This window comes from Prevotella sp. 10(H), from assembly GCF_000711235.1.
GTDB lineage: Bacteria > Bacteroidota > Bacteroidia > Bacteroidales > Dysgonomonadaceae > Dysgonomonas.
Map to the genome: position 1 here is coordinate 692,057 of NZ_JOMI01000001.1, position 57,671 is coordinate 749,727.

The following is a 57,671-nucleotide window of genomic DNA, read 5'->3' on the forward strand; positions in this document are numbered from 1 at the left end:
CTTAATGGAAAAGCTTGGCAATACCCATATTGTCGTTGGCAAAAAAAAGAAAAAGTTTATGGGGCTTTTCAATTATAAGACTGTAGAAATTACAGAAAGCGTTCTTACTGGCTATAAGAAAGTTTTAGGTACAGAAGAAGATTTAATCGATAAGACTACAGGGCGGATAAACAAAGATATGGCAAATGCCCTGCTTAATAGTGGTAAGCTAAGAGATGATGCAAAAAAAACCATTGAAAATATTTTAGCAGCCCAAGAAGCAGCTGATGCCGCAATGGCACAGGTCAACGAAGTTCTTCAGAGCGTGGCAGGAAACATCGGAACCAGTTTGCAAACAGCACTTGTAGATGCTTTTAAAGCAGGAACAAGTGAAGCAGAAGTGTTCGGTAAATCCATATCAGATATTTTAGAGAATTGGATTGCCCAAACTATGTTCTCTGCTGTTTTTGGATCGCAACTAAAGGAACTGGAAGATAGGATGAAGAAAACAGTCGATAATGATGGCGACATAAGTGAAGACATTGTCTGGTTTTACAAGAATTATCAATCTGGAGTTGATAAATTTAATAAAGGGCTTTTTGATGCAAAAAAACAGATAAAAGATAGTTCCGGACTTGATATTTTCTCTACCGATATTCCCCAACCTACTACAGGGAAAGGTCTCGCTTCCATAACACAGGATTCTGCAAATCAGCTCAATGGCAGTTTCGAAAACATGTTGCGCTACACGAGTGCTATTCATGATAATACAGAACAGTCGCTACTGGTGCATCGGACAATGCAATCGCAACTCAATCGCATCGCCGATAATACTGAGTATTGCCGCTATCTGGAAAATGTAAAAAATAGTCTTGAAGAAATACAAACGAAAGGAGTGAAACTGAAATCATGAGTAAAGAAAGTTGTATAATAGACGGGAAAGACATAGCTGATTTTGGCATGTTTATCCTAAAAGGGGGAGACTATGACCTCCTCCCCTTTCCGGAACGGATAGAACCGACGCAAAATGATTGGTATGAAGAAGATGGGGTAGATGTAGACCTCAGTGAAGTGTTTTTTAAATCCAAAAATGTGACTCTTAATTTCTATATATCGGCAGACACAGTGGCTGAGTTTGAATATAACCTCGACTATTTTCATCGGTTGATAAGTAAACCCAAACCAAGAAAATTCTATATCCGCGAATTTGGAAAAGAATTTGCTTTACGTTATATCTCTTGTCCATCGTATACCCAAAACAGTGGCCTTCTTGTAAATGGAAGGAAAAGTGGGGAAATAAGTGTAAACTTCACGATGGATAACCCGTTACACTTATTCTCTAAGCCGCAGAATCTTATTCCAAATATATCCCGGCCTTCGTTATCGTATGTGGAGATAAATGATTATGACCTTTCTAAATTCGGTATTATTGTGAACCAGTGTTACAATACAGCCTTAAATCTGTCGGGGGCAAAAGAGCCGTTAGTAAAGACTTTCGAAAAGCAAAGCGGAGCGGATATACTTTACCCCGAAGATGCTAGAGAGATACGACAGACATTGAAAAATAAGCAAATAGTTATAAAGTGCACTATGATAGCCGATTCGCGTGAAACATTCTATTATAATTATGAAGCTCTATTCAATAACCTGACGAAACCTGAACCGATACTGCTATCCACACAATACGAAGATTTTGAATGTTACTATTCGGCAATGCAGAATTTCGAAAAGTTAGAGCCATTCAGTAAACGGATAAAAGTAAAATTCGACCTCGTACTGACAATTGTAAAACCAAACCGCCCTGTACGTGTATTGGCTGCCGAAGACGGCAGACCAATGATGACCGAAGACGGTAGGTATCTGATTTTAATTTAAAAAAGTAAACCCTAATTGATAATTCGTAAACTTCAAAAGAATGGAAATAACACTATATATTCCCAAAGACAATAAATTTGAGGAACTGCTAGTAAACGTAGACGACAACAGCTACCACTACAGAGAGATAATGAGTGACGACAATGTTATTCTCAATTTCTCGCTTGCCGATTTTATAGACTTGCCTGTTGGCACTTATTTTATGTATAAGGGAGTTCATAAATATACACTCTATAGTCCCGAAAATTTTAAAAAGAACCATAGCCAACACTATGATTATACCCTGACATTGGAATCAGAGCAGGCGCAACTGAAGACTATAAAATTCAAAATGTTTGTAGCAAAATATGAGAACGGAATTGCCACAAAGATGGATACTGCGCCGCGCCTGAAATTCTCATTTACAGGTACGCCTTACGAATTTGCTAAGTTGATGGCCGACAACCTCAACCTTAGCGGCAACGAAACAGGCTGGAAAGCCAATGAGAACACCTGTATAAAAAGCGAACGAGTAACTCTCGACTTCAACCACGACTACTGCTTTGATGTACTGTCACGTATTGCCGAAGCCTTCAATACCGAATGGGAGATAGAAGGGCGCGAGATACGCTTTGCAAAAGTGGAGAAAATGAAGGAATCGGCTATCAGCCTCTCATATGGTTACCAGAGAGGGATATTGGGAGGTATACAACGTCGGCAGTTCGACACGTCGAAGGTAATAAACCGCGTGTGGATACAGGGTGGCGACCGTAATATCCGCTGGGACGAATATGGGAGCGAAACCCTACATATGCCTATAGACAACACGGTGCGCTTTGATGGTACATACTTTGACGATGATGCCGCCAATGCGGATAAATTTGACTCTGAAAAGGCGGTAGAATACCACACCGATAGCACAGGCTGCTATGTGGAGCGCACCGACCGAAAAGGCCCTTTGCTGGAAGACAGCCTCGATGTATCGAAGGTGTATCCTATGTGGGAAAGTAAAGTGGAGAAGGCAGAAAAAGGTACAACCAACGACTTCTGGTATTTCTGGGACAGTAAGATACCAGACTCACTCAACTTTTCGAAACAGGCGTTGCCTGAGGAGAAGATGACGGTTATTTTCCAGACGGGAATGCTTGCCGGCAGAGAGTTTGAAGTAGTATATATGCATGATGAACCGAATGTAAAAAAACGCTTCCAGCTGATACCGAAGGAAGAAAACGGCCAGACTGTTCCCGATAGTTACCTATGTCCGAAAGAAGGTGATGTATATGCTGTATTCCATATAAAATTGCCGGTGGAATATGTGGAAGATGCCGAAAGACGTGCCCGCAATGAGGCGATTAAATACCTTTACGAAAACTCGCTGCCGAAATATACTTACGACTGGCAGCTCGATGGCATCTATGCCAAACGTGAATGGGGAGTAAGCGGCGGTATGTTGGGCTGCGGCAACTTTGTGAAGTTCAGTGACCCGCAATTCCTTTCCGAGCCTGTAGATATACGTATAACAGCTGTAAAAACCTTGTTGTCGTCATCTCTTTCGCCACAAATCACGATATCTAACAATGTGTCGGGTAAATCGCTGGGTAGCATTATCAAGGAAATTCCGGCTAAAGAGCAGGAGATAGAAAGGGGTAAGCAGGAAGCGATAGAGTTTTCGAAGCGCCGTTTCCGCGATGCTAAAGAAACAATGGAGATGCTGAAAGAATCACTTCTTAATTTCTCGGAGGGAGTTAATCCTATCACCGTGCAAACCATGATGATGCTGGTAGGCGATGAAAGCCTGCAGTTCCGCTTTGTGGATAATCAAAATAAACCAGTTAAGGATTCTCAATTCGTATATGATCAGGAAAACAAAAAACTGATAACGGAAAACAAGAATACATATCTGCAGCATCTGACTTTGGGAATCAAAGACATTACTTCCGAAAATGGAAAGAAAAACGAATATAAGACATGGCAGATGCCAGCTTCGGGATGGGAATCGGACGTTATTACTGATGCCGATGCAAAATATTATCTGTATGCTAAATGCCGCAAAAACGGATCGGAAGGTATTTATCAGATAAGCACCACTGCTATAGCCATGGATAAAGAAGACCTACCGGATTATTACTTCCTTGTTGGCATCTTAAATTCGGAGTTTGAAGGAGTAAGAAGTTATGTGCCTTTATCCGGATTTACAGAAATATTACCGGGAAGGATAACAACAGACAGAGTAGTATCGGCTGACGGAGAAAGCTTTATGGACTTGGCAAATAATGCTTTTAGGATTGGGGATGAGAATAGTAGCTTGGATTGGAATGTGAGTGAAGATGAGCAGTTGAGTATTAGAAACTCGAATTTTGAGATAAAGGATGCTAAAAATGAAAGCATAGCTAAGATAGATGGACTAAGTGGAGCTGCGATGTTTGGCAAAGGACAGAATATATTTAATGCTGATGGCTCCTTTTCTTTTGCAAATAATAATTTCTTGTATGATTTGATTAATGGGCTGGAGATTACGGGAAAGATTGAAAGCAATAAAGAAGGACGTCGATTTGTTATAGACCCAGAAGAAAGAGCATTTATAATGAAAAATGGTGATGATAAGGAACTCGCTAAGATGTCTTTCAACATAGTAGGTGAAAGATTATTCCCTTATTTACAACTAAGTGAATATGAGGGTGATAGAATTCGAAGGGAAACATTATTGCATACGGAACTTTTATGGCTAACATACTACGTTAGAGATGAAAGAAGATTATCGTCGATGCTTATGCCAGGCGATATTTTTTTGAGAGGAGAATCTTCATTCTCTGTATCGACCATAAATGATCCCCTGAAAGTTATAATGAAAAACTTACCAACTGATGGCCAATTATTGGAACCAGGACAATTGTGGAGAAATGGAAATGAGTTAAGAATTAAATAACTCTTAGCTTTATTGAGGATATTGTGTTGGGTCTGATTTATCAGTTATACGAATACCAGTTAATGAAGATTCTAGTGCAAAAATATTCTTTGTATCTTTTATTAGAACAAAAGCGAAATCAGTTCGAACACAACCATTATAATCTGTAAAGAAGTATATCTCTGTTATAGATTTATCCTCTATAGGGATTTCGGCAGAGGACATTCCTTTTGATAAATTTCCTAATTCACCGAGCTTATAATATTTATTATCTTTTTTATATGCTGCAACACAATTAGGTAATACTACATCTGCACTTTGTACAAAAACAAAGCTAGTATAATCCTGTTTTTTTAATATAGCAATGTTGATAGAACTAATTAAATCTCCATAAGATGCAGAAATAGTCACCATTCCATCAGCTATGGCAGTTAATTCACCTGTATTGGAAACAGTGGCTACTTTTGTATCGGACGATTTCCATATCAACTCAGGCAGTTTTATATTACTTGGTTCATGAATTGTGGTTAGTTGATATTTATCGCCAATATAGAGGTCTTTATCCGGTTGGTTTATTTTTAGAGACGTTAGTATAACATGTTCTTTTTCATCATCACTCCCACAGGCAGTGAATAAAGTAAAGGAAAATACAAGTGATAATAAAAATAATAGTTTGTTCATAAATGTTTGATGTTTATTTTTTACAAATGTAGAGTTTTTTTTTATTGATTGATGTTTTTAGCCTGAATATTCTTAACAGATTATTCAGGCTATTTAAAAGAATTACAATGGAAAATATAGTAAAAGATGTTACGTTTGTTACTTTTTAACAATTCATGATAGGAATAGCAAATTCTGAGTTTGAGGAGGAAAGGAGTTCTGTGCCTTTATCCGGATCTACAGAAATATTGCCGGGAAGGATAACAACGGACAGGGTGGTATCGGCTGACGGAAAAAGCTTTATGGACTTGGCAAATAATGCTTTTAGGATTGGGGATGAAAGCAGTAGCTTGGATTGGAATGTGAGTAAGGATGAGCAGTTGAGTATAAGGAATGCAAATTTTGAGATAAATAATTCAAAAGGTGAAATTATTTCTCGTATAGACGGAGAGAGTGGGGCTGCTGTTTTTGGGAAAGGGAAAAACCAGTTTAAGGATGATGGTTCTTTTTCTTTTGCTGATGGGAATTTTCTTTACGATATAATTGATGGTTTATCTGTTATTGGTAAATTTCAAAGTAATAAGAACGGAAATAGAATTATTGTTAATCCTGAAACTAGATGCTTAGAAATGTATAATAAAAGTAATGAAAAAATACTCTCAATGTCTTTTACTGAGTATGAGAATGGTATTATACAACCACTTTTCGAATGTTATACTTATTCTGCAAATAAAGAGAAACTATATTCAACTCTAATAACAGGAGGAAGCGTAACAGTTCATAACATAACTAATAATGTGGCTTACTCGATTGATGCATCCAGTATAAAAGTCAGAGATTATGGTAGTTCAGGAGATGAACATCTATATATTAGCTATAATGATAATACAAAAAAGATGGAGATAAAAATGAAGTTGCCAGATAAAAATCCAATTTCAGGTGAAAGCAACTGGTTATATATGAAAGATGGTATTGTTAGAATTAGTTAATTAACAGGGTATTGTGTTGGGTCTTTGTCATCAACAACTGTACCTTTTGCATCAGATGGGATTGTAATTATATTCTTATATTTTGATTTTAGGGTGAAAGAATTATTTACTTTTATGACTTCACTTATATCAAAATAAAATATGACAATTTCTTTGATGTTATCATTTACTATAAACTCTTTTGAGTTTTCATTTTGCTTAATTTTTTCGCATTCTGCTATTTTTCTATATACTGAACCATCAAAATAACCAATAACAATATAAGATAGGTCTTTTTTATAGCTATTTTTTATTACAACACTTGTATAATCTTGTATTTTAGAAATAACTAAAGTAATGGAATTAGTCAAATCCCCATAAGATGCAGTAATAGTCACTACCCCATCAGCTATGGCAGTTAGTTTACCAGTATTGGAAACAGTGGCTATTTTTGTATCGGAGGATTTCCATACCAGTTCAGGCAGTTTTACATTGCTTGGCTCATGGGTGATAATTAGCTGATATGTATCACCAATATATAGGTCTTTATCTGGTTGATTTATTTTTAGTGAAGTTATTATAACATATTCTTTTTCATCATCACTCCCACATGCAGTGAATAAAGTAAGGGAAAATACAAGTGATAATAAAAGTAATAGTTTGTTCATAATAGTTTGATGTTTATTTTTTACAAATGTAGAGTTTTTTTTAATTGATTGATGTATTTAGCCTGAATATTCTTAACAGATTATTCAGGCTATTTAAAAGAATTACAATGGAAAATATAGTAAAAGCTGTTACATTTGTTACTTTTTAACAATTCATGATAGGAATAGCAAATTCTGAGTTTGAAGGTGTAAGAAGTTATGTTTCGTCATATGGTTTTACAGTCTTGCCTAAATGCATTGCTTATTGAAGCAATATAACAGAAATTGCCAAGGATTCATTCTCGTGTCATCTAAAGAATTTCGAGAGGTGGTTTATATCCATAACAAGAAACAAATCCTCTATTTTCCAAAAAAGCCAAAAAGCGACTCTCAAAAAAGATAGAAGCAAAACTAAATATTTGCTATTTTTGCATACGGATAACTATACCAAACTATAAGAAACATAAAACATTCGTGAATAAAATGCCTAAACAAGAAAATAAAAGGAAATCATCGAGTATTTCAGCAACCGAGACACGAAAATTAGTGCCAGCAGAGAATAACGGCAAATGGGGATTTATTGACGCCAAAACAGGCGAAGAGGTTATACCATTTATATATGAATATACCCATGCTTTTTCTGTAGGATTAGCATTGGTTAAATTAAATGGATGGTGGGGCTATGTAGATAAAACAGGAAATGAAGTTATTCCTTGTATATATTATCCCGCATGGTCGTTTACCAAAACGGGACTGGCAGCAGTATGTATAGAGGGCAAATGTGGTTTTATAGATCAGACAGGAAAACAAGTTATCCCGCTAATATACGATGATGCCAAATATTTTAATAAAGACGGTAAAGCAAAAGTAAAACTAGATGGCGAAACTTTCTTCATAGATGTGGATGGAAATAAGGTAGTATGACAGTTTTATATATCTTATTAATTTCGATATTCTCTATAACTGACAAATGAAAGTTCCTTATTTAGCCAGCGTAACTTTCTTACCTTTAAGAATGCTAATAGTATAAAATGCTAATCCTAACCACACAAAAGCAAAACAGATAAGATACTCCATTCCGAATGTTTCGTTATAAACAAATATTCCCAGAAGCAATTGTAGTGTTGGGCATAAATACTGAATAAAACCCATTGTGGACAGCGGAATAACCTGTGCAGACTTTCCGAACCAGAAAAGAGGAATGGCCGTAATAAGACCACTAAGAATTAGCAATGAACTTGTCAGGGCAGATGAAGGGAAGAAAGGTATTGCCGGACCAGCATCGGCACTGTAAATTAAAAATGCTAAAGCAAACGGAAAAACTACCATTGTCTCTACTGTAAGTGCAGGCATGGATTCAAGATTCGCTTTCTTCTTTAACAATCCATACAGTCCGAAGGTAGTGGCAAGAAGCAACGATATCCATGGGAATTTGCCGTAACTAATTGTAAGATATACCACACCAATTAGAGCCAGTAAAACGGCTATCTTCTGCATAATTGCCAATCGTTCTTTTAAAAATATATAGCCTAGAAATACGTTTATCAACGGATTGATATAATACCCCAGACCTGCCTCAACAATATGGTTACTTGCTACAGCATAAATATATATCCCCCAATTGGCACTGACAACAAATCCGGCCAACCCTAACCTCAACAAAAGTTTGGGTTGCTTTACGTAACTCATAAATGTTTGCCGATTGGTGAAAAACACCCAGATAAAGAGTATTACAAAAGACCATACTATACGATGAGCAAGCACATTGACAGCAGGCACGCCTGTTATCAGTTTCCAAAAGATAGGAAAAAGTCCCCAGAGTATATAACAGCCCAACGCATAAATAATACCCTGATTATAACTTAACTTTTCGCGGTTTGACGCCATTGTTCAGGTGTAATTTGAATGCGTAAAGGTAGGAATTCCGTTCAAAAGATTATTAATAGTTTATGTTTTCATTTCATATCCCGAAGAAAATCTGAAAGATTGACATCTCTGTCCAGATTCATTTTTTTTCGTAAGCGGTATCGGTTAACCTCCACGCCCCGGATAGATATATTCAGCAGAGGAGCTATTTCTTTCGTAGACAGGTTCATATTCAGATAAGCACAGAGAATTTTATCATTACGGGTCAGTCCCGGGAATTTCTCATCCAGAAGTTTAAAAAAGTCCTGATGTATAATATCAAAATTAGACTGGAATACTTCAAAATCACTGTCTTTTTCTATATTGCTGTTTATCTGACTAATCAGGCGCACTACTTTTTGTCTAATGGTGGTTATATCCTTTTCTTCATCAATTGCTTTAGATATGCTCACGGCATTCTTCTTTACATCTTCCAGCATTTCATTTTTCCTGATAATGTTCAGTATATAACCGTTAAGTTCCTGAGTTTTATAATGCAATTCTGTTTTCAGATTTTCATTTTGAAGTTCATATATTTCCTGATCCTTAATCTTATTCTCTTCCGCATGCCTTTTGCTTTGATAAATAAGCTCTTCTCCCTTTTCACGGATTATCTTTTTTTGCTTGCTTATGGTTTTCTTGTACAATAAAAAAAACAGGGCAACAATAATCAATAAATAGAAAATGTAAGCAAAAGCAGATCTGTACCAAGGAGGCAAAATCCGGAATTCAATTCCGGTTATTTGGGATATTTCATTTTTTCCCTTGATCGCTTTTACTTCAAAAGTATATATGCCTTCATGCAGGTTGGTATATTCTTTCATCGTTATTGGAGACGGGATGCTCCACTCTTCGTCTAATTCTTTTAATCGGTAAGAATATAGTAACTCTGCCCCTGAGTAATCTGTTGCAGCAAAATGTATGCTTAACGAGTTCTGAGAATATGGCAATGTAATCCGTTCAGCTGGCTTTCCATAGCTGATGACACTATCATTACGGTTGCTGACAAATTTCTTTATGAATACATTCAAAGGTTTCTCTTCTCGATTCGCTTTAGAAATATCTATTTTAACAAATCCATTATCTATGGAAACGATTGCAGTTTCGGAGTCGAGAAGCTGAACATTCTCATGATTGATAATTAATTCATCTGACAATCCCCAATCATATGCAGGAAGTGTATAACCTTCAGGTGTGCACGGTTTGTACTTAAGCTTTTTATCATGCACGTACCATATATTATTCATCTTATCAACATACAGATATTCATAGAACTGTGCTCCTTCAAGCATAGATTCAAGTTCCGTATAATGAGAAAAACTATCTGTTATATAACTATATTGATAAATACCGTCTTGCCCGCATATAATAAGGTTTTTATCAACTCTTCGGAAAAACACATTCCCTTCTACTTTAGAATCACCCAAAAGATAAGTCTTCTGGTTTATGATTTTCTCAAACCTGTTATCAAATTTTATTTTCTGTACATTTTGTGCGCTATTGGCAATCCAAAAACTATACGGATCCACATCATCCTGTATAAATCCCCTACCCGAATTTGTAAAATTTTCTATTCTATGCGAATAGTACCATCTGTTCCCCTTTTTTTTCAAAATATTGAGACCAAAATAAGTTCCGGCTATCATTTTATCTTCATCTACTATCACCGGGTGGGTTTCCCATGCATTTACCATATCTATTTTATAATTTCTGTCCTTGGAAATTACCATTATACCATTATCACCGGAACAAAACAATGAATTATCATAAGACATCATCGACCATATCTGCCCTTCAGAACCTTTAATCAACCTATATTTTCCGTCCTTACCGATTGTATACAATCCCTGATTAGTTCCCAGATACAGATCATCGTTAAATACCTGTGAGCAATAACCCACCCCTATAGGCGATACGGTTGCAAACAGAGGACGTATGGGTGAATTCATATCCAGCAGGCTAAGTCCTTTGTCTAATCCCAGCCATAAATTTTGGTCTTTATCGAAGAACGATCTGAGTACTGTATTGTTTTTAAGTCCGTTATCCAGATTATATATTTCTTTATAAGCCGGATCTTTCATATCAAAGAGAAAGACACCATGTTGTACCGAACCCAGCGCTATTTTGCTGTCTAAAATGGAAACACTGAAAAGTTGTGTTTCCTTGATAAAATCATCCGCTATAGATTGTACTTTCTGAATACCATTATCGTCGAGCAAGTACATCCCCATGCGGGCAGTTGTAACAAGTATTTTGTTCTCATAGGGAAGTATGCTTACAAGTTTTTGGGTTAATAATTGGGAACAGGATTCTACGAACACGGGTGACTTATCACTGTCCAGATAAAAAACCCCTGCCGGTGTGCCTATGTAAATCCGATTACCTATCAACTCTGAGCAGTCTATCTTTTTATCTATTCTGATAGTTTCCACTATATTTTGATCATATACGTGTATATCTTTGTCACTTACATAATATACCAAATCTTTATCTACCACAATATTCCATACTTCGCCTATGTGTTTCGTTTTTTCCGATAATGATTTATAGATTAGTAATCCGGTATTATCAGGCTCAAAATAGCCAAATTCCGAACTTCCTCCTACATATATACGATTACCTACTATCTTAAGAGACCTCAATACCCTATTTTTTACAGCATATAGAGTCCAATGAACTGCATCGAATTCCAGTAGTCCGTTAGAATTGGCGCAGTATATCCAACCTTTTTCAGATTGGTCAATCATCCAGTTTTGAAACCCTGCCTTATATTGATTCCGTTCGTAATTAACTATCCGGCGTTGCCAAACAGGAGAAGAATGCCCTAATAGAGAGAAAAAGAACAATATTAGAATAATGATGTTTCTCATAACCGCACACATTGTAATAATCAAATATACGAACTTCATCTTAAAAAATGTTATCTGCAAATAACTATTTTAGTAATATATTGATTATCAAATAATAGTAATTTTAATGTAGTAGTGTTGTAGTATTAAAAATAGTTAATGTTTGAGTTTTTGAAGTATTAAAATATTTTAAAATTCTAAACAAGTAGGCCTATATTTGCATTACAAATTACATAAAACCTTTAAGATAAATTAAAAAAATCTAAGTATTCAACCTTAAATTAACAATCATGAAGAGAAATCCCTTCTTATGGAAGTTACTTCTTATCCTTCCATTATTTTTATCTTCTCTGGCTGTATCCGGGCAAACGTTCGGAGTGAGAGGAACTGTCACAGATGCGCCTACAGGAGAAACTCTAATTGGTGTATCAGTAGCCGAAAAAGGAACAACTAATGGAGTAATGACCGATATCGACGGCCAATATACCATTAATGTACAATCGGGTGCTACCCTAGTATTTTCATATGTCGGATATGTAACCCAGGAAATAAAAGTTACCGGAGAAACATTGGACATAGTAATGGGTCCTTCCCCACAAATTCTTGACGAAGTCATTGTAGTGGGGTATGGCGTACAAAAGAAAAGTGTCACAACGGCCGCTATCAGCAGTATCAAAGCCGATGATCTCGGCAAAATGTCTCCTACGCGTGTAGAGAATGTTCTGAAAGGGCAAGTATCGGGAGTACAGATTACAACAAATTCAGGGCAACCGGGCTCCGAGTCGAAAGTCCGTATCCGTGGTACAGGTACTACCAACAATAGCGACCCTCTATACATTGTAGACGGTATGGCTGTTTCAGGTGGTATAAGTAATCTCAACCCTACAGATATAGCTTCTGTAGAAATTCTAAAGGATGCAGCTTCTGCTGCTGTATATGGAGCACGTGCTGCTAATGGTGTAATCCTGATTACGACCAAAAGCGGTGTTCAGGGAAAGACTAAGATTAATTATGATTTCAGCTACGGATTTCAGAATCCATGGAAGAAGAAATCAGTATTAAATGCCGAGCAATACATGATTATCCGTAACGAGATGAGAGTAAACGGTGGTGAAACTCTTTTATATTCAGGAGATCAGATTACTGCAGCCCGAAATGGACAGTCAGTGAACACAGACTGGCAGGACGAAGTATTTAACGATAATGCGCCTGTTGTAAGCCACCAGATAAGCGTTTCGGGAGGTAATGATAAAATATCGTATTTCCTTTCTTTAGGATATTTCGATCAGGATGGAATAATCGGTGGTAACTATGGTATGTCAAATTACAACCGTTGGTCTATTCGTTCCAATAATACCTATGAAGTTCTGAATGCTGAAAAAGAGAGAAATTTCCTTAACAAAGTTAAGGTGGGAACAAATATTAGTTATGCCAGAGCCAAGTCTGTAGGAGTGCCGGGAGGAGTAAATTCCGAGTTCGGTTCAGTACTAGGTAGCGCCATCGGACAAAGCCCTTTGGTTAGCGTATATGCAAATGACGACGATGCTGCCGCTATTCTGGCCGCACACCCTACCGCTGTCATAAATAAAAATACCGGTAGAGTATTTTCTCTACCTCCGGATGGATTTCAGGAGATAGTAAACCCACTTGCTCTACTTAACCGCCCTGAAAGAACAAAAAATAATGAAGACAAAATTATCGGTACTTTCTTTGTTGAAGTAGATGTGTTGAAAGGTCTTAAGTTTAAATCTACTTACGGGTTCGACTTGGCATTTTGGGGCGCAGATGCATACAGATATCCATATTATCTCTCTGATATGACTAAGGCCGAAACTGATGTTTTATCTTATGCCTCATCGCAAATGAACAGGTCATATACGTGGCAGCTAGAGAATACATTGACTTATAATTTCACATTAGCCGATAAACATAATTTCTCTCTGCTGGCAGGGCAATCGGCACAAAAATACAAACGTCGTTATCTCTACGGACAGGACTTCGATCTGATCTCTTTTGATCCTCATATGGCAGTTATAAATGCAGGTACGGCCAGACGTGACGATGAAAGGACAGAGGGTTATACTGAAATGAGCACACTTGCTTCTTATTTCGGACGTATTGATTATAACTTCAATGAAAAGTATATGCTTCAAGCAACCGTAAGACGCGACGGTTCTTCAAAGTTCGGACCTAATAATAAATGGGGGGTATTTCCGTCTTTCTCTTTAGGTTGGAATCTAATGAATGAAGAGTTTATGGCAAATATCAAGCCACAATGGTTCGATATGGCGAAATTTCGCGTAAGCTGGGGAGTAAATGGTAACCAAAATATAGAATCGTTCGGATATGCGGCTTTACTGGAAAGCGGGCAAAACTATTACTTTGGCACTGGTAAAGGCGAACACATGTATTCCGGAGCAAGTTCTGGACGTATTCCTAATCCTGACCTGAAATGGGAAGAATCTAAACAAACGGACATAGGTATCGATACCAGATTCTTTAAAGGCGCATTATCATTCACTTTCGATTATTTCCACAAAAAGACAACCGGCATGTTGAAAGAACAACCAATTCCGAGTTATGTAGGTAAAAAAGCGCCATGGGCTAATGCCGGAACAATGACAAACTCGGGAGTAGAATTTGATCTTGGATATCGATTTGCTGTAGGAGACTTTAATTTTGCAGTCAATGCAAATGCATCATATGTTAAGAATAAACTGATAGATCTTGGAACTCCAACAGGGGAAGAATCATGGGGTAACTCAGGTGCTTCCGGAGTGGAAAACTTTATATATGCAAAAAATGGCATGGTTTGGCCTTTCTTTTACGGATGGAAAACAGATGGAATTTTGCAGAATCAGGCTGAAGCAGACGAATATAATAACAAATACGGCACATCGGCTGTTCCAGGAGATGTTCGTTTCGCTAATCTTAATAATGATAATGCAATAGATGACAAAGACAGAACAATGATAGGTAAGGGAGCTCCCGATTGGACATATGGTCTGACTATCAATGTAGATTGGAAAGATTTTGATTTTACTGCTTTTTTCCAGGGAGTTACGGGAAGTGACATTTTCGATATTTCTCAAAGAGCTGATATTCCCGGTATCAACCGCCCTAGCTGGATACTCGACAGATGGGCTGGAGAGGGAACATCAAACAAAATACCTAGAGTGACATCTAAAGATATAAATCGCAACTGGAGAGTTTCTGACCTGTACGTAAAGAGCGGAGATTATTGCCGATTGAAAAATATCCAGTTAGGATACACTCTACCGGTTGCTATTACAAAAAAAGCAAGTATCGAAAGATTAAGATTATTTGTAGGTGCAGAAAATTTGTTGACATTCACAAAATACAAAGATGGCTTCGATCCTGAAATCGGGGACGGAAACCAAGGTGTCGACAAAGGTATTTATCCTCAATCACGTACAATTACTTTCGGTGCAAGTATTACATTCTAATCTCAAAATCCTATTACAATGAAAAAGAATATCATAAAAATAATGATTGCCGGAGCTATTCTGTTTAGCGCTACTTCTTGCGGGGATGATTTTCTGTCTGTGAATTCGTCTACACAGCCCGAGGTAGGAGGACCGGTTACAATGAAAACATTGAACCAGCATCTGGCTTCAGCTTACCAGATACTGTTACTAGATAATTATGCCAATGGCAATTATAATAGTTACATCCTCATGGGCGATCTTCGTTCCGATGATTTATATAAAGGCGGAGGAGAAGCTAATGATCAGGGTGCGCTGTATTTCCTTTCTCAATTCAAAAATACTCCTACAGATGTTCCGCAAGGATGGTGGTCTATCTATTATACCGGACTTACCAGATGCAATGAATTAATAGAAGCATGTAGCAATGTTATAGGAGTAACGCCTGAAACTGTGGCCACCACATTAGCAGAGGCTCATACTCTACGTGCCTTGTATATGCATCAGCTATGGAAAATGTGGGGAAATGTACCTTACTATGAAGTATCGGTACTTCCAAAACCATATTTGGCGAAGCAATTGAAAGCGGATGAGGTATATACAGAAATTATGGAAGACCTCGATTTCGCATTAGAAGGAGAAAAACTACGAAAAGTGGCGGATGAGTCTACTTTTGGGCGGGTAACCAAACCTATGGCACAAATGCTTAGAGCACGTACTGTAATGTATCAAAAAGACCAGACCCGTTACAATCAGGTATTGGCGGATATGGTAGAAATTATAGACAACCCGGCTTATGGCCTTATGGATGATTTGGAAGAAGTATTCTTAGCATCAGGAGAATTCTGTAAAGAATCGCTTTTTGAAACAAACCAGAAAGCAGATGGAAAAACCTGGAGTGAATCCTGGATTGGTTTCGGAACAAATCTTCCGGCATTCGTTTCACCTAACGGGCTTTCTGATCCTAATGATATTTTCCTTGCAGGTTGGGGATTTGCTCCTGTCCGCACTGAAGCATATAATATATATTCTGCTGATGATAAAAGACGTGATGCTACTATAAATGATTTCCGTACCGGAAAATATACTAAACGTTTTCAGGATACAGGGCTATTTATACGTAAATATGCAGCGCGTAAAGGATATAATGATGTAAAAGCAGGTGATGCTGATCTGAACTTCGATAATAATCTTCGTTTGTTTCGTCTGCCCGAAGCTTATCTGAATGCTGCCGAATTACTTGTGGGAGGAGCTACAGCTCCAGGTGCCGGAACCGCTCAGGAATATCTGGATTTTGTAAGAAGGCGTGCTTTTGGAGATAAGTTTGACCAGAATAAAGTGACGGCTACGCTTGATAATATAAAGAAAGAGCGTCGGCTTGAATTCATGGGTGAAGGTCTTCGCTATTGGGATCTTGTTAGGTGGGGAGATGCACCGACAGTATTGACGGAAAATATTCCTGCATTTTCTTCTGAAAGAACTTGGACAGCAGAGAAAAGTAAATATTTACCGATTCCTCAATCTGAAATAGACAGGACAAAAAATACTGACTTTGAACTTCAACAAAATCCTTACTAATTCATTACTAAATATTTTATCAAATAATTATAAAAAGATATCATATGAAAAATATATTAATGTCAGTGGTATTGTTGGTTGCCACAGTTCTGGCATTCACTAGCTGCGACCCGCAGGATAGTACGGATTATAAGCTGGGACCAATTCCATCAGCTGATCAATTAAGTTTTACTGTTGCCAAATCAGCAGCGAATCCTAATATATTAGAAATAAAAAATACTTCAAAGATACCGGGCATTGCTATCTGGAGTTTCGGCAACGGAGCCGGTGATAAAGGAGATAATGTTGAAGGAGCCTATCCTTTTAAAGGGAATTATACTATCTCTCTCTCATTATATACATCAGGTGGGGCTGAAACAGTAACTCAGGATGTTACCATTACTGATGATGATTTTAGTTTGTTAGATACACCGATGTATAATGCTCTGACTGGCGGACTAAATAACACGAATGGCAAAACATGGGTGTTCGACACTGAAAAGGAAGGTCATTTCGGGGTATTCCCTAGCGATAATTCCTGGTCTTGGAACGCTGCGCCCAATGAAAAAGCAGAATCCAGTTTATATACGCAAGAATTCACTTTTAGTATAAAGCCTAACGGACTTGAACTAACGTGGGTAAATAATGGATGGATATATACAAATGCTAAAGGAAAAGATGCCTTGGCCGCATTAGGATATACAAATGCTGTTGTCCCTCCGGCCGGTGATTTCGATGTGGAATTTGCGCCGAAAAACCATTATACATTCTTAATGGTGGAATCAACCAATACTCTCACTTTAGGTGAAGGTGCGTTTATGGGGCACTATGCAGGTACTTCAACATACAAAATTGTGAAACTGACAGAAGATCAGTTAGAGTTGAATTGTGTAAGTACTATCGAATCCGGTAATAATTGGAGGTATATTTTTAAGCCTAAGCAGTAAATATAAATATTTTACAGGTTGCCTGACCATGCTTTATTCAGGCAGCCTGTTCTTTTCAAATAATACATGGATATAAACTTGTTTGGCAAAAAGTAGCGACTAAATAACCGGCTATGTCAGAGTATATCAAAAAGATTAATACATTATGAATATTAGAAAATCAGGATTCTTAGGCTTACTTGCCTTATCGAGTATTTTTTCGTCAAGTTACGCTCAACAAACTATAGAAAAAAGAGTGGAAGACCTCCTCTCCAAAATGACATTGGAAGAGAAAATCGGTCAAATGAATCAAATCAGTTTTTTCACTGTCGATGATAAAGCTATAGCTCAGTTCAGTGACGATGACATGGATACATTCCTCATCAGAATGGGCATAGCAGGCGGAACAGACCAGAAAAAGCCATCGGAAATGCCTAAATCTGAAAAGATAGCCCTTATCAAAAAGACTGCCGGCCAAATGTTGGATAATAACTTTGTACAACCGATAAAAGATGGTAAAATAGGCTCTTTGCTGAATATTGTTGATCCGGAAATGATAAACAATCTTCAAAAAGCAGCTATGGAAGAAAGCCGTTTGGGGATACCGATGATTATAGGGCGCGACGTTATTCATGGTTTTAAGACAATATTCCCGATTCCATTAGGACAGGCAGCATCATTTAACCCACAATTAGTAGAAGACGGCGCGCATATTGCTGCTGTTGAAGCCCGTTCTACAGGCATTACATGGACATTCGCCCCTATGCTGGATATCTCCCGCGATGCTCGTTGGGGGCGCATAGCGGAAAGCCTTGGAGAAGACCCTTATCTGGGAGCACAACTTGGTGCGGCTATGGTCAGGGGGTTTCAAGGCAATGGAAATCTCAATGATCCGAATGCGATAGCTGCCTGTGTGAAACATTTCATAGGGTATGGCGCAGCCGAAGGCGGCCGTGATTATAATAGCACGAATATTCCTCCTTACCAGATGAAAAATATTTATTTACCTCCTTTTCACAATGCTATAAAAGCAGGTGCAGCCACATTAATGACTTCATTCAATGACAATGACGGCATACCTGCATCCGCTAATGAGCATATACTGAAAAATATATTGAGAGATGAATGGAAATTTGATGGCTTCGTAGTTTCAGATTGGGCTTCGATGGGAGAAATGATACCCCATGGATATGCAAAAGATGATAAGCAGGTAGCAGAACTTTCGGCAAATGCAGGTGTAGATATGGAGATGGTAAGCGGGGCATATATGAAATACTTACCGGACCTTGTGAAGGAGGAGAAAATTACGATGGAAACTATAGATAATGCCGTTCGTAATATCCTTCGTGTGAAATTCCGTATGGGCTTGTTTGAAAATCCGTATGTAGATACCCAAAAGCCATCTATACTCTATACAACTGAACATATGAAAGCGGCCAGACAAGCTGCTGTCGAATCAGCAATCCTGTTGAAGAATGATAATGTCCTACCCTTAAATGAGAATAAAAAAATTGCCATCATAGGCCCAATGGCTGATGCCCCACACGATCAGATGGGAACGTGGGTTTTTGATGGGGATAAGAATTATACCGTAACTCCTTTGGGGGCGCTAAAAGCAGATTATAAACATATTAACTATGTATATGAGCCTGCATTGGCTTATTCGCGTGACAAAAACACTTCAAACTTTGAAAAAGCCAAGGCCGCAGCGGCTTCTGCTGATGTTGCTGTAGTATTTCTGGGTGAAGAATCTATACTCTCGGGGGAGGCTCATTCTTTATCAAATATTAATCTTATCGGTGTACAGTCCGAATTGTTGAAAGCAGTGAAAAGTTCCGGCAAACCTGTTGTCCTTGTCATTATGGCTGGAAGGCCACTGACAATAGAACGCGACCTGCCTTACGCAGATGCAGTATTATTCAACTTCCATCCGGGAACTATGGGTGGTCCTGCTATATTCGATCTTCTTTTTGGAAAAGCTAATCCGAGTGGAAAACTTCCTGTGACATTCGTTCGCGAAGTAGGACAGATACCAATGTATTATAATCATAACAATACAGGGCGTCCGGCTCCTGAAAAAGTAATGACATTGGATGAGATTGAACTGGAAGCAGGACAAACATCGCTGGGTAATACTTCATTCTATCTCGATTCGGGCAAAGATCCATTATATCCATTTGGATACGGGTTGTCATACAGTACATTCGAGTATTCCGATTTATCACTATCATCGACATCAATGCCGATGAACGGGTCGCTGACAATAAAGGTCAATCTGAAGAATACAAGTAACACCGATGGTACCGAAGTAGCCCAACTATACATACAAGATATGTTTGGCTCGATAATACGCCCTGTAAAAGAACTCAAAGGATTTCAACGTGTAAGACTAAGAGCTGGAGAAGCAAAGACAATTGAATTTAAAATTACAGCACACGATCTGGCTTTCTATGGTCGTGATTTGGTTAAAAAGGCTGAAGAAGGTGATTTTAATGTATGGGTCGGTGGAAATAGCAATGCTGACCTAAAGGGTACTTTCTCTGTGACAGAATAAAGTACACAAAAGGGTATAAGAATCAATTAAGGCGTGTGGTTCTTATACCCTTTCTTCTACTAACACCGAATAACTCACTATAATAGATGCGAATAACAACGATAAGAGATAATAAACCATGAAGAATTTTATTTATTTATTTTTGATCCTTATTACTTTGTTTGGTTGCCAGTCTAATGAAACTAAAACTCAATATACCGACCGCTTTTTAAGAGTTGAAGGACCGGACATTCTAAAACCTAATGGAGAAAAGTTCCTGATACAAGGGATAAATCTGGGCAACTGGCTTAACCCGGAAGGATACATGTTCCTATTTGGTGCAGAAGCCGCTTCTTATCGCCAGATCAATGAAGCTTTCTGTGAGATGGCCGGACCTGATTTCACGAAGAATTTCTGGAAAGAATTTAAAAAGAATTACATTACTGAGGATGATATAAAGTATATCAAAGAAACAGGAATGAACTCAATACGCATCCCATTTCACTATAAACTTTTCACTAATGAGGATTATATGGGATTGGATGCTTCGCATGATGGATTCGAACTTATCGATCAGGTAGTAAAATGGTGTCGTCAGCAAAATCTGTATGTGATCCTTGATATGCATGATGCTCCCGGGGGACAAACAGGAGATAACATAGACGATAGCTACGGTTACCCATGGTTGATGGAAGATGAGGAAAGCAAAGTGTTGTTTTGCGATATATGGAGACAGGTATCTGAACATTATGCAAATGATACGATCATCCTTGGCTATGATCTTTTGAATGAGCCGATAGCGCATTATTTCATGGAAGATTATGCGCATCTGAATGATTCCTTAGAACCACTATATAAAAGATGTGTAAAAACAATACGTGCCGTTGACAAGAATCATATAGTATTGCTCGGCGGAGCTCAATGGAACGGTAATTTCAGTATGTTTAAAGATTCGAAGTTCGACGATAAACTGATGTATACTTGTCACCGCTACTGGTGCGATACATTGCAGACTGACATACAAGATTTTGTACAATTCAGGGATAGTGTAAACCTGCCTATATATATGGGAGAGACAGGAGAAAACACTCATCAATGGATTGCCGGATGGACGCGACTGATGGAACGTAATAACATTGGATGGCACTACTGGCCATATAAGAAAATGGTACCGGAAAGTTGTATGATGACTATTCCGACTCCTGAAAACTGGGATATTATAGTGAAGTATACAAAACAAGACAGAGCTACTTTTGCCAAGATACGCGAAGTACGTCCGGACCAGCAAACAGTAAAGAAAGCGATGACTACATTGCTTGAAAATATGAAATTTAAGAATTGTGTAAAAAATGAAGGGTATACACTTGCGCTGGGTATGAAGCCTTGATTAATATAACTCTTATTTTTTATACATGTCGTAATGAAAGGTTTATCAATATGAAAGTAAGTCATTCATTACGACTGTTATTACTATAGAAATAAAGAATTAAGTATCATAACTACACCAATAAGAATTAATCCGCAATATACGTATTTATAAAATGCATTGCCTTTTATCTTTTTATTTAAATATCTGCCTATAAAAACAGCAAATATTATAACCGGTATACTATACAAAAAGTATAGAAGTATTTGTGCGTTAATAAGCCCTTCGCTTACATATCCTATCATACTAAATAGTCCGGCCGGTAAAAAATAGGCCTGCAGGGTCGCCCTAAAATGTTGCGCATCCCACTGGCGAAGATTACCATATACAACCAGAGGTGGGCCATTTGCCCCATACGCGCCACCTAATACACCTGAAAGAAATCCGCATACAAACAACCAGATTTTACTGTCTTTTTCCAATTTGATAGTATTCTTTCCGACTAAAGAATATATAGCGTAAAGAATGATTATAAGTCCAAGTATAATCTTTACTATAGCTTCATTACCATAAGAAAGGATAAAAAGTCCTACCGGTATACCTAAGAAAGCATATAAAATGAGCCACTTCGCACTATGGAAGTGAATCTTGGAATGATCATGAATAACTACAACCAATGCTACTAATATAGACATCATAACAGCCAGTGATACTGCCATACCTATAGGTAGGAATAAACTCAATAATGGAACGGCAATAAGAGCCTCTCCAAAACCAAAAGTGGAACGGAACAGCGTAGCTGAAAAAGCTATGATGATGATTAATGATATTATAAATATTGCAGACATGATATGCAAAAATACAAAATTCTGCGGTGAATGATAGTGTATTTATGTTATCGAGTCTTCATAAATTTACCAGTGTAACAAACTTAGCGTATTTCCGCTTCTTTTTATATCTCTATTTGAAATGTTTATTGGCAAATTTCACAAATTGCTGCCAGTCATACAGATTGATATCATGATACCCCGCGCGCACATGGTAACCAATATATCCAGTATGAACAGGCTGGTTGACTGCCGGCATGTCTCTGACTGGCAATCCAGTGAGTCCAAATAGTTCATATACCGGAGTAGCATGAACTCCTGATAGGAATTCACCTTTCGGGTCAGCCCAACGGTCTTCCACAGCGCTGGCTATATATACTAGGCGCGGTGCCATAAGAGCTATTAATTGATGCTGATCGACAGGCAGTTCGTTCTCTTTATCGTTGTACTGTTTAAAATTCTCACAAAACCAATGCGGGAAAGTCGTGTTGATTGTTCGGCTCGTCTCACCGTACTTTCTTCTCGAAAGGGCAGCACCACCACAACCCGAATCATTAGATATTACCATAGCAAAACGCTGATCTATGGCACCGGCCCATAATGCGGCCTTTCCATGGCGGGAGTGTCCGAATACGGCAACTTTAGTAGCATCGATGTCTTCATCCGTTTCGAAGTAATCCATAGCGCAACTTAGTCCCCAAGCCCATGTAGCCAGTGTCCCCCATTCATTTGGTTCTGGTCTTGTCTGTCCGCTCTTATAAAAAAGAGGATGAACTCCATTCTGAAAACCGTCATCGTAGTCGGGATCGATATCTCCACTATAAACTGTCGCCAGTCCATAGCCGTTTGCAATGAGCATTTCCACAGGCCAGCGGGAAGATGCATCACCCAGTTTGAATGCATGCGGACGGATTTCGCTTTCCCCTTTACGGGGTTCCATTCGTATTACCGATTCAGTTATATCCGGATCTTCACAAATGCTATGATTACCTTTAAAGTTCAACCCGAAGAAAAGAGGAACCGCGCCCGCGCGTTTGTTAGGTATATACATCAAAATAGTCATGTAGTGCTCGTTACTATCGGTAAAATAAAGCGCTATTTCCTTGCGTGTCGCCATATTACCCAGTGCATATTTATTTTCCGATAATATCTCACAACGTATGTCCATCGGCCTTTCAGGAGCTTTTCCGTAAATGTGAGTTTCAAACAGATGTAAAATCTCGGGACGGCGATTTTCTACCCACTGAGTTTTGGAGTCAACGCTCTCTCCATTTTCCATTTTCAAAGGATCAGGCAATACATACTGCGGAACTTTTGACTCTTCATAATTAGGTTCCTGCCCATTTGCGAAGAAGAAAGAAAATAAAAGAATATATATTATTAATAAAGTTTTTTTCATAGTAAATTCTCTTTAGACTTTTTTCTTAATCTTATAAATGTTTTCGAGTAATAGGAATCATTTACGCCAACGAAACGTCTACATTTGCAGCAATTTCTCCTTTATAATGCTCATTTCAGTTTTAGATTCCGTTTGATAAATCAGCTTTGCAAATATACCAATATTATCATTATTAAAACCTATCACTTTTTCTGTATAAGATATTTTAATATTCAAATGTAAACTACAACTAGGAGACTAAATCTAAGGCCAAATCTTAATAATGTCCGACAAATTTGCTTGGAAATGAAAAATAATTACCTTTAAGCAATACATAGAATATACCGTAAATCAAGGGAAACAGAAAATCTTGACCCTTATGAAATGAAATTCTCTATAAAGGCGGATATACTGGATATATTATTGGATAATAAATGTATAGGCGCGAACTGTTTTTTATAACATAGGTTTTACCTGTCGGATACTACCATCTTCGTTAAATTCCATTTTATCTATACATATTTCTCTGTGATATCCACCCGCTCCATCAGGCATATCCACTCCATTAGGTTTATGGATGCGGTGGTAAACAATATACCATTCCTCGGTACCGGGAATTTGTAATACTGAATTATGTCCTGCTCCATAAATACCTTGAGAGTCATCTTTCATAATAACAATATTATCCGATGAAATAGTAAGTGGACCTAAGGGTGATTTTGCGGTAGCATAACGCACTTTATAATTGGGACTACGTGTATCGTCTTCTGACCAAAGGAAATAGTAAACTCCTTTCCGATAGAAAACATAAACAGCCTCGCGGAAAGTATTATCAGGGGTCATTACTTTTATTGTATTCTTTTTAATAGACACCATGTCTTTATTAAGTTCGGCTCCCGCCATATAGCCATTGCCCCAATAAAGGTAAGTTTTACCTGTTTTGGGATCGTTAAATACATCGGGATCTATCTGCTGCCCTCCTGTAATGCCATTGGGATAGAAATCTATCAATGGTTTACCCGAATCTCTAAAAGGTCCTGTCGGGTCATCTGCTACTGCCACACCTATTTTCTTAGGCTCTCCCTCTTTCCCTCCACTGAAATAATAGTAATATTTAAACTTGTCCTTTCCAACCTTTTTTTCGATGATACATGGTGCCCAAGCATTACCGTCAGCCCATGATACATCTTTTTTCAAGTCTAATATTACACCTTCGTCTTTCCAGTCTTTCAGATTATCAGATGAGAAGGTTTTGAAATAATATCCTCCCCAACCGTGAAATCCGTCGCTTGTAGGATACAGATAATATCTGTTGTTCTTCTCGGAATAAAGGATTTCAGGATCGGCATAAAAGCCTGCAATTACAGGATTCTTATCTGTTGGCATTTCAAAACCGTCCGGAACACCCCATTTATCAGTCAGGGCTTTGATTTCCCAACGGGTAACAGGTATTACAGAACCATGACGCGGATGGAAGTTCATACTGATTCTTTTATCTATAACTTTAAAAACATCGAGGTCTTTACTTTCGCAGAATTGGTATGAACCTTTTCCATATACATCGTACATCAATATGTAATTATCACTATTGATAAGTTTAAATACACTCGATCCTTCCACTGCATCACGTGTTTGTTGTTTGTAACCGGGTTGCTCTATCCATTTACCAGATGTAAGGTTATCGGTTATAGCCAGTTTGATTCCGTTTCCGTGCCCTTCTGTCTTATAAAACATATAATATAGACCATTTTTGTTGATAATATCTCCGTCTATACAAGACTTTCCGTTTTTTGGAAAAAAGAGTTGTCTGGGTTCACTTTCCAAATCGGTAAAATCCTCATTGGCATAGGCATAATAAATAATATCCGGTCCATTTCCGTGCTGCATAGACCAATAAATCATATATTTTCCGGCATCGGGATCATAAATAGTCTGCGGAGCCCAAACCCGTTTCAGATTTTCCTGACCTTTGTATTTCTGCTGTATATTAATAATAGAAGATGTCCAGTTTACCAGATCGTAGGATTTGAGTAAAATCATCGCCCGGTTTGAATCCCAGCCTTTGGATGATGTCATGTCGGTAACCACCATATAAAAGGTTTTACCGTCTTCACTACGAAGGATATGAGGATCACGCACCCCTCCGGTCGAACTAATTTGCTTGGAGTCTATTACCGGCTGGTTGTTGTTCAAAGATTTATAATTGTATCCGTCGCGGCTAATGGCATAACATATAGCTTCGTCCTTTACATCATTGCCTTTGAAGTAGGTAAACAGATAGCCAACATAATCTTTTTCTGCAGGACCTGATTTATATCCTTGGGCATACGTATAAAGCCCAATACACATCAGAAATGATAGTAATACAAGTACTCTGTTCTTCATCTTATATTTTATTGCATTTTACATTTTATAACAGTAAATGAATAAGCTGGTAGCTGCATCCTTTCGAGTTCATCTGTATTGATCACAGATTCTATAGGAAGAGAATTTTTACTGTCCGGCTTATCTGTAAGAGTAGTTCTCACAGCTTGTATCCCTGATATCTTCAGCGCATTTACATCTAAAGATGTATTTACCTCAACAGGGAGCATATTTACTAATTTTATAATTATATCTTTTGTTTTACTATCGCGCACGACCGAACAAGCAATCCGTTTACGAACCTTATCGTTGTGGGTTTGTACATCGACAATCGAAGATATATAATCATCCCCTGCATTTTCACCAAATAGCTTTTGTACATAATAGCCTACAGTTGGTTTCACCTCGGTATTATTAAAATAAATCAGGTCCGGATTCCATTGCGTATGATTTTCCTTTGCCAATAAAGGAGCATATGATGTCATGTCTACGACATCACCATTTCTTTCACACGAAATCAGATGAATGGCCTCGGCCAATGCTGTTTCCATATTATTAGGTCGTCCCGGCAAATGTGCTGCATATTCTCCAAGATATACTTTCGATTTATTTCGGTCGTATTTATCATAGAAATCCTGATTGTAGATAAACCATGCAGGAGGTTGGTAATAATGCTCGTCCAACATAGGAACCGCCAACTCATTTGCAAAAGCCCATCCCCGGTCGTAATCCGATCCTTCTGAAAATGGTCCGGCTGTTCCTATAACTGTTATTTCAGGGTGCTTTTCTTTTATAGCTTTGAAAATCATCTCGAAACGTTCTTCAAACACATCTGAAATAAGATCTTCATTACCCACACCAATATATCTTAAATCAAACGGCTTGATATGTCCGGCATCGGCACGCATTTTAGCCCATTTGCTTGTTCTAGGATCGCCATTTGCCCATTCTATCAGATCGAGAATATCCTGAATATAAGCATTCATTTCTGATAAAGGAATTCCACCTTGCTGTCCGCCGATAGCACAACCATGGTGTGCTGAATTCTGACATGGTACGCCTGCTGCCACTATTGGTACAGGTTCTGCGCCTATATCTTCACAAAACTGAAAATATTCCAGATAACCCAGTCCAGCGGTTTGGTGATAACCCCATAAGTTTCGTTGAGGTTTACGGGATTCTAAAGGACCTATAGTATTTTTCCAATGGTAGATATTATCTATGCCATCGCCATGAGCCACACAGCCACCCGGGAAACGCACAAATCGCGGTTTCATATCAGCCAGCACCTGTGCTAAATCAGCCCGAAGACCGTTTTTGCGTCCCTTGAATGTTTTTTGCGGAAAAAGGGACACCATATCCAAAGCAAATTTTCCTTCATTTTGAGGCAGAATCTCCAGACGGGCACTTGTCGCATCTGCACGGGCAGTAATAATAGAGTTGTATTTCTTCCATTTTTGCGAAATAGATTTAATTGTTGTTTCGCCATATATTTCACCATTATCGCCTGTTAATCGTATTTTTAGGTTTGTAGATTTACCGTTTAATACCCGGACAAAAACAGAAAAGTCATATTTCTCATTAGCTTTTAGTGCAATTCCGTCAAATCCTCTATTCATCAATCCTCCACCGACTTTGTTAACAGTAAGTATTGCGTAATGCCGATTATTTTCATGTATAGGGTTTTGTGTATCTATAGTAAATTCGGCATCCTTACCCTTGAGTTCCCAAGCTTTATAACTGTTCCACTCCTGATCGCCTTCCCTATCCGACGGTTGATATTCAAAACCTCTGTTCTGTATTAGTTCGGCATAAATACCACCATCGGCGGAATAATTAATATCCTCAAAGAAAATACCCAATAATTTATCACTTATTTTCTTAGTATTTTCCCCATTAACTATAATAGCGGCTTCTAGAGGTTGCAAACCCGGAAAACGACTATGATCGTCTTTAGTTGTTTCTGCAAACAATTCATTACGGTAATTGGTAAGACTCACTTTTGCAAGCAGATTCTCTATCATTAGCCAAGGTACTTTATGTATCGTTCCGATTTGAGATTTATTTAAGAGCGATATGGTCTGACGTTGTTCGTTTCGTTCGGATTTTGTTATCTGTCGCGTTTCACTATATGTTTTGAAATCTTTAGTATCTACTGCGTAAAAAGCCGTACCATTGTCATTAATACTAGCCCACGATACGGTATAAATATCATTTTGAAAGGATAATTCTGTTTGTAGACAATTCTTGCCTGCAGCCACAAGAGGATATGATTGTGGTTTCCAGTTTATCAGGTCTTCAGATGTAGTATATGCAAAAGCTCCATCCTGATTATTCAAACTCCATATAGCATGCCATTCGCCGTTTTTACCTTGTAGCAATACCGGATCAAACATTCTTTTCTGAGAACCCCAACGACCATAATCACTATTAACGAAAGCAAATTCAGGTCCTATCGAATGCCATTCTTTCCGATCGGAACTCCATGCAAAACATAACCCTCCCCTTCCCTCTTTTCTATCCTTATTGTATGCAAAAATGTATGCAGAATCAGGTTTATTTGCATATAAGCCTGTAGAAGAAAATATGCTCAAAACAATAATTATAAAGAAAAATGAATATTTTTTCATTGTTATATAATATAATTAATAAAGATTTCCATTTTAATGAAACTTCATATCCAAACCCCAATATAAAGCAAGCTTTTCAGCTTCGTGTTTAGTCAAATGTATCACAGCTCCGTGTTTCGGGGAAGAAAAATTAGTGGTTTTCATAGCACCCTCATTGAATCGCCCTAAGTTTGTAAAATTCACAAAATCAGAAGTTTCGCTAAATCCAAAATTATGAGGGTCTATACCATAGCAATCGTACATTAATATCCACTTGTCTTCTCCTATCCTTTTCCATACATTAGGGGCTTCACAGGCTTTCTCTTCAGGATCGTACCAACGGGCATCGTATACATACTCTCTATTGATATGATCTGATATTGCTTGTTTTATTCCGGCTCCATCATCGTGAGCCACATAAAACATATGATATTTGCCGTTTACAGACGTAATATCGGCATCGATAATATTATTATCCTTCGGATATTCCAACAGAGGCTTCGGCTCACTCACCAATTGGTTATAATCATTATTTATATAGGCATAATATAACTTATTCTTTTCATTACCGAAACGGGTAGTAAAGTATAGCATCAGGTTTTGCTCTTCCGGGTCATAAGTTGTTTCCGGAGCCCACGCACATCCGATATTTTCAAAACCGGGAATAGTATCGATACGCAGATTTGCACGTTTCCAGTTGATGAGATCATCAGACTTAAGCAACACAAAACCACGATTATTCCCCCACGAATAAAGTTCACCCGGGCGTTCCCATTCAGTATCCCGATATCCTTCCCGTTGGGCGAAAATATGCAAGTCGGTCATTGCCAGATAAAATGCGCCATCTGGGCCACGATAGATATGCGGATCGCGTATACCCTTTTGTGTAGCTATTGTATCACCACGCATAATTGGCTCTCCCCCGTTTACATCGGTAAAAGTGTATCCATCCGGGCTCACTGCCATATAAAGGCTATGAGTAGGGTCTTTAAAATAAACCATCAGATAGGCTGACATATCTTTCTCGGTAGGAATATGCTTCTTCCGGCTATCTTCTCCACATGAGAATAACATAAGCAGCGCAAGCAGTAGAAAAGCTATTTTATTTTTCATCTATTAATTAGTTATAATAATTCCCCCATCAGGTTGAATATTCAATGTCATTTTCCCATTTTTATTGAGTTCTATTTTTTCCATTTTAGGACTTCTGTCTGATTTATCCGAATAGAAAGAAAGTTTAGAACCGGATAGCATAGGCAAATTTACTTCAACTTTTTTCACTGTCTTTTCAGCGTTTACCCCTACCACATACCACTTATCGGCATGGCGGCGAGCTAAAACAACATATTTACCCGGATAACCGTCTATAAAGACTGTCTCATCCCATGTGGTAGGTACATTTTTCATGAAATCAATTACAAATGCGGGATATTCTGTCAGATTATTGGGTGTTATCCCGAAATTCTGGACAGGTGTCTGGAATAGAACGGCAGTCGCAAGTTGAAATGTTTCAGTGGTTTTACGTATTTTGCCACCCTTATTTTCTTTGTTATGTTCTTTATTCAATAATACGGGACCGAAATCCATAGAGGCTACACTGTTGCGGATAAAAGGATGCAAACAAGCATTGTAAGCTTCAGTATCATTGGCATGTTGAGTGAAAATCAGGTTTTCGGAAGCCAAGACAGCTTCACTACCCACAAAGTTTGGATACATACGTTCCCAGCCCCGAGGTAAGGTGCAACCGTGGAATATGACTACAAGTCCGAAATCATTTGCATCGGACAATATATCTTCATACAGCTTCATTGTCTCCTGCTTATCCCCACCGAAAAAGTCGACCTTAATTCCTTTAATACCGATACTCTTCATCCAAGCCATTTCTTTTTTTCGGGCAATGGATGTGTTCATACAATTTTTAGGACCTTGCGGTGCATCACTCCAATATCCGTTTGAATTATACCATAAACATAGCCCTACATTTTTCGAGCTTGCATATTTTGCAAGTTTTTCTATCTTATCGCGCCCTATATGTGTATCCCACCAATTATCTACTAATACAAATTCATACCCTAAAGTAGCCGACAAATCGATAAACGTTTTTTGATCTTCGTAATTGATACTTCCATCCTGCCATTCGAGCCAACTCCATGTCGAACGGCCAAATTTATATTCGCGTGAAGGTTTATAAAGCGGTTCAACAGCATCGAAAGGGATTGTAGTCTCCACAATTGGTTTAAGATTATCTCCTACAGTAATTGTACGCCATGGAGTTTCTCCGGGTAATGATATTGAAGGCTTAGCACTGCCTATTCCGTTATTTTCCCCCTTTTCGGGAAATGCAATTGTATATAAACCGTCCTTTGTGCCTTCACTTAGTTTCGAACCACAGTAAAGGCTGCTTACTCCTGTTTCCGAGATTAATACCCATCCGTTGTCTCCTACATGGAATAGTCCCGGAAAAGTATATCCTACACCATATTTGGAAGGAGTACCTATCGGCTCATCGGGAATATATTCTTCTTCGTAACTGGGCTTTGTTTTCATCCATCCTATCATAGGAGTAGCCTGAGGAGTAAGAAATGTGGTGGTGAATATAGGGAATTTAAATCCGGATAATTCCTTCTCAATTATACATCTTGCAGTTTCTCCATTCTGAGCCAAGATATATTTGAAGGCAATGTCATTATTACTCACTCGAAATATTATACTTATCCTTTCCTTATCGGATGTCTCGTAAGTACATACTAATTCATTCGCCTGATAGTTGATATTGCTTCTTTTTATCCGGTTCTCACTATAGGTTTTATTAATAGTGGATTCCTTTTTATCAATTAGTATCAGATTTCTACTGAAATCGCTTACATTAGTGATCATACCAAGAGGAGAATCTTCCAATATCTGATTCCCCTTATATGAAACATTATAATTGATCGTTCCTGACGAATTTAGGTTGACTTTTACTTTCAGATTCTTATCGGGACTAGCTACCTCAATATTTTCAGCATACGAGGATAAAGATAGCAGGAGAAAAAAGCTGATATAAAGAAAATACTTATTCATTTTTCTGATATTTGTAAGGTTATACGGACAATTGTCATGCGACATCAACTCTATAAGCTCATTTTATCTCCAAAACAACAATAGACTTAGCCGGCAATTTTATTTTTAGTTTTCCATTTGTTATTTTAGCATCATTGAAAGCCTGCGGATTTATTAAATCCGGATTTTCGAATGTATTATGATCCGTAATTTTTCCAGATGTAAGAATACGTCCATCTACTTTATTTATTTTTGTTTGAGGTATATTTAGTTGAATATTCCGACCATTTTCTAAATCGATATTCGCCAGTGCAATATAAACTATATCATTTTTCTTTGCTGCAGAAATATTCACCATATCTATCTGACGACCTCTGATCTCTTTACGGTCTGTTACAATATCAATAGGTAAATAAACTGCATCCTGAAATACCTTATACATCTCAAATATGTGATATGTCGGAGTCAAAGCCATTTTATCATCTTTAGTAAGTACCATCGATTGTAATACATTAGCTATTTGTGCAATATTTGCCATCTGAATTCTATTGGGATATTTATGGAAGACATTGAGTGTAAGAGCAGCAACAAAAGCGTCACGCATTGTATTTTGCTGATAGAGATGACCTTTTATTGTTCCGGGTTCTTCATTAAACCATGTTCCCCACTCATCGACCATGAGTCCGATTCTTTTATCCTGATCATATTTGTCCATGATAGACATATGCTTCTGAAGAACTTCCTCTATTTCCAATGCTTTACCCATAGTCCAATAATAATCATTATCCGAGAACTGTGTTGCAGACCCTTTCTTACCGTCTCCCCATTCTTTGACGGTATAGTAATGAACAGATAGTCCATTCATCTGTCCGCCAATATTTTTCATTAATACTTCGGTCCAGTTATAATCATAATCAGATGCTCCACTAGCTATCTTAAATAGCTGGTTATTATCATAATTACGGCAATAAGTAGCATAACGACGATACAAGTCGGAATAATACTCAGGGCGCATATTACCGCCGCAGCCCCAACTTTCATTCCCGACCCCGAAGTACTTGACTTTCCATGCTTTTTCTCTTCCGTTTTTACGACGAAGATTTGCCATAGGACTATCTCCATCCGAGGTCATATATTCCACCCATTTTGCCATTTCTTCTACTGATCCGCTACCTACATTTCCACTGATATAAGGTTCACAACCGAGGATTTCACAAAGATTCAAAAATTCATGTGTACCGAAACTATTATCTTCAATTGTACCTCCCCAATTATTATTTACCATTTTGGGCCGATCCTCTTTAGGTCCTACCCCATCCATCCAATGATATTCATCGGCAAAACAGCCTCCCGGCCACCGAAGATTGGGAATGTCTAATCGTTTAAGAGCATTCAGCACATCTTTACGATAACCTTTTTCATTGGGAATAGAGGAATTTTCTCCTACCCATAATCCACCATATATACATGTTCCCAAATGCTCGGCAAAATGCCCATAAATATGTTTACTGATCTTATTTCCAGAACGATCTGTATATATCGTTACTTTACCCGTGTTCTCCTGAGCGTATAGCGATACATTCAGAATACTAAATATTACTATAATCAGAGAAGATTTTTTCATAGTCTGTATCTTATAAGTGAAAATTAAAGTTATAAAGAGCCTGCTTAAATTTTATTTAAACAGGCTCAATATACTACTTCAGATTTATTTTCTGGCTTTGAGTATAATAATATTCTGATGATACATTTGCCAAAACTCCAATTCGCATAAATACAAAATTTTCATTTTTCAAGCCCGCAGGAATTGCGGCAGAAACTGTTATTTCCTGACCAACAGTAACATTTCCGATCGGTACATTCACAATTCCTTCATTCCTGTTATGGTCTGTAAGTATTCCTTTGCCGAAATATATATTAACGGATGAAAGATCTGCTGTAGAAACTACTTTATCTACCGTGAATTTCACACTGATTGTCTCACCTACCTTCTGATAACTTTCATCTTTAGCAACGAAATATGGAGTTACAGGAACATCAAATACTGTATTTCCCTTAACATCCACAATGATAGTATCATTCAGTTGAGGTAACCAAGGGCCATCTGCTTTTCGCACCAGTTTATACTGCCCGTTGAATAAAGATACTGAAAAAGTTCCATCCTGAGCAATATAGACAGGTATGCTCTTTTTCAGAGCAAAACCGTCCTGCCACAATTCCAATTGAGGGCCATCGGTACGGATACCAACTGATTTTCCGTTATAAACGACACTCCCTTTCAAAGTTGCATTCGGCTCGTCATAATTATCATATTCACATGCTGACAGCAAGAATATGCAAATCGGTATTATATATAATATATTTTTCATCATCATAAAATTAATGGAATGGATTTTTAACTAATTTAGGATTATTATTAAGCACATCATCTGCAATAGATGAATAATAATTCGCCATTCGGAAGAATCTTGGTCTCTTAAAACGTGTAGGATGTGTTTTTTCGTATAGGAATTTGCCATCATCCGCATTACCCGGCCTTACAATCCGATACGGATACAGGCCATAAACTACTGCGTCGGTATTTGTTTCCGTTCCATCCCATACAATATGAGCAATTCTCCAACGCTTCAGGTCAAAATAGCGATGATCCTCAAATGCTAATTCGACACGACGTTCATTGCGAATTTTATCTATAGTTAAAGTTGATGCCGAAAGACTATTTGCCGGAAAGCCTCCATGTATTTCACGAATTGTGTTTATATATCCCAATGCACTGGCATCGTTCAATTCGAAAGCAGCTTCTGCCGCATTCAGATAGATTTCTCCCAACCGGAACCAAGGCCACCAGTTTTCTGCAGATGTTCCCCGCGAACTTGCCGCTGCTGCATCGCTAACGAACTTGCGCATATAGAATCCAGTATTGCTCACATCCTGTGCATTGTCTTTTGGTCCGTCAAATCCTGTCCATAGACCTCCATCGCTATACTGATCTCCCAGATTTGCCCCTGTAGTCAATACATATTGAGTTCCATTCCATTCGGCAACTCCTGCCTGTATATTCACGGGAGTACCTCTGAATGTTGTTCCGGCATATACAACCGTTCCATACAAACGGGCATCTTTATTGGCGAAAATATCGGATATATTTGGATAGGTAATATAATCTCCATTAGCATCCTTATACTTCAAAGTGCCTTTGCTACCATCCAGATAGTCGAAAGATTCGACCAGACTTAATGAAGGACTTAATGAAGAAGAAGATTCGTTATCATCGGTAAGGCTTTTTACAATATTGTCGTAGGCAAAACGATGCGTTTTAATTCCTGTTTTAAAATCTTTAGCAAAAATTACTTCGTCTGTTTTCTTGTTTAACATTTCATAAAAATTCTCTCCCTTATCTGCATTCTTATTATAAAGTTCGTATTTGTTGCTTGTTATGATTTCTTTTGAAGCATTCAAGGATTTTGTATAATAATCATTCGCTTTTGCCGCAGGAATACCAACTTCTTCACCCGGCAATGTAATAGGAGAAGACATCAGGTTATTATATTTGGCTATCGAAGCGGCATATAGCATAGCACGGCTTTCAAGTGCAAGGGCTATATAGTAATTAGCACGGGTCTGACTCTCATTATTGTCTTTCAGATCGTTCTTTATCGCTTCCAGTTCTTCATAGATAAAGTCATATACTTCATGCTCTTTAGAACGTGGCGTCTGTAATGGTGTAGGATCTCCTCCACCTGAGTATATCAATTGTTTTGTAACAATCGGTACCCCACCCATACGTTTTACCATTTCGAAATAGACAAAAGCACGCATGAACCTGAGTTCCCCCCTGAAAAGATTTTTCTGTTCATCCGATAAACTCACGCTGTATTGATCTATATTTTCCAGTGCCAGATTTATATCACGGATAAGACTATAATCCCAGAACCGGCCATAATCATTGGCGTAGTTAAAGTCATTCCTTCCATTCTGATCCCAGTGTCCCGACCACATAGCATCATCTATCTCGCTCATTCCTCCCGTATTGAAAACTCCGTGTAAAGAAGGGAGCCTGTCATAATAATTGGCCAATAGAGATGTTATAAGTTTAGGGTCATTCCACGTTTGTTCATCTGTAATGATTTCTTTCGGATCCTCTTCTAACCACTTATTATCATTACAACCTATAAGACTACAGGTGATGAGTATTAAAAGAAATATTTTATTTTTCATATTTTCAGATATATAGTTTATTAGAATGTAATATTAAAACCAAGCAAAATAGTTCGCTGTTGAGGATAAACCACCGCTGCCCTAGCTTCAATTTCCGGGTCTATTTCGAGTTTGCGGACATTATCGAATGAAAGTAAATTAGATACATTCATATAGACACGTACTTTCTGAGCATGAATCGCATTTCTTATAGATACAGGAAGATTGTAACCTACTTCCAGATTCTTTATTCTCAGGTAATGGACATTTTTTAACCAGAAATCGCTATTTCTGTCATTTGGCTTTGTATTGCCATTACGAATAGCCGGATAATAACCCGAAATCCACTCGCTATTAATATCATAAGGGTCTGCACGATGCCATCTGTCTTCCAACAAATAAGCAGGTGAATTACCTCCCGCATGAAACGGATTCCTTAATTCATAATCCTGAAACCAAGACTGCATAGCCCCGCCGGCAAAATCTACAGCAAGATCTATCCCTTTCCATTCTAGTCCGATATGCCCACCGAACGACATAACTGGCGCCCATCCTTCCGAATAGCCAATAGGGCGCATATCCATATCATTTATTATTCCGTCTCCGTTTACATCTTTATAGATAAAGTCTCCCGGTAGCTGTGTCCTGTTATTTTCTCCGTCATTATTTATTGGATGATTGCGTATTTCATCTTCTGACTGGAAGCGTCCAATAACCTGGTATCCCCACCAGATACCTCCCCAACGGTCTTCGGCAGAATTCCGGTATTCATCCCATGCATTACCGAAACGTGGTTTATATGTTTCTATACTTCTATAACGTGAATAAGTAAAGTTCCCGCTTACGGTATAATTAAGATCATTCACCTTATCGGTATACGAGATCATACCTTCAAAACCGCGGTATCCATTCTTATTAAGATTTTCATTAGGAAGACTATACCCTACTTCACTTGGCAAAAGAACATCATAACGCTGAGCCGGCACTCCCGATCTGGTTATACGGAACATATCAGCCGTCAACTTCAACTTTTCGTTAAAGAAGAATGCGTCGATACCAAAGTTAGTGTTCCTGTTTGTCACCCATGACAGATTGGTTATCGGTAAGCCGCGGGGTTTCATTCCCGTAACATACTCTCCATCAAGTACGGCTCCACCCTGATTCCATGTATAGCCGCCTAAATAATCAAACATCCCTACTCCTTGTTCCACGCCGGTTTCGCCCATAGACGCTCTTAGTTTCAAATCGCTGACTACGGTTTTAAGTGGTTTGAAGAAATTCTCGTCAGAGATACGCCATCCGACTGAAACTCCGGGGAAGAATCCAAAACGATTACCTTTGGCATAAAGATAGGAACCATCATAGCGACCGAGTAATTCCACAAGATATTTCCCTTTATAGTTATAATTGATTTTTCCGATATATCCTACTCTGGCTTCATAATTCCAGCCATCACCCATACCACTCATATCATTGTATTGCAAAAGCGGAAGGTAGTCATTGGTAGGAATTGTGCCCAGCCACAGATGATCTTTGTTGTAGTTTGACCTTTCGTAAGCTCCCAGAACAGAGAAATAATGATCACCTAGTTGCTTGGCATAATCTATCTGGAATTGTCCGTATTTAGAGACAACTTCTCTTTCTTCCTGAAGCCTCCAGCGAGAGGTTAGCCCCCCTGTTTTATTGTAGGTATCCGTCGTTTTATCATATGTATAAGCATCATATGTATATTGGAATCCATCAAACTTACCATTGGTATAATTATAAGAGACAGTTCCTTTCACGTTAAGTCCGAACTTGAATTTATATTGTGCATACAAATTGATATTCGCATTACGGTTTAGGTTGTCTTTATAACCTGCAATATCTCTGCTGAATAATGCAGGGTTATAAGCTATCTCCCTGGTATTATTGATATATTCCGGATTATCATTAGCATATGGGCCCACTGTTGGAACCATCTTGAACATACCCAAAATAGCAGAAAAATAACCATCACCACCCGGAAGCCCTACGTCTTCGGTTTTTTCCTGCCTCCCGCTAATTTGCGCTCCTACAGTTAATCCACCTATAATATTCGACTCCAGATTAACCTGAATGTTGGTTCTGTCATAATTGAAATCTTTCATCAAGGCCTCCTGGCGTGTATTTGAAACGGAAAGATAATAATTGGAGTTTTTTGTTCCTCCACTTACGTTTGCATTAAGGTGATGTTGCGGAATGTTCTTCCTCATCACTATATCATAATAATCATAGCTCTTGTATCCCGGTTCAGTTCCAGCCTGCCACTTGGCAAGTTCTTCCTTAGTATAGACTAAAGAGGGATCTGCTCCTTGGTTTTGGGCCGCTTCTACAAGTCCTCTGGTATATTGTGCAGCATTTGCTAATTTAGGGAATCTAGTCAAATTTTGCCAACCAATATAACCATTGATATTTATAGTCGGTTTTCCTTCATTACCCTTTTTGGTAGTAACAAGAACCACCCCATTCGAAGCACGTAATCCGTAAATAGCTGCAGAAGCATCCTTTAAGATCGTAATACTTTCAATATCTTCCGGATTCAGGGCATTAAATGCATCAAGACCACCGACTTCTGCTGCTCCAACCCAATTTCGCCCCTCTGCACCTCCATACGGGATACCATCAATAATAATCAGAGGATTACCCATATTACGAACTTCTAATTGAGCGCCATAGCCCGGACGGGCATTTTTTGAACGCACAGAGATCCCCGGTAATTTCCCGGCTAAAGCCCCGGACATCGTAGTGGATGCTGTCCGGGTAATATCATCAGACTTGATATCACTGACAGCACCCGTCATATTTCGTCTCGATTGTGTTCCATACCCGACAACAACTATTTCATCCAGAATTTTACTATCTTCTTTTAATAAAATTTCTAATCTGGATTTTCCTGCTACTGAAATTTTCTGAGGTACATAGCCCATATAAGAAATCTCCAGTGTAGAATTATCTTGTACTGTTATTGAGAATTCTCCATCTATATTTGTAATGGTTCCATTTGTAGGTGAGCTTTGTTCTTTAATAGTAACTCCTATAAGAGGTTCATTCGATATTTCATCAATAATCTTACCTGTTACAACTTTGTTTTGGGCGTATATAGCCCCATGACATACAATGAAAAAAGACATCATTAAAAAGAATTTGTAGGGAATCTTTTTTCTAATACCCTCTTTCTCTTTCAACCGTAATTTACTTTTCATGATTAAATAATTAAGTTTAACATATATGTTCGTTTTTGTCAGTTATTGCCATAGCAATAGTGCCCAGACAAAAACACGCTAAATGTCTTTGGATATAAATTATAGAATAAGCCAAAATGAGCCTAGGACAAGCAAGGAATCACCGAATGATGAGTCTTATTTAGTCCTCTAGTTAAGATTTCAATTCCAGAGTATTATCTTCTTTATCATGTTCTTTACCAGAAATACCAATAGAATGCAGCACAAAGAGCAATGACACCGAGCGATGCAATAACATCCCACTTATTCCAGCTCTTTCCAATAAGTTTTTTATAGTCATCTGTGAAAGTGATAGCCTCTATCTGCTTAGTTGTTGGCTTCGCCGTAAAAAATGATACGATTACCATCAATAGCATAATGAAGACAAGCAGCCATATCTCAAAGATAAGCCAGTTGGTTTGCCAGAACCAAGTGGTGTATTCCCAGTACCAGCCGGTCATTACATCTTTACCGGTATTTGTAAAGATGTTCGTTAATAAACGCACCATACCTATAATAAAGCCCGTAATCATTCCTATTTCACCTGCCTTTGGAGTAATCTTTTTGGAAAATATACCAAGTGCAAATACCGCTACCATTGCAGGAGCAAGGAGTGATTGGATTCCTTGCAGATAGTCATAAAGGCTACCAAGACTCATCATAACAGGTATCCATACGATACCAAGGACCACAACAACAATAGTTGCTACTCTACCTACCAGGACATATGTAGATTCGCTCTTGTTTTTATACTTAGGCTTGTAAAAATCTTCTGTAAACAGAGTTGCACAAGAGTTAAAAAACGCCGCCAAAGACGCCACCAGTGCAGAAATAAAGCCAATGGTAACAATTCCCTTAACACCTGCCGGCAACACAAACTTGACCATCGAGCCAAAAGCAGTATCAGGATCATCCAGCGTGAATCCGCTGTCAGGACGAGCGGCCAATGCTGCCGCTACCATACCCGGTATGAGAAACATAAATACAGGCAACAATTTGAAATAACCAGCTGCAATAGTACCTCTGCGTGCGCGTTTCATTACTACTTCATTAGATTCTCCTTTACGTTGGCCAAGCACACGCTGAACGATATGCTGGTCTGTACACCAATACCAAAAGCCGATAATCGACGCTCCGATAAACACCCAGAAACCGGGATAATCATCATAGAGCGGGTCACCCGTATTGAAATGGAACATGTGGTTAGTTCCGTATGCTACACCATCTGCTCCTACATTAAGCGTTTTGGAATAGTCAATCATTGCAGTCCAACCTTCGGCTATACTACCGCCGCCAAGTGCTGATAATCCCAGAAAAAGTACAAGGAAAGAACCAATGATAAGTATAGGGGTCTGAATTGCCGAGAGTGTCATTACCCCTTTCATTCCTCCTAAAACCGTAAAAATACCCGTCAAAACTATCAGTCCTATTGCACCGTACCAGAAAGGCAGTCCGAGAAGGCTTTGCATGAAAATACCTCCTGTAAACGCCGTGACGCTCACTTTAGTTAATACGTATGCAACCAAAGTAATAATAGACAACCATGAACCTGTAGCGGGTGTATATCGATACTTAAGGAAATCAGGCATCGTTATAATCTTGCCCATCTTATTATTCATCAGTTGATAGAAAGGAACAAAGAGCCATCCCAGAATAAGAATCATCCAGCCTTGCATTTCCCAGTGAGCCATACCCACACCTGCTTTTGCGCCCGTTCCGGCAAGTCCCACAAGATGTTCCGAGCCGATATTTGCAGCAAATATTGCAGCACCAATGATATACCAAGGTTCACCTTTACCGAAGAGATAATCTTCACTATCGGCACCCTGTTGTAAACGTTTATCTTTTTGTATCGACCGCCATACAGCCCATGTGACTGCTAATATACCTATGGCCAGAATCAGCCAGTCGAGCCAAATAAATTCATGTGAGTTCCAATTCATAGTATGTGTTAATATTAGTTAGTTTGCGAGAATAATTCTGTTTCTGTAAACTGTCCCAACTTCTGATATTTAGTATACAATTTCATATATACCTGATGCTTTTCCATATCCGGTATGTATTCATGAGCAAATCCCTGCCCCATGGCTTTTTGCGCTGTATCAATATCAGGATGCACACCCGCAGCAACAGAGGCAAACATAGCTGCACCAAATGCACATGCCTGTTCTGATTTAGCCACTTTGATGGGCATACCCAAGACATCTGCAAGAGTCTGCATTACTAAAGGAGATTTTAAAGATATTCCTCCGATACCTATTACACTTTCAATTTCTATTCCATTTTCCAAGAAACGATCGACAATAGCCTTCGAACCAAAAGCTGTAGCTTCTACCAGGGCTTTAAAAATAAGAGGAGCCGAACTGGCTAAATTCAAACCAGTGATAGTGCCTTTTACCAATTGATTTGCATCAGGAGTACGACGGCCGTTCATCCAGTCTATAGCTAAAGCAGAACTTTCCGTTGTAGGTATTTTAGATGCAGCTTCTGAAAGAGCGGGAATCATGTTATCTAACGATTCTTCTATCAGCTTTTCTTTTGTTACCTGATCTACTATAGAAGATTCTTTTAATATATTTTCGAATGGCCAGGCCAATACATTTTTGAACCACGCATAAATATCCCCGAATCCGGATTGTCCGGCTTCTAATCCGATCATATTTGAAACAACTGAGCCGTCTACCTGTCCGCATATACCCGGAATAAGCTTCCCGTGCATATCGTCGTATGAAGCAATCATTATATCGCAGGTAGAAGTACCTATCACACGTACAAATGTTTTAGGAGCTATTTCTGCACCGACTGCACCCATATGGCAATCGAATGCTCCGACACCTACGGCAACATTTGTAGAAAGGCCTAATCTGTCAGCCCATTCTTTAGTTAGATTACCTACTTTTACATCGCTGGTGTATGTCTCATGAAAAAGGTGATCCCTGAAGCCCTTTAGCTCCGGCGCTATTTCCATAAGAAATTCTTCGGTAGGAAGTCCATCCCATTCTTTTAGCCACATTGCTTTATGCCCTGCAGCACAACGGCTGCGGACAATTTCGGTAGGCTTGGTCCTGCCTGTTATTAAAGCAGGCATCCAGTCGCAATGCTCGATCCAGCTATATGCCTCGCCTACAATAGATTTATCTTCTTTTAAGACATGCGCCATTTTAGCCCATACCCATTCGCTGGAATAAATGCCACCTTCGTATGCCGTATAATCGATAGGCCATCTTTTAGCAACCTCATTGATCCGCGCTGCTTCTTTTATTGCAGTGTGATCTTTCCATAGGATAAACATTGCATTCGGATTTTCTGCAAACTCAGGACGTAAGGCCAATACTTGTCCATCTTTATCGATAAGGGCTGGTGTTGAGCCTGTTGTATCAAATGATATACCGACAATAGACTCTGCAGTACCTGCCGGAGATTTACTTAAAGCTTCTTTTACTGATTCCTCTAAAGCTTCAATATAATCGAGAGGATGTTGCCTGTATTGATTACTGTTTGGATCACAGTACTTACCCTGCATCCAGCGCTTATAATATTTTACCGATGAAGCGATTTCCTTTCCGGTGCGTGAATCGATGATTATCGCACGGCAAGAATCCGAACCGTAATCGATGCCGATTGTATATTTCATAAGTATTATCAGTGTTATATCAGTAAATAAAAAGGGGTACTGGAAATAATCGCTATTTCCAATACCCGAGAACCTTAATTTAACGATTTATTGAGTAAGTAGTATACTTCATTAACCTTAAGTTCAAATTTAAAGTTATTAATAGTAGTATCTTCGTCTATAGTAACCAGTTCTATACCTGCAATGTCTGCATAATCTTCAAGCATTTCGGTAGTAACAGAATATGAAAAGCTTGAGTGATGTGTACCACCTGCTAAAATCCATGCTCCTGCCCCTATTTCAAGATCAGGCATCGGTTTCCACAATGCGCAGGCAACAGGCAGTTTAGGAAGCGGTTTTGGTTCCACCACTTTCACCTCATTTACAATCATACGGAAACGGTTACCCATATCTACAATTGTAGCGGCTACACCTTCACCTTTATGCGCCTGAAATACCAGGCGGGCACATATACGGGCATCGCCTATACCAAGAAAATGCACTTCTATACGAGGTTTTGTGCCTGTGATATCAGGATTTATTTCCAGCATATGTGATTGCAGGATAGTACTATTTTCGCCATCGAAGTTTAGTGTATAATCTTCCAGAAATGATTGTCCGCCCGGCAAACCTTGCCCCATAACCCACATAGTACGAACAAGAGCCGCCGATTTCCAGTCACCTTCGGCTCCAAATCCGTAACCTTCTGCCATCAGGCGTTGAGATGCAAATCCCATCAGTTGTTTCATTCCTTCCAGTTCGTTGAAACTGGTAGTGAAACCTTTAGCCCCTTTTTCTTGCAAGAATCGGCGCAGTCCTATTTCCTGAGCCGCTGCATCACGCACAAACTGATGTTTTTCTGCCCCTTTTTTACAATCATCTGCAAAGTCATATATCTTTTCATATTCGGCAATTACAGCATCTATTTCGGCATCTGTTACAGCATCTACATATGGTACAAGTGTCGCAATAGGTGCATTATCTACATGATAGCCCAATCGTAATTCCGCCTCTACCTTATCTCCGTCGGTAACGGCAACGTTATTCATATTATCTCCAAAACGGATAATAAGCATATCCTGAGAATCAGCCCATCCGGCACAAACGCGCATCCAACCGGCTATTTTAGCCTGTACGCCTTCGTCGTTCCAGTGTCCGACAACGACTTTCCTGTTCTTGCGCATACGACTCACGATATGACCGAACTCACGGTCGCCATGTGCCGATTGATTCAGATTCATGAAGTCCATGTCTATTTCATTCCATGGAATTTCCTTATTGAATTGGGTATGCAGGTGCATTAATGGTTTATTGTAATCCTTTAAACCATGTATCCACATTTTTGCAGGAGAAAATGTATGCATCCAAGTGATAACGCCGATACACTTGTTATCAGTATTAGCATCGGAGAAAGCCTTCGAAACTTCTTTAGCAGAATTTACTGTACCTTTATAAACAATCTTTACAGGCAATTTTCCTGAATCATTCAATCCTTTTACCATTTGTGTAGAGTGAGAGTCTACTGCTACGACAGCATCTCCGCCGTATAATAACTGCGCTCCCGTGATGAACCAAATTTCTAAATCTTTAAAATTCATGATATTAAATTAATTATGTGTTATAAATTAGAGTTATGGAATGTCCAATGATTATTATACTGGAAAATTGTCACAGATAATTGTGATCATTGTCCGTAATATGCATTTCGACCGTGTTTTCTGAAAAAGTGTTTTTTTATAAGATTTTCATTCATTTTTAATTGCGGATTAATATTGAAGGAAATAGAAGCCATTCTGGCTACCTGCTCTAAGACTACTGCATTGTGTACGGCATCATGTGCATTTTTCCCCCATGAGAAAGGACCGTGATTATTAACCAAAACTGCGGGAGTATACTCAGGATTTAATGCTTCGAATCGTTCTACAATAACATTCCCCGTTTCACGCTCATACATCCCCTCTATTTCTTCGCGAGTCATCTGCCGTGTGCAAGGAATAGCGCCTTTGAAATAATCGGCATGAGTAGTCCCGATATTAGGTATATCACAACCGGCCTGAGCCCAAGATGTCGCATATGTAGAATGTGTGTGTACAATTCCCCCTATATTGGGAAACGCCTTATATAAAATAAGGTGGGTTTCTGTATCGGAAGATGGCTTAAGTATTCCTTCCACGATATTTCCATCCATGTCAGTCACAACCATATCTTCAGATTTCATTGTATCGTACGAAACCCCGGAAGGTTTGATAATAACTAGACCACTCTTTCTATCAATAGCACTTACGTTGCCCCAAGTGAAAATAACCAGTCCTTGTTTTACCAACTCGAGGTTAGCTTTAAATACTTCTCTTTTTAACGATTCTAACATAATGTTTTATTTTATATATAAGGTCAACAACAAATAAGTGTATTGTTTACACTTGCAATATTAATAATAAGTGTTGAATTATACACTTATTATCTTTATGTTGTTAAACATATTTATAAAAAAGATGTATTTAATTAAACAAAAAAGAGAGCAATTAGCTCTCTATCAAATATTTAATAAAACAGTAATATTAACCGTTATAATGAAAAGTAGTAACCTTTTTTCAACAGTTCATCGTATTTTTCTTTATTGAACTTATAGTAAAAAGCTCCGCGCTTTGAACTTGATTTGTCTTTATCCTCTTGCTTTTCGAGAATGTCCATTTCCAGAATTTTTTTTCTAAAATTACGTTTATCTAATTCTGTTTGATAGATAGCCTCATAAAGAGATTGCAATTGAGGCAATGTAAATTTCTCAGGTAAAAGATTAAATCCTAAAGGTTGAGTCGCTGCTTTCTTTCTCAATATCTCTATTGTGTCACTAAGCATTTGATTATGGTCGAAGATCAGTTCTCCTACCTTATCGAGTTCTTCCCAACGTGCATTATGTATCTTACACAATTCTTCATTAAAAAGTTCCAGATCGATCAACGCATAATAGGCAATGGAAATAACACGCTCGCCTTCATCGCGGTTTATCTCCCCATATGTACCTACCTGTTCCATAAATACATCCTGAATACCGGTGTATTCATGTACTACACGTGAAACTGTTTCAGACAGGCTTTCATCCGAACGCAAGAAGCCTCCCATCAATGTATCATGACCTTGCAGTGGTTCAAACTTACGTTTTGATATAAGTAGATATAATTTACCGTCCTTAAATCCTAGGATTATACAGTCTACGGATAAATAAAACTTTTCCTGTTCTCTATAAAATAATGGTGTCATCCAAACTTTTCTAATTACTTTTTAATAAGGCATTAAATCTGTTGTCCGATTCAGATAAGTGTATTTATTACCCTTTTAATTAATATGCAAATATACCATATTTTTCTTTTCACAAAATTTATTTGTCAGTTAAAAGTCTGACTTCGGTTATTTTTGCTGTTCTTTTCTTCTCTTTTGCTATAAATTTGACAGTCATATTTTCTTCGTGGATATAGTTTTCAGGAATTTCAATGAAAGATGTGAGTATTTTATTATCTCCTGCGTTCTCTAATTTCACAGAAGAGATTTTCTGCTCATTTACCACTATATCAAATTCTGCAGACTGCCCCATATCAAAATATTTAATATACAGACATTTAGCATTCTTATCGTTATTTTTCATCTCATAACTAAACCAACCTTCAGCATCACGCCAGTGCATATCCTCTGTGAATCCTGTACGACTCTTTTCTGATTGGAAGAAATGATCTGATTCGGGCTGCTGCTCTCCACAAATAACTTTATCTAATGTTATCGAATCTAACTCTTCCCGTTCTTTTTCTTCCCTCTCTATTTTTGCTTGCAATTTTTCTACTTCATCTACAGTTGCCTGCGGCCAATAAATGATATAGCGGGATTCGTGAAGACGGAAAAACGGAATTAATTCCATTCGATTAGGAAATTTTTCGGAATATAAACTTGATAAAGTAAATGTAAGCGGTTTTCCCTTTACAGGCTTTATAAGCGAACCAATATTATTAGGTTCACTTACAATAACAGGTATATCCTTGAGTGGCAAAAGCCTGCCATTTGCAATATGACCGCCACGACTATCATCGGCAAACAATCCTCTCATATCTTCTTGTCCAGCCTTAGCCGCTAATGCCACCGGCCCGTAAAATATGGAATAATAATTTGACTTATCAGGCAGCTGCTCTACAGAAATTTTCATTGGCATCTCAATCTCTACGACATCTCCTTTTTTCCACTTTCTATCTATGGAAATATAATCCGAAACGGGCAAATCTACTTTATAATTTTTACCATTCAGCTTTATTTTCAGATCGCCTTGGTTTACCCACGAAGAATAGCGAACCTTGAGTGTAAATCTTGTAGCTGTTTCCGGATTGATAATCAACTTAGTATTCGCTTCATCCGGAAATAAGTTTTCTTGTATTAATTCAATATTTTTCTTTTTCCAATTTAATCTTGATGGAATAAATAGGTTTAAGTATAATTGATTATCGGTATGCGCATAAATCATCTCTCCATACTTAGCATGGCTTTCAATCCCGGAACCGACACAACACCACATACTTGTATGAGGCTGCGAGTAGACACGATAATGTCCCGGACGCATCTGGGTGAAATAAACTAATCCTCCGTTATGGGGATGCTGACTGGAAAGGATATGATTGTATAATGCCCTTTCATAATAATCAATATATTTTTTATCTAAAGATGTCTGGTAAAACATTTTGCTTAATCGAAGCATATTATATGTGTTACAAGTTTCAGGGCCTTCATTCTCTTTTATCATACCCGAAAAATCGTCTGCAGGATGAAAATGCTCTCGAACACTGTTTCCTCCAATGCATATTGAGCGTTTTTGAACTACTGTTTCCCAAAAGAATCGTGCGGCTTCCGACCATGTATCATTACTTTCCAAGTCAGCAATACGTTTAAAGCCCAATACCTTTGGTATTTGAGTATTAGCATGTTTTCCCGTCAGGTCGTCTACGTGATTTATCAAAGGCATCAATATCGACTGATCAGAAAACTGGTATGCAAGTTTTAAATATTTTTTATCTCCCGTAATGGCAGTAACATCAGCAAATGTTTCATTCAATCCGCCATGTTCGCTCATCAGCATATCCTGAATTTGTTCTTCTGATAAATTAGCAACTAATCTTATCGCCCAATCTGCCATTTTTATCAACATCTCTTTTGCCGTCTGATTACCTGCAATAAGATAGGCATCACGAAGCCCTGCAAATGTTTTATGGATATTATAAAGAGGTACCCACCGGTCGTTAAGCCCAAAACCGGATGCTCGGATATTGCCAACAGCAATCTCATCCCAAATGACTTTTCCATCTGGTACCCCTCCAATATATCCGTTTCCATTAGCATCTTGACATTGCTTCAACTGACTAATCATATAGTCTAGACGCTCTTTGATTTGCTGATCTCCCGTGGATGCATACATCAAAGAAAGTGCAGAAATATAATGGCCTCCAATATGTCCGTCTAATCCTGTATTTTCCCAATTAGTATAACTCTCAGATTTCTTTGGAAATCCTGCTTCACGTATAAAAGGCGCCAGTAATCTGTCGGCATCCATTTCTAAAAGATATCTTCTATTTAGTTCTTGCGCCTGCTTGAACGGGCTATCTAAAAGCTGAATATCCTGTAGTTGGAAATATTCAGCTTTAATATTTTTCTGTGCAGAAACCGATAAAGACAGTAACGTTAAGATTATATATATAACTATTTTCATTTACTTCATCTTTAAATAGGGGAATCCGAATATTGTCAGATAACCAAACCTTGGATTCCCCCTTTGAATCACTTTGTAGAATCAGACTTTATTTTATATACATTAAAGGATTGTGGCTGAGTTTTAGCACTTAATATATTTCCAGAGATAGCTGCAGTTGTTTTTTGAGGAGTTATATTGAATGGAGTATCCAGTGTATTAATTGCTTTCATATCGGTATTTTGTATCATTATACAATCTTCTACAGAAAACGCCATATTCTTTTTAGCACCGGATAATGTAATCTTTACATCTTTCGCTTCATTCGAAGTATTTACTACTTTTACTATGTAACAACTCTGTGTATTGTCGTATACAGCAGATGCATACAGGTTATCTTGCCCCGTTACAGCTTTTTTGTCAGCCATCCAAGTGAGATTCACTACATTTGTACCTTTATTCTGAGCATAAAGTTGCTGTACATAATAATTCGGCGTTTTCATCATTCTAAGATTATCAAACCATATCATATCAGGATTCCATTGCCATCCATCGACATGAGCAAACAAAGGTGCGTATGTACACATATGCACAATATCGGCATTGCGTTCTAATCCTGTCATAAATGCAGCCTCGGAAAGGGCGGAAAGGAAGTTGTTTTGTTTTCCTGTAGAATGATCGTGTGAGGCATACTCTCCTGCAAATACTGCAGGCCCTTTCCTGTCATAATTATCGTAACGTGCAGCATTAGCTAAAAACCAGTCCGGTCCTTTATAATAATGTTCATCTACCAGATCTGCTTTAAGGCGCTTCATTTCCGTCCATAAGTAATCAAATTCTTTTCCATCGGCAGAAGGCCCCGAACTACCCACAATTTTAATCTCCGGATATTTAGCCCGAATAGCTTTTATGAACGGTTCGAGTCGCTCAGGATATTCTTTACCCCATTGCTCGTTCCCTACACCTATAAACTTTAAATTGAATGATTCCGGATGTCCCATATCTGCACGGAGTTTTCCCCAAGTAGAGGTTATAGGTCCGTTAGCAAATTCTATAAGGTCGAGAGCATCCTGTACATAAGAATCTATTTCACCGACAGGTACATGGCAATGTCCCCCCTCATTCTGGTACTGACACGCCAATCCGCAATTAACTACGGGCAATGGTTCTGCACCCATATCTTCGGATAAGAGAAAATATTCATAAAATCCCAATCCGTAACTTTGATAATAATCTGGGTAAAATCGATGTGCAAATGTATAATGCCATCTATTCTCGTTGATCGGTCTGTTTTCTACGGCTCCTACACTTTTTTTCCAATCATAGCGTGTATCCAAATCTGTACCCTCTACAATACATCCTCCGGGAAAGCGGAATATTCCCGGATGAATATCAGCGAGGGCCTGTGCCAAATCTTTTCTTAATCCGTTTTGCCTTCCTTTATAAGTATCGGTTGGAAACAGGGAAACATGGTCTATTGCTATAGAGCCTTTAGAGGTGAAGAATACCCGCAAACGGCCTTTCTCTTCCGTATCCTTTGCAGGTATAACCATTTCATATTTTTTCCAGTCAGATGAATTTATAGTTAGCTCCTGACTGCCAATAATATTATTCTTAGAATTAATAAATTCAACTCGTATTTTTTGATCTTCATTTCCATTGATTTTCTTTGCCCATACCGAAAAACGATATGTAGCGTCTTTTTTAAAACCTATTCCTCGAAAACCTTCATTTTCTATACCTGTATGTTTATGTGTATGCCCGGATGCGGAAAGCACCAAATAATTAGGATTACGGTCAAAAGGTGAATTATCTTTTTTCACTTCAACTTTACCAAAAGTATACCAGCCCATCAGACTTTGCGGAAAATCGAATGATCTATTTTTTATAAGCTCGGCATATAATCCTCCATCGGCTGCAAAATTTATGTCTTCGAAGAAAAGTCCATACATGGTAGACTGAATAGGAGCACCTATTTTTTTCACATCCAAATTAAATTCATAATTCTTTTGTGCATATGCGCTACCTGTTGCTATCAAAAAAATTAAGCTTAGAAGCTTTACGCAGTTTTTATTCATATCTAAAAAGTTTATATGAAGTTTATTATTGATTTAATTTTTTCACTACTCTGGCGGGATTGCCCACTGCAAGAGTATCGGCTGGTATACTCTTTGTTACAACTGACGCTGCACCAATTACGCATCTGTCACCAATAGTAACTCCCGGAAGGATAGTTGCCCGGCCTCCTATCCAACAATCTTTGCCAATAACTACATGTTTACTATCTTCCCACTCCCTGCGGTCTGCTATATCTAACGGATGCCGTGCTGTATAAATATGAACGCCAGGCGCCATTAATGTATTTGCACCGATCTTCACAGTGCCGCCATCAAGGATAACTGCGCCGAAATTGATAAATACATTCTCCTCAGCATATATCAAATCACCATAATCACAATAGAATGGAGGTTCGAGGTGCAGATCTTTTGCAGAATTAGGACATAACTCATTTATTACATCCTGAAATTTATCTGTATAGTATTCGGTTACATTTAGTTTGTGGAGTATCGGTTTCACCTTTGTTCTGCAATTTATCATTTCTTCACCATGAGCCCAATAGCGTTCTCCCGCGATCATCTTTTCTTTTTCAGTTTTCATATATATCAGAATAAGTGTATCAAAAACACTTGCAATTTACAAAATAAGTGTACATGTATACACTTATTAAATATGTTATAAAACATATTGACATAAACAGGTTGGTAAAAACAAAGCTTTTTATGCTAATATACAAGTATTTATCCAATACTTTAAATACAAAAATAGCATGAAACAGAGGGTATCAAATTTCGTGATAATATTTGTGATTTTACATTAATAATACAGGAATAATTAAAAAGTGCGAGGTATAAATACTCCCCGCACTTTTTAAATTATATTTCTTTTAAATAAATTTCTTATTCGTTCATGAAATAAAAGACTCATTAATTTCTTCTAGAAGAAGTTATTTCAATTTGAACGGAGTCATTTTCACATAAACTCTAAAGTCCTTAATCATACCCGGTTTATTCGCCTCTGCTCTCGGTAAATATGAAAATCCTGTAATTTTCTTATCCTCTCCTAAGTCTATCACTATCTGATGTGGATGTTTTGGATTAGTTTTTGAATAATTAGTATGCCAGAAAGTCGATTCCTGTAGGTCGAAAACATTAGTTGCTACATTATTTGCATCATCTAACTCTTCGCTATCGGCATATACCAGCTTCCAATGCTGACGCGACACAGGTTTGCCGTCTTCATCCAATAATTCTAATTCCGCTATAGCCGCATAATTATCTCCGCCATGAGAGTTTAAAGCTTCCAGACAAAAGAAACGCGTATCGATTGTCTTACCGAATTTGATATGTTGCCATCCATTGCCGTTTTTAAATGAACCTTTATAGACTGGAGTTTCTCCCGTTAAATTCAGGTCCTCTCCCAACTTACGGTGCGCATAGGCTCCATTTCCTTTTTGTACATCCAGTATCGGTTTTCGCAGACCTTCCGTCTCCGGTTTGGTAGGTGAAGCCATATCAAGTATGATTATTTCGTTCTCTCCTTTTCTCAGCCAGCATCCGGGCATGTATAGTGTCTGTTGAGGCCCAATCTCCCAAAAACGCCCTATAGCATAACCATTTACCCAAACCATACCTTTACTCCAATTAATCATGTTGAAAAACGTGTCACCAACTTTATCTAGCGTGAATGTTGCCTTGTAGTATGCCGGATGTTTAGCTGTATTTTCCTGCTTTTTATATTGCTTGTTTTTAGCAAATCCATAATCGACAGGGATGTTATAGACCTGCCAGTTTTTCAGTTCTGTTGTTTTATTTCGTGTCTGTATTTCTACTTTCTCGGTTATTCCTTTCCAGTCATAGATGCCTTTTCCGAAGTTCATACGCCCCATAGCTTCTACAAGGATATCGAGTTGTGCCCCATCTTTTACAGGTGGCAGCTTTACTGTTCCTTCTCCTTTCAGGCGACTGAGAGTAGCTATTCTTTCACCATCGAGAAAGACTTGTGCCCAGTCGTGAGCTTCAGTTATAATTAAGGTTTGTTCTTCATCCGAAGCATTCAGTTTTGTACGGTACAAAATACTTCCCCAACCCTGATCGAAAAATTCCATGGATTTGATTGTTTCACTTTCAATGGCATCGGGGAGATTTTCAAATAATGAGGCCATTTCGGTTAGTGTAAATGCAGGTATCGATATTGTAGGGATAGAATCCGGTATTTCAGATAATGTTTGTCCTTCCGGCAAATAATTTTTCAACAAATTACGCACTTCGTAATATTTTGGAGTAATATTCCCCGATTCTCCTATTGGTGCATCATAGTCGTACGATGTACAGGTCGGTGAAAAATTAGGAAAGTTTGCACCTCCCCAATGTCCAAAACTAGTTCCTCCGTGTGTCATATACAGGCTGAATGAAATATTGCGATCCAGCATTTCCTTCATTCCATTCACTAAAGCTTCAGCACTGCGTGTTTCATGTTTGGCACCCCAATGATCGAACCAACCCGACCAGAATTCACTACACATAAGCGGAGTATTGGGACGAAGCTCCTGTAAACGACGGAACTGGTCATCTATATTGGCTCCTGTGCCAAAGTTGACTGTCCAGACAAGATCTTCAAGGGCATTGTTTTCAAAGTTAGAATTCCAGTCACATTGAAACAACGGAACATCCGTAAATCCAGCGTCTTTGACTATATCACGTATTTCAGCAATATAGGGTTTATCTGTACCGAATGATCCATATTCATTTTCTACCTGAACCATGATGATATTGCCACCTTTGGTTATCTGCAAATCTGACAATTGCTTCGCGACTTCGTTCATAAACAATTTAGTCCGTTCCATGAAATATGGATCTCGCTCACGAAGTTTTATATCTTTTTTCTTCAGCAACCACCAAGGCAAGCCTCCCATTTCCCACTCGGCACACACATATGGTCCGGGACGAACAATAACGTACATATCGTATTTTTGCACCAGTTTACAGAAGGCTGCTATATCTTTTTGTCCTGAGAAATCATATTTTCCCTCTTCCGGTTCGTGATAGTTCCAAAAGACATACAGGCAAATAGTGTTCATACCAAGAGCTTTGGACGCTTGTATACGGTGTTCCCAGTATTCTTTGGGAATGCGTGGATAATGAAGCTCAGCTGCTTTGACAACAAAAGGCTCTCCGTTTAGCAAGAAAGTTTTATCACCGATTTCAAAATTGCCTTTGTTTGTGGTGCAATTATTAAATGTAATTGAAATAATACTTAATATTAGTATAAGTTTTTTCATAGATATATGTTTATATTTAGCTTCAAATATATTAAGGGTTATTAAACGTTGTCGATGATAAATTAATCATATTATAGTGTTAAATTAAGCAATATTGTTAAAATAAAAATAACCGACATATTCCATTAAGCACATAAACAGCTAACAAACAAAACCATATATATAAATCGATAAGATGATACATTTCCAAGCGAACCTTTGATCTACAAACCATATCCAAGATTTTATTTTTAAATTTGTATCGGTAGTAACCTTACTTCTGTTCAAATTATGTTAAGAAATATAGCTACATACTTTCTATTATTATTTTGTCCAATTCTGATAGCTCAGCCCCAGATATCGAAACACCTTGATTTGAAAGACGGCTTATCCAATAATTATATTATGGATATCGTACAGGATGGACAAGGTTTTATCTGGATTGCAACAGAATCGGGTTTGAATCGCTTTGATGGAAAAAGTTTTTCAGTATATACCAAAAACAATTCAGGTCTTATCAGTAATGAATTGAATACTTTATTATATGATAAAGAAGAAAATGTGATATGGATAGGTTCACAACGGGAAGGAATCAGCATATTCGACTGTCATTCGCATACCTTCCGAAACTATACAATCGATCAAGGGCTTAATAATAATGATGTGACCGATCTATCCCATGCTTCTGATGGCGGCATATGGATCACTCATTACCATGTAGGAGTAGAATATTATGATAAAAAGACAAAGACATTCACTCTTTTTGCTGACAAAGATATCAATGATTTGAAAAGCCCAAACTGGTGTTCTGTTGATGATGGTAAGGGAAATCTATATATAGGACATGCAAGTGATGGGATTAGTATCGTGGATATAAAAAACAGAACAGCTCGTAATATACGCCATAATCCGGCAGATCCTAAAAGTCTGCCGGGTAATAATGTCCGTTCCATATATATAGATAGCCAAAAAAATATCTGGGTAGGTACTGACAGAGGATTGGCCTTATTCAACCCCGACACAGAAGAATTTATTACATTCAGACATGACCCTCTCAATCCTAATTCTATAGGTGCAAACCATATTTATGACATTAAAGAAATGAAGGACGGAAGCTTATGGATCAGTACTTATATGTCAGGAATCAGTATATTGAAGCTTAATAATATTGCTCTGACCGATCCGAGAAAAATTGTATTTCAAAATATAGTTGTTACACCAGAAAGCAATAGCTTGTCTTCTTCAAATATAAAGTGTTTATTCCAAGACTCTTTTAATAATATTTGGATTGGATATTGTAACAAAGGGATAGATTTTATTAGCAATAAAACATCTGCATTTAATATTATTACTTATAATACGGATAAATATAAGGAATCGGACGATAAGCAGATATGGAATACTTATGTTGATCAGGATCGAAAATTATGGATTGGCAGTAAGGATGAGGTAGGAGTATTTCAAAATAACAGTTTAATAAAAATTATCGATATAAAGCCTTATCTCTTGAAAGACAAATCAAGTGTATATATAAACAAAATCAAATCGGATAAAAATGGCATTATTTGGCTGGGGACAACCAATACAGATATTCTTAGGCTAAATCCTAAAACCTATCATATTGAGAGGTTACCTTTTAATGAAAAAAGAGGTTACATTCAAGAATTCTATGAGGAGACAAACGATAAAATGTGGATAGGTACCGATAACGGACTTTATTCATATCATAACAATACAATCGATAATGAAAAACTAATTATTGATCACCTAGAAGACAGAACAATATATAGTATCTTACGTGATAAACAAGAGAAGCTATGGATCGGTACATTTGGTAGGGGAATATACGTTTTTGATAAAAACAATAATTTGCTCAATCATCTCGAGAAAGCAAATGGCTTTTGTTCTAATGCAATAAACAGCCTTTTTTTAGATTCTAAAGGACGGATGTGGATTGCTACACGTAATGGACTAGCCTTTTGTGAAGATACAAACAAGCCTGATCGATATGAAACATACGATGAAAACCAAGGATTAGAGAGTTCATCTGTTAATTCTATACTGGAAGATAATTTGGGGAACATATGGGTCAGTACAAATATCGGGATTTCGTTATTGAATATAAAAGAAATGAAATTTAATAACTATAATCATCAGGATGGAACACCAATGGGCAACTTTATTAGCGGCTCTGCGTCTTTAACTAAAGACGGAACTGCATATTTCGGATCTCTGGATGGTGTTTGCTATTTTAATCCTACGGAACTAACTAAAGAACAAGAACAAGTAACTCCGGTTCAAATAATAGAATGTTTATTATTTAATAAACAAATTGAAAATGATAGTAAAGAAATCCTTATTCCATCAGCAGATAATAAAATTGAACTCTCATATAATCAGAATTCTTTTCGTATCCTATTCTCCAATCCGGATTATTCGCAAAACCAACAGGTAGAATATGCCTATATGATGGAGGGGCTGGATGATATCTGGTATAATACACAGGGAGAAAATCAAGTAACGTTCCGAAATATATCTCCCGGTAATTATATTTTAAAAATTAAAAACAGATTAAAAAATCAGGATTGGGATGAAATTAATATTGCAACACTCAATTTTATTATCCGGCCGCCGCTGTGGCTCACATGGTATGCCAAGCTATTTTATATTATCGTAGCTGGTATAATTATTTATCTCATATCAAGTTCTTATAAAAAACGAATAAACTTAAAAACCTCACTTGAATTTGAAAGGAAAAACAGCCGGAACAAGCAAGAATTAAATGAAGAACGGCTGCGCTTCTATACCAATATTACACATGAACTTCGTACACCGTTGACACTCATTATCGGTCCTCTGGAAGATTTGATACACGACCCAAAACTACCTGTGCCCTACAATAATAAAATAAACATTATCCACGGCAGTGCAATACGTCTTTTGAATTTGATAAATCAAATACTGGAATTCAGAAAGACAGAAACACAGAACCGAAAACTATCTGTATGTAAAGCTAATTTAGCGGATTTAGTTACTGAAATAGGGCTTCGTTATAAAGAATTAAATCAAAATAACAACGTTACTTTCGAAATTATCATTGGCAACAAGGATACCATTCTCTATTTTGATCCGGAAATGATAACTACTATAATAAATAACTTATTGTCCAATGCATTAAAATATACACCATCAGGTGAAATACGACTTTCATTAAATACCATTGTTGAGAAAAACATTCATTATACTGAATTTGCAGTCAGCGATACAGGTTATGGAATTGAAGAAGAAGCTCTTCCTCATATTTTCGATCGCTATTATCAGGCTGAAGGCAAACATCAATCTTCGGGTACAGGAATTGGGCTTGCCCTGGTAAAATCATTAGCTGAACTTCATCAGGGAATTCTAAACGTTGATAGTACAGTTGGTAAAGGCACAACTTTCACATTGCGCTTACTGACAGAGAATACATATCCTTATGCTTTGCACACAGAGAAAAAAACAAATGCAAATATCATCGAAATGGATGATGAAGCTATTAAAGAAGACAACTCCGATGAGCGTCCTTTAGTACTAATAATTGAAGATGACAATGATATTCAGGAATATATATCGACCTCTTTAAATAAAGATTATCGTATTCTAACCGCAAGAAATGGAAAAGAAGGGTTGAAAATTGCACAAGAATACATTCCTAATATAATTGTAAGTGATATAATGATGCCGGAAATGAACGGTATTGAAGTATGTAAAAGAATAAAAGAAGACATTCGA

At 37.9% G+C, this 57,671-nt stretch carries 33 protein-coding genes and 1 pseudogene (2 of these 34 running past the window's edge); 11 read left to right on the top strand and 23 right to left on the bottom strand.

Translation table 11 applies throughout. From position 1 onward, the window contains the following. The 3 genes in view from K348_RS0102910 to K348_RS0102920 are tightly spaced (at most 40 nt apart) and all read left to right on the top strand, a layout consistent with a single transcriptional unit that may run on beyond the window. A protein-coding gene (locus K348_RS0102910; protein WP_029902737.1) for a hypothetical protein crosses the window boundary here: on the top strand, positions 1-892 show its final stretch. The gene continues 974 nt to the left of window position 1, outside the view; 892 of the gene's 1,866 nt are visible here — the last part of the coding sequence; its start codon lies off the left edge, out of view; the stop codon is at positions 890-892. Then, the gene (locus tag K348_RS0102915) at positions 889-1,854 is read left to right on the top strand and encodes a hypothetical protein (protein ID WP_029902739.1); all 966 of its coding nucleotides are present in this window, start codon (positions 889-891) and stop codon (positions 1,852-1,854) included. The genes K348_RS0102910 and K348_RS0102915 overlap by 4 nt, the downstream gene beginning before the upstream one ends. A 40-nt stretch (positions 1,855-1,894) precedes the next feature. After that, entirely contained in the window at positions 1,895-4,759 is a 2,865-nt protein-coding gene (locus K348_RS0102920; RefSeq protein ID WP_051697550.1) for a hypothetical protein, read from the top strand. 9 nt (positions 4,760-4,768) lie between these two features. On the opposite strand, the gene K348_RS18710 is transcribed toward K348_RS0102920, so the two are convergent. Next, complete coding sequence (locus tag K348_RS18710) at positions 4,769-5,419, bottom strand: Ig-like domain-containing protein (RefSeq protein ID WP_051697552.1); 651 nt, start codon at positions 5,417-5,419, stop codon at positions 4,769-4,771. A gap of 155 nt (positions 5,420-5,574) precedes the next feature. Here K348_RS18710 and K348_RS0102930 point away from each other — a divergent pair, with 155 nt between their 5' ends. Then, positions 5,575-6,387: a hypothetical protein gene (locus K348_RS0102930; RefSeq protein WP_029902747.1), complete on the top strand. Its 813-nt coding sequence runs from the start codon at positions 5,575-5,577 to the stop codon at positions 6,385-6,387. Here K348_RS0102930 and K348_RS18715 read toward each other — a convergent pair. After that, positions 6,384-7,034 (bottom strand): Ig-like domain-containing protein, encoded by a 651-nt coding sequence (locus K348_RS18715; protein WP_051697554.1) that lies wholly within the window; start codon positions 7,032-7,034, stop codon positions 6,384-6,386. The genes K348_RS0102930 and K348_RS18715 overlap by 4 nt on opposite strands. Positions 7,035-7,496: 462 nt before the next feature. On the opposite strand from K348_RS18715, the gene K348_RS0102945 reads away from it, so the two are divergent. Further along, positions 7,497-7,937, top strand: coding sequence for a WG repeat-containing protein (locus K348_RS0102945; RefSeq protein ID WP_051697555.1), 441 nt, complete (start codon positions 7,497-7,499; stop codon positions 7,935-7,937). Positions 7,938-7,994: 57 nt separating this feature from the next. Here K348_RS0102945 and rarD read toward each other — a convergent pair whose 3' ends face one another. Then, positions 7,995-8,900: an EamA family transporter RarD gene (rarD, locus tag K348_RS0102950; protein ID WP_051697557.1), complete on the bottom strand. Its 906-nt coding sequence runs from the start codon at positions 8,898-8,900 to the stop codon at positions 7,995-7,997. Between the two features lie 68 nt (positions 8,901-8,968). Continuing rightward, on the bottom strand, positions 8,969-11,788 hold the full coding sequence (locus K348_RS0102955) for a triple tyrosine motif-containing protein (RefSeq protein WP_081852503.1): 2,820 nt from the start codon (positions 11,786-11,788) through the stop codon (positions 8,969-8,971). Between the two features lie 269 nt (positions 11,789-12,057). Here K348_RS0102955 and K348_RS0102960 point away from each other — a divergent pair, with 269 nt between their 5' ends. The 5 genes from K348_RS0102960 to K348_RS0102980 all read left to right on the top strand — a co-directional run bounded on the left by K348_RS0102960 (position 12,058) and on the right by K348_RS0102980 (position 21,616). Then, positions 12,058-15,234 carry a TonB-dependent receptor gene (locus K348_RS0102960; protein ID WP_029902754.1) on the top strand — a complete coding sequence of 1,059 codons (3,177 nt, stop codon included), beginning with the start codon at positions 12,058-12,060 and terminating at the stop codon, positions 15,232-15,234. An 18-nt stretch (positions 15,235-15,252) separates the two neighbouring features. Beyond that, positions 15,253-16,791 carry a RagB/SusD family nutrient uptake outer membrane protein gene (locus tag K348_RS0102965; protein ID WP_029902756.1) on the top strand — a complete coding sequence of 513 codons (1,539 nt, stop codon included), beginning with the start codon at positions 15,253-15,255 and terminating at the stop codon, positions 16,789-16,791. Positions 16,792-16,835: 44 nt separating this feature from the next. Beyond that, the gene (locus tag K348_RS0102970; RefSeq protein ID WP_029902758.1) at positions 16,836-17,717 is read left to right on the top strand and encodes a hypothetical protein; all 882 of its coding nucleotides are present in this window, start codon (positions 16,836-16,838) and stop codon (positions 17,715-17,717) included. 145 nt (positions 17,718-17,862) lie between these two features. Further along, complete coding sequence (gene bglX / locus K348_RS0102975; protein ID WP_029902760.1) at positions 17,863-20,250, top strand: beta-glucosidase BglX; 2,388 nt, start codon at positions 17,863-17,865, stop codon at positions 20,248-20,250. Between the two features lie 118 nt (positions 20,251-20,368). After that, the gene (locus K348_RS0102980) at positions 20,369-21,616 is read left to right on the top strand and encodes a glycoside hydrolase family 5 protein (protein WP_029902762.1); all 1,248 of its coding nucleotides are present in this window, start codon (positions 20,369-20,371) and stop codon (positions 21,614-21,616) included. An 83-nt stretch (positions 21,617-21,699) separates the two neighbouring features. Here K348_RS0102980 and K348_RS0102985 read toward each other — a convergent pair whose 3' ends face one another. The 19 genes and pseudogenes from K348_RS0102985 to K348_RS0103080 all read right to left on the bottom strand — a co-directional run bounded on the left by K348_RS0102985 (position 21,700) and on the right by K348_RS0103080 (position 53,921). Next, positions 21,700-22,443: a sulfite exporter TauE/SafE family protein gene (locus K348_RS0102985; protein WP_029902764.1), complete on the bottom strand. Its 744-nt coding sequence runs from the start codon at positions 22,441-22,443 to the stop codon at positions 21,700-21,702. 112 nt (positions 22,444-22,555) lie between these two features. Then, positions 22,556-23,821, bottom strand: coding sequence for a hypothetical protein (locus K348_RS0102990; protein ID WP_029902766.1), 1,266 nt, complete (start codon positions 23,819-23,821; stop codon positions 22,556-22,558). 435 nt (positions 23,822-24,256) lie between these two features. Continuing rightward, a complete protein-coding gene (locus tag K348_RS0103000) occupies positions 24,257-26,185 on the bottom strand; it encodes a family 43 glycosylhydrolase (RefSeq protein WP_029902768.1) in 1,929 nt (642 codons plus the stop codon). An 8-nt stretch (positions 26,186-26,193) separates the two neighbouring features. After that, positions 26,194-28,794 (bottom strand): alpha-L-arabinofuranosidase C-terminal domain-containing protein, encoded by a 2,601-nt coding sequence (locus K348_RS0103005; RefSeq protein WP_029902769.1) that lies wholly within the window; start codon positions 28,792-28,794, stop codon positions 26,194-26,196. Positions 28,795-28,827: 33 nt separating this feature from the next. Continuing rightward, positions 28,828-29,844: pseudogene (locus K348_RS0103010) on the bottom strand (glycoside hydrolase family 43 protein); the annotation flags it as partial. 45 nt (positions 29,845-29,889) lie between these two features. Further along, positions 29,890-31,836 (bottom strand): glycoside hydrolase family 97 protein, encoded by a 1,947-nt coding sequence (locus K348_RS0103015; RefSeq protein WP_029902773.1) that lies wholly within the window; start codon positions 31,834-31,836, stop codon positions 29,890-29,892. Positions 31,837-31,894: 58 nt separating this feature from the next. After that, positions 31,895-33,439, bottom strand: coding sequence for an alpha-N-arabinofuranosidase (locus K348_RS0103020; protein ID WP_029902775.1), 1,545 nt, complete (start codon positions 33,437-33,439; stop codon positions 31,895-31,897). Positions 33,440-33,512: 73 nt separating this feature from the next. After that, on the bottom strand, positions 33,513-34,184 hold the full coding sequence (locus tag K348_RS0103025) for a DUF3823 domain-containing protein (protein WP_029902777.1): 672 nt from the start codon (positions 34,182-34,184) through the stop codon (positions 33,513-33,515). Between the two features lie 10 nt (positions 34,185-34,194). Next, positions 34,195-36,033 carry a RagB/SusD family nutrient uptake outer membrane protein gene (locus K348_RS0103030; RefSeq protein WP_029902779.1) on the bottom strand — a complete coding sequence of 613 codons (1,839 nt, stop codon included), beginning with the start codon at positions 36,031-36,033 and terminating at the stop codon, positions 34,195-34,197. Positions 36,034-36,053: 20 nt separating this feature from the next. Then, positions 36,054-39,167 (bottom strand): TonB-dependent receptor, encoded by a 3,114-nt coding sequence (locus K348_RS0103035; protein WP_029902781.1) that lies wholly within the window; start codon positions 39,165-39,167, stop codon positions 36,054-36,056. Between the two features lie 284 nt (positions 39,168-39,451). Beyond that, positions 39,452-41,197: a sodium:solute symporter gene (locus K348_RS0103040; protein ID WP_029902783.1), complete on the bottom strand. Its 1,746-nt coding sequence runs from the start codon at positions 41,195-41,197 to the stop codon at positions 39,452-39,454. Positions 41,198-41,211: 14 nt separating this feature from the next. After that, entirely contained in the window at positions 41,212-42,888 is a 1,677-nt protein-coding gene (locus K348_RS0103045) for a ribulokinase (protein ID WP_029902785.1), read from the bottom strand. A gap of 74 nt (positions 42,889-42,962) precedes the next feature. Then, a complete protein-coding gene (gene araA, locus K348_RS0103050; protein WP_029902787.1) occupies positions 42,963-44,465 on the bottom strand; it encodes an L-arabinose isomerase in 1,503 nt (500 codons plus the stop codon). A gap of 86 nt (positions 44,466-44,551) precedes the next feature. Then, complete coding sequence (locus K348_RS0103055; RefSeq protein WP_029902789.1) at positions 44,552-45,235, bottom strand: L-ribulose-5-phosphate 4-epimerase; 684 nt, start codon at positions 45,233-45,235, stop codon at positions 44,552-44,554. A 197-nt stretch (positions 45,236-45,432) separates the two neighbouring features. Continuing rightward, a complete protein-coding gene (locus tag K348_RS0103060; protein ID WP_029902791.1) occupies positions 45,433-46,125 on the bottom strand; it encodes an NUDIX domain-containing protein in 693 nt (230 codons plus the stop codon). Positions 46,126-46,243: 118 nt separating this feature from the next. Then, the gene (locus K348_RS0103065) at positions 46,244-48,604 is read right to left on the bottom strand and encodes a glycoside hydrolase family 127 protein (RefSeq protein WP_029902794.1); all 2,361 of its coding nucleotides are present in this window, start codon (positions 48,602-48,604) and stop codon (positions 46,244-46,246) included. A 68-nt stretch (positions 48,605-48,672) separates the two neighbouring features. Beyond that, positions 48,673-50,661: an alpha-L-arabinofuranosidase C-terminal domain-containing protein gene (locus tag K348_RS0103070; RefSeq protein ID WP_029902796.1), complete on the bottom strand. Its 1,989-nt coding sequence runs from the start codon at positions 50,659-50,661 to the stop codon at positions 48,673-48,675. Between the two features lie 25 nt (positions 50,662-50,686). Then, complete coding sequence (locus tag K348_RS0103075; protein ID WP_029902798.1) at positions 50,687-51,241, bottom strand: sugar O-acetyltransferase; 555 nt, start codon at positions 51,239-51,241, stop codon at positions 50,687-50,689. 346 nt (positions 51,242-51,587) lie between these two features. Next, a complete protein-coding gene (locus tag K348_RS0103080; RefSeq protein WP_029902800.1) occupies positions 51,588-53,921 on the bottom strand; it encodes a beta-galactosidase in 2,334 nt (777 codons plus the stop codon). A gap of 270 nt (positions 53,922-54,191) precedes the next feature. Here K348_RS0103080 and K348_RS0103085 point away from each other — a divergent pair, with 270 nt between their 5' ends. Continuing rightward, a protein-coding gene (locus tag K348_RS0103085) for a two-component regulator propeller domain-containing protein (protein ID WP_029902802.1) crosses the window boundary here: on the top strand, positions 54,192-57,671 show its 5' portion. It continues 567 nt past the right edge of the window; the window shows 3,480 of its 4,047 coding nt (coding positions 1-3,480); the start codon lies at positions 54,192-54,194; the stop codon falls past the right edge of the window.

Bases quoted from the DNA above. Each gene is read 5' to 3' on its own strand.
- K348_RS0103065 (WP_029902794.1), bottom strand. From the start codon at position 48,604: ATGAAAATAGTTATATATATAATCTTAACGTTACTGTCTTTATCGGTT.
- K348_RS0103070 (WP_029902796.1), bottom strand. From the start codon at position 50,661: ATGAATAAAAACTGCGTAAAGCTTCTAAGCTTAATTTTTTTGATAGCA.
- K348_RS0103060 (WP_029902791.1), bottom strand. From the start codon at position 46,125: ATGACACCATTATTTTATAGAGAACAGGAAAAGTTTTATTTATCCGTA.
- rarD (WP_051697557.1), bottom strand. From the start codon at position 8,900: ATGGCGTCAAACCGCGAAAAGTTAAGTTATAATCAGGGTATTATTTAT.
- K348_RS0102990 (WP_029902766.1), bottom strand. From the start codon at position 23,821: ATGAAAAAAACTTTATTAATAATATATATTCTTTTATTTTCTTTCTTC.
- K348_RS0102960 (WP_029902754.1), top strand. From the start codon at position 12,058: ATGAAGAGAAATCCCTTCTTATGGAAGTTACTTCTTATCCTTCCATTA.
- K348_RS0103080 (WP_029902800.1), bottom strand. From the start codon at position 53,921: ATGAAAAAACTTATACTAATATTAAGTATTATTTCAATTACATTTAAT.
- K348_RS0103025 (WP_029902777.1), bottom strand. From the start codon at position 34,184: ATGAAAAATATATTATATATAATACCGATTTGCATATTCTTGCTGTCA.
- K348_RS0103030 (WP_029902779.1), bottom strand. From the start codon at position 36,033: ATGAAAAATAAAATATTTCTTTTAATACTCATCACCTGTAGTCTTATA.
- K348_RS0103020 (WP_029902775.1), bottom strand. From the start codon at position 33,439: ATGAAAAAATCTTCTCTGATTATAGTAATATTTAGTATTCTGAATGTA.
- K348_RS0102930 (WP_029902747.1), top strand. From the start codon at position 5,575: ATGATAGGAATAGCAAATTCTGAGTTTGAGGAGGAAAGGAGTTCTGTG.
- K348_RS0103015 (WP_029902773.1), bottom strand. From the start codon at position 31,836: ATGAATAAGTATTTTCTTTATATCAGCTTTTTTCTCCTGCTATCTTTA.
- K348_RS0102915 (WP_029902739.1), top strand. From the start codon at position 889: ATGAGTAAAGAAAGTTGTATAATAGACGGGAAAGACATAGCTGATTTT.
- K348_RS0103000 (WP_029902768.1), bottom strand. From the start codon at position 26,185: ATGAAGAACAGAGTACTTGTATTACTATCATTTCTGATGTGTATTGGG.
- K348_RS0102970 (WP_029902758.1), top strand. From the start codon at position 16,836: ATGAAAAATATATTAATGTCAGTGGTATTGTTGGTTGCCACAGTTCTG.
- K348_RS18715 (WP_051697554.1), bottom strand. From the start codon at position 7,034: ATGAACAAACTATTACTTTTATTATCACTTGTATTTTCCCTTACTTTA.
- K348_RS0103035 (WP_029902781.1), bottom strand. From the start codon at position 39,167: ATGATGTCTTTTTTCATTGTATGTCATGGGGCTATATACGCCCAAAAC.
- K348_RS0103040 (WP_029902783.1), bottom strand. From the start codon at position 41,197: ATGAATTGGAACTCACATGAATTTATTTGGCTCGACTGGCTGATTCTG.
- araA (WP_029902787.1), bottom strand. From the start codon at position 44,465: ATGAATTTTAAAGATTTAGAAATTTGGTTCATCACGGGAGCGCAGTTA.
- K348_RS0103075 (WP_029902798.1), bottom strand. From the start codon at position 51,241: ATGAAAACTGAAAAAGAAAAGATGATCGCGGGAGAACGCTATTGGGCT.
- K348_RS0102945 (WP_051697555.1), top strand. From the start codon at position 7,497: ATGCCTAAACAAGAAAATAAAAGGAAATCATCGAGTATTTCAGCAACC.
- K348_RS0102965 (WP_029902756.1), top strand. From the start codon at position 15,253: ATGAAAAAGAATATCATAAAAATAATGATTGCCGGAGCTATTCTGTTT.
- K348_RS0103005 (WP_029902769.1), bottom strand. From the start codon at position 28,794: ATGAAAAAATATTCATTTTTCTTTATAATTATTGTTTTGAGCATATTT.
- bglX (WP_029902760.1), top strand. From the start codon at position 17,863: ATGAATATTAGAAAATCAGGATTCTTAGGCTTACTTGCCTTATCGAGT.
- K348_RS0102980 (WP_029902762.1), top strand. From the start codon at position 20,369: ATGAAGAATTTTATTTATTTATTTTTGATCCTTATTACTTTGTTTGGT.
- K348_RS18710 (WP_051697552.1), bottom strand. From the start codon at position 5,419: ATGAACAAACTATTATTTTTATTATCACTTGTATTTTCCTTTACTTTA.
- K348_RS0102920 (WP_051697550.1), top strand. From the start codon at position 1,895: ATGGAAATAACACTATATATTCCCAAAGACAATAAATTTGAGGAACTG.
- K348_RS0103055 (WP_029902789.1), bottom strand. From the start codon at position 45,235: ATGTTAGAATCGTTAAAAAGAGAAGTATTTAAAGCTAACCTCGAGTTG.
- K348_RS0102955 (WP_081852503.1), bottom strand. From the start codon at position 11,788: ATGAGAAACATCATTATTCTAATATTGTTCTTTTTCTCTCTATTAGGG.
- K348_RS0103045 (WP_029902785.1), bottom strand. From the start codon at position 42,888: ATGAAATATACAATCGGCATCGATTACGGTTCGGATTCTTGCCGTGCG.
- K348_RS0102985 (WP_029902764.1), bottom strand. From the start codon at position 22,443: ATGTCTGCAATATTTATAATATCATTAATCATCATCATAGCTTTTTCA.